Below are 56,323 nucleotides of genomic sequence, written 5' to 3'. Positions count from 1 at the left end.
GGAGACCCCGCTGGTAACACGATGCCAATCACGAGCCCGCGGACCCCGGCTGTGTCAGGCTGTGAGGATGACCGACGATCCCGCCGACGCCCCGCGCCCGCCACATGGCCCGCGCGATCCCGGCGACGCCTGGGTCGTCGCGCCGTCGGGGGAGCGGTACTGGGGGCGCTTCGGTGCCGCGGGTCTGCTGGCCGTCGACCCGGAGCGCGGCGTGCTGCTGCAGCACCGGGTGTCGTGGAGCCACTTCGGCGACACCTGGGGTCTTCCCGGCGGTGCGCGTCACGCGGGGGAGTCCGCGCGCGAGGGAGCGCTGCGCGAGTCGGCCGAAGAGGCCGGCGTTCCCGCGGATGCCGTCGCGCCGCGGTTCCTGTCGGTGCTCGATGTCGGCGTGTGGACCTACGGCACCCTCGTGGCCGACGTCACGACGCCCTTCCACCCGGTCATCAGCGATCCCGAGAGCCGCGAGCTCGCGTGGGTTCCTCTCGACGAGGTCGAGTCGTTCCCGCTGCATCCCGGGTTCGCGGCATCCTGGCCGCGGCTGCGCAGCCTGCTCTCGGTGCGTCCGACCGTCATCGTGGACGTCGCGAACGTGGTCGGTTCGGTCCCCGACGGCTGGTGGCGCGACCGCGCCGGAGCCGCCGATCGGCTGCTCGCCCGGGTGGCCGCGCTGGCCGAGCGGGGGACGGATGCCGTGGGCCTGGAGCTTCCCGAGGACATCTGGTTCCCGCGCGTGGTGGCAGTCGTCGAAGGGCAGGCCCGCGACGTCGCCGCCCCCGCCGGGGTCGAGCTCACTCGCGCCCCGGCCTCCGGCGACGATGCGATCGCCCAGGCGACCACCGCCGCCCTGGCCGCGGGGGAGCGGGTCAGCGTCGTGACGTCGGACCGCGAGCTGCGCGCTCGCGTCGAGGCGGTGGGGGCCCGGGCGGTCTCGACGTCGTGGCTCCGCGACCGCCTGTGACCGGCCCCGCCGCTCGGCGCTGGGGTGCGGCCGCGCTGGCTGTCGCGGTCGTCACGGCGGGACTCGTCGTCCACGGCATCCTGCCCGACACCGCGGCGACCGACATCGCCGGTGACGCGCTGTATGCCGTGTTGATCTACGTCCTCGTCGTCGCTGTCGCACCCCGTGCCGCAACCGTCGTCGTCGCGGCGGTCGCCGGCGTCTGGTGCATCGCGGTCGAGCTGCTGCAGCTGAGCGATCTGCCCGCGCGGGCGGCCGCCGTCTTCCCGCCGGCGGTCCTGGTGCTCGGAACGGTCTTCGATGCGCGCGACCTGCTCGTGTACGTCGTGACCATCGTCATCGCCGGGGTGCTGGATGCTGTGTGGCGCCGCCGGCGAGCACCGTCGTCGCCCCCGCGATGATCAGGTCGAGCGCCGCGGTGAAGCCGTCGTCGTCGCCGTCGTCGCCGTCGGCGATGCGCTCGGGTGAGGCAGCGGCGCCGCCGGAGGCCGCGCCCCACGCGTCGGCGCTGCGGCGCTGCTGCTGGTGGAAGGTGAAGCCGACGACGAAATGCGTGATGGCGTCGCCGATCGTGTCGGCGAGAGCGGCCGGCTCACCGCGCTCGAGCGCGACGGCGCGGAGCCGTGCGCGCGCGGGCGGCTCGACGAGCCCGAGCGCGAGCGAGCTGGAGACGACCTCGGCGCCGTCGCGGTAGGCGAGCAGGCTGTCGTGCAGACGCACGGCGACGTCTCGCGCGGCGACGTCGAGGGTCGCGCCGTCGGCGTGATCTGCGCTCACCGGACCGAGGATGCGTGCGCTCACGGCCGCGAGCAGCTGCTGCTTGTTCTCGACGTGCCAGTACAGCGCGCTCGGCTGCACGCCGAGATGATCGGCGAGACGCCGCATCGACAGGTCGGGCAGCCCGACGCGGTCGAGCAGGTCGAGAGCGGCGTCGACGACGTCGTCCCGCGAGCGTCGCGTCGCTCGGCCCCCTCGGTTTGAGTCGTCGGCGATCATGGGGCTACTCTACCTGAACACCGTTCACGTGAACGGTGTTCAGGAGGAATCATGACCCCGTCGATCCCTGCGTCGCGTGCCGCGCTCGATGCGACCGACCTCGCCCGTGCCGCCGTGTTCGCGGCGCTGATCGCCGTGCTCGGGCTGCCCGGGTCGTTCCCGCTGTTCGGGGGTGTGCCGATCACGGCGCAGACCCTCGGCGTGATGCTCGCGGGTGCCGTGCTCGGGCCTGTCGTCGGGGCGGCCTCGGTCGGCACGTTCCTCGCTCTCGTCGCCGTCGGACTGCCGCTCCTCGCGGGCGGCCGCGGCGGGATCGCGGTCTTCGCCGGTCCGACGGCGGGCTACCTCGTCGGCTGGCTCGTCGGCGCCGTGGTGGTCGGGCTCATCGTCCACGCCGGCGGCCGGCGTCCCGTGTGGTGGCGCACCGCGGCCGGGCTCCTCGTGGGCGGTGTGCTGGTCGTGTACGCGTGCGGCATCCCGGTCCAGAGCCTCGTGCTGCGTCTGCCGGTCGAGCAGGCCGCGCTGGCGAATCTCGCCTTCGTGCCGGGCGACATCGTCAAGGTCGTCGTCGCGACGCTTGTGGTCGGGGCCCTCGTGCGCGGCTACCCCCGCGCCTTCCGGCGCACGTGGGCGCCGCGTGGCAGTGCCCGGGTCGAGACCGATGCGCCGAGCGTGAGCTCCGCCTCGGCATGACGGGTAGCATCCGGCTCGAGGCCGCGTCCGTACGACTCGGCGATGTGCAGGTGCTGGAGCCCCTCACGCTCGACCTCGACGCTCGCACGATCGCGGTGGTCGGCGACAACGGATCGGGCAAGTCGACGTTCGCGCGGCTCATCGGCGGCCTCGTGCGACCGACGTCGGGGGAGGTTCGGGTGCTCGGCTGCGACCCGGTACGGGATGCTGTCGAGCTGCGGCGCCGTGTCGCGATCGTCTTCAGCAACCCGGACGCGCAGATCGTCATGCCCACGGTCGCCGAGGACGTCGCCTTCTCGCTTCGCGGCGATCGCGCCTCCCGCGCCGACCGTGCTGCGCGGGTCGACCGGGCGCTCGCACGGTTCGGCCTCACCGGCCTTCGCGACCACCCCGCGCACGAGCTGTCGGGCGGGCAGAAGCAGCTGCTCGCGCTGTGCGGAGCGTTCGTGCGCGAGCCCGAGCTCGTCGTCGCGGATGAGCCGACCGCGTTCCTCGACGGGCGGAACGCCGCCCTCATCGCGGGGCATCTCTTCGACGACGCCGGCCACCGGCTGCTGCTCGTGACCCACGACCTCGACCTCGCGCGACGGTGCGAGATCGGCGTGCACGTCGCAATGGGACGTGTCGTCGCCGTGGGAGACGCGGCCTCGGTCGTCGACGCGTACGCGAGGACGTGGCGATGACGTCGACCGGCCCGGCCGCGACGCGATGCTGACGCTCTACCGGCCGAGCGCGCGCGGCTGGCACCGGCTCCCGACGGGGCCGAAGACCGTGCTCATCCTCGGCCTGGTGATGACGGTGTCGTTGCTTCCCGCAGCGCCGGCGACCGCGATGGCCGCCGCGGGCCTGTGCCTGGCCTGCTACGCCGTTCCCGGAACAGGCTGGCGCGAGCTGGTCCGACAGATCTGGGCGTTGCGCTGGCTCGCGATCGTCGCGCTCGCCGGTCAGCTCATCTTCCTCGGGATCGAGCCGGCCGTCATCGGGACCGTGCGCATCCTGGCCGCGATCCTGCTCGCCGCGCTGCTGGCGCTGACGACCCCCGTCGTCGCGCTGCTCGACCTCTTCGAGCGTGCCCTCGGTCCTACTCGGGTGATCGGCGCCGACCCCGAGCGCATCTCCCTCCTCCTCGTCGTCGCGCTCGGATCCGTTCCGCACCTCGCCCGGATCGCCCGCGACGTGAGCGAGGCGCACCGTGCCCGGGGCGCGAGAGGCGGCATCCGCTCCTCCGCGCTGGCGTTCATCGTGCTCGCGCTGAAGCACGCCGACGAGCTCGGCGACGCCCTCACCGCGCGGGGTGTGCGCTGAGGCCCGCCGTGATGGCGCCGCCACGCCTCATCTCACCTCGACCCGTTCGAACCTCTCCCGCGGTAGGCGGTCGAGCCGCAGCGGCGGCGATGCCGGTTCGCCGCAGCGACTGCCCGTCGCGCGGAACCGCTGGATCGCCCACCGCCGCACACCGCGGTCGGCCAGCAGCTCGCCGAGATCACCGAGTCGGGTGTCGTCGATGAGGTCGGGGTGCACCGTCGTGCGGACCTCGACGTCGAGCGGATGCCGCGAGGCGGCGCGCTCGCGCTGGGCGGCGAGCACGAGGTCGAGCGAGCGCAGCGCAGCGCGTCCGCTCGGACCCCGGCCCGTCACCCGGGCGTAGTCGTCGGCTCCCGCTTTCACATCGAGGCCGATCCACGACAGCGCCGGCAGCACGGCATCGAGCATGTGCGGGTAGGCGCCGCCCGTGTGCAGCCCGACGTCGAACCCGAGCTCGCGGGTCCGTGCGACCGCGTCGGGGAGGGCCCGTTGCATCGTCGGCTCACCGCCCGAGAAGACCACCCCGTCGAGCAGACCGCGGCGCTCGCCGAGGAAGGCGGCGACCGCCTCCCACGGCATGCTGCCGCGCTCGCGCGGGTCGATCAGATCGGGATTGTGGCAGTAGCGGCAGTCCCACGGGCATCCCTGGAGGAACACGGTCGCCACCAGGCGGCCGGGCCAATCGACCGTCGAGAACCGCGAGAGCCCTGCGATGCGCAGCTCGGCTGCGCTGCGGCCCGCAACGACGGCCACGTCACCCGACCAGCGCGGCGCGGTCGTACGAGAACGAAACCCGCTCGGCCGCCTCGCCGCGCTTGCCGATGTTGAACGACGAGACCGGGCGGAAGTAGCCCATCACCCGCGTCCACACCTCGCATTCGGCGAGGCACTGCGGACATGACGCGTGGTCGCCGGACAGGTACCCGTGCTGCGGGCAGATCGAGAACGTCGGCGTGATCGTGATGTACGGGATGCGGAACCGCTCGAGCGAACGGCGCACGAGAGCCTTGCACGCCTCGGCCGTCGGGGCGGCCTCGCCCATGTACAGGTGCAGCACGGTGCCGCCGGTGTACTTCTGCTGCAGACCCTCCTGCAGCTCCATCGCGAGGAACGGATCGTCGGTGAAGGCCACCGGCAGCTGCGACGAGTTCGTGTAGTACGGGTTGTCCGCCGTGCCGGCGTGACGGATGCCCGCGAAACGCGCGATGTCGGCCCGGGCGAAGCGGTAGGTCGCCGACTCGGCCGGTGTTGCCTCGAGATTGTAGAGGTGCCCCGTCTGCTCCTGGAACTCCACCATGCGCGCGCGCACGTGGTCGAGCAGCTCTGCGGCGAACCGCATCCCCTCCTCGGTGGTGATGTCGTGCCCGTCGTCGGTGAAGTTGCGCACCGCCTCGTTGAGACCGTTGACCCCGATCGTGGAGAAGTGGTTCGCGAGGGTGCCGAGGTACCGCCTGCTGTAGGGGTAGAGGCCGGCGTCGAGGTGGCGCCCGATGACGGCGCGCTTGGCCTCGAGGCTGTCACGGGCGATCTCGAGCAGTCGGTCGAGCTGCGCGTACAGGCCGGCCCGGTCGCCGGCGTGCACGAACCCGAGCCGGGCGCAGTTGACGGTGACGACGCCGATGGAACCGGTCTGCTCGGCCGAGCCGAACAGACCGTTGCCGCGCTTGAGGAGTTCTGTGAGGTCGAGCTGCAGGCGGCAGCACATCGACCGGATCATTCCGGGGTCGAGGTCGGAGTTCACGAAGTTCTGGAAGTAGGGCAGGCCGTACTTCGCCGTCATCCCGAACAGCGCGTCGACCTCCGGCGCATCCCAGTCGAAGTCCTTCGTGATGTTGTACGTCGGGATGGGAAAGGTGAACGCCCGGCCGTCGGCGTCGCCCTCCGTCATGACCGACAGGAAGGCGCGGTTGATCATCGCCATCTCGGGCGCCAGATCGCCGTACGTGAAGTCGGCGAGGCGACCGGCCACGAGCGGGCGCTCGTCGGCGAGGTCGTCGGGGCAGGTCCAGTCGAAGGTGAGGTTGGTGAACGGGGTCTGGGTACCCCACCGTGACGGCACGTTGAGGTTGAACACGAGCTCCTGGATGCCCTGGCGCACCGCTGGTTCGTCGAGCCCGTCGAGCCGCACGAAGGGCGCGAGGTAGGTGTCGAACGAGCTGAACGCCTGGGCACCCGCCCACTCGTTCTGGAGGGTGCCCAGGAAGTTGACGATCTGACCGAGGGCGCTCGAGAAGTGCTTCGGCGGAGCCGACGAGATCGCGCCGGGCACGCCGTTGAACCCCTGCTCGAGGAGCTGTCGCAGCGACCACCCGGCGCAGTAGCCGGCGAAGACATCGAGATCGTGGATGTGGATGTCGCCGTCGCGGTGCGCGGCGCCCGCCTCCGGAGCGTAGACCTCGTCGAGCCAGTAGTTGGCGATGAGCTTGCCGGAGGCGTTGAGGATGAGCCCGCCCAGGCTGTAGCCCTGATTCGCGTTCGCGTTGACGCGCCAGTCGTGCTTCTGCAGATACTCGTCGACGGTCGTCCGGACGACGATGGAGCGCGTGGTCATGTGAGTCCCTTCACGAGATTCCCCAGATATGGGGGTCGGATCTCGATTCAGCCACTACATGATGTGCCGCGGGCGCGTGGCGCGCCGGGACAAATACGCGTCAGGGCCCGCGCGTCAACGGCGGAGGATGTCGCGAACATCGGACTCATCGTGCGCGTCGGTCCGACGTTTGCGACATCCTCCGAAGCTGGCGACTCGCCGCGGGGCGCGCGTCGTCAGCGGGCGAAGCGGAGCGTCACGATCTCGAACGGGCGCAGGGAGAGGGGGACGGCGTCGTCGACGAGGGCGGATGCCGTGGCCTCGCGCTCGAGCAGATCGGTCTGAACCACCGCGAGCGCGGCGAAACCGGGCCGTACGGCCGTGTCGACACGACGGCCGAGTGCCTCGTACAGCCGTACGACCACGTCGCCCGAACCGTCCTCGGCGAGCTTGACCGCCTCGACGACGACCCCCGGATCCGCCACCGTCACGATCGGCTCGATCACAGATGCGGTTCCCGTCACCACCCGCTCGGGCAGATTCAGCCGATAGCCCTCGACGACGGCATCCTCGACGTCCGCACCGACGACCATGCCGACCCGCAGCGTATATCTGCCCTGATCCTGGGTGGGATCGGGGAACAGTGCCGAGCGGATGAGCGACAGGCGGACGATCGAGATCGTGCCGCCGCCGGCCGAGCGCTCGGCCCGTGTGATGTCGTGTCCGTACGTGGAGTCGTTCACCACCGCGACACCGAAGCCGGGCTCACCCACGCGCACCCACCGCTGCGCGACGGTCTCGAAGCGGGCGGCATCCCACGACGTGTTCGTGTGGGTCTTCCGCTCGATGTGACCGAACTGCACCTCCGACGTCGCACTGTCGGTGTGCACGTCGACGGGGAACGCGAGCTTGAGCAGCTTCTGCGACTCGTGCCAGTCGAGCTCGAACCCGAGCGACACGGTCCGTGACCCGGCCTCGAGCCCGATGCGCTCGGCGACCCGCGACGAGCCGAACGACCGGGTGACGACGAGCTCGTCGCCGTCGACCTCGAGAGCGTCGAGGTCGACGAGGTCGGTCACGGTGTTCCGGTAGTGCACGTCGACGTCCCAGGCATCCCACTGGGTCGGGGTGTCTCGGTGCAGCTGCAGCAGGGCGGATGCCGCGCCCGGCGGCACGCTGTCGCGGCCGCTCGCCACATCCACCGCCGAGACGATCAGGCCACGATCGTCGACCACCACGCGCACGATGCCGTTGTCGAGCACCCAGCCCTCGGGCGAGCGCTCGGGGCGCACGCGAGATGCCGGGGCCGCAGGTGCGGCACCCAGGGCCGCGACCGCGCCGCGGGCATGCGGCGCCGCGTTGACCCGGAGCTCGTGCGCGGCCTCTCCCGGCTCGGGCGCGCCCGCCAGAGCCGTCAACGCGTCGCCGATGATCTCCTCGAGCTCGCGAGCGACGGCGGCGTAGTTGCGCTCGGCGTCCTGGTACACCCACGCGATCGACGAGCCCGGCAGGATGTCGTGGAACTGCTGCAGCAGAACCGTCTCCCATACGCGGGCGAGCCTGTCGGCGGGATACGGCGCGCCGGTGCGCACGGTCGCGGTCGTCGCCCACAGCTCGGCCTCGCGCAGCAGATGCTCGCTGCGGCGGTTGCCCTGCTTCGTGGCGAGCTGGCTCGTGTAGGTGCCGCGGTGGAACTCCAGGTACAGCTCGCCCACCCAGACCTCCGGCTCGGGGTACTCGGCCTCGGCGGTCTCGAAGAACCGCCGGGGCGTCGAGTGAACGACGCGGGGTGAGCCCTCGAGCGAGGTGGTGCGGGAGATCGCCGCCGTCATCTCGCGGGTGGGTCCGCCGCCGCCGTCGCCGAAGCCGTACGGGAGCAGCGAGACGGTGCCGCGTCCCTTGTCGGCGTAGTTGCGTTCGGCGTGTGCCAGCTCGGCCGCCGAGACGACCGAGTTGTACGAGTCGACGGGCGGGAAGTGGGTGAACAGCCGCGTGCCGTCGATGCCCTCCCACCGGAACGTGTGGTGCGGCATCCGGTTCGTCTCGTTCCACGAGGTCTTCTGCGTGAGGAACCAGCGCGCGCCCGCCGCTTTCGCGATCTGCGGGAGGGCGCCGCTGTAGCCGAACGAGTCGGGAAGCCACACCTCGGGGGTGTCGATACCGAACTCGCGCTGGAAGAACCCCTTGCCGGCGATGAACTGCCGGGCCAGAGCCTCGGCGCCGGGCAGGTTCGTGTCGGATTCGACCCACATGCTGCCCACCGGCACGAACCGGCCCTCCGCGACGCGCGCGCGGATGCGCTCGAACAGGTCGGGGTAGAACTCCTTCACCCACGCGTACTGCTGCGCCGACGACGCGGCGAAGGCGAAGTCGGGGTCCTCGTCCATGAGCGAGAGGACGTTCGAGAACGTGCGCGCGACCTTTCGCACCGTCTCACGCACCGGCCACAGCCACGCCGAGTCGATGTGGGCGTGCCCCACGGCGTGCAGCGTATGCGCGCTCGCCGAGGCCGGAGCCGCGAGAACGGGAGCGAGCACGGCACGGCCCGCAGCCGCGGTGCTCGCGACGTCGTGCGGATCGACGACGTCGATCATCCGCTCCAAGGCGAGAAGGATGTCGGCACGGCGGGCCGACGCCGGGTCGAGCTGCGCCGCGAGTCCCCGAAGCGCCGAGGTGTCGGCCAGCAGAGCCGTGACCTCGAGGTCGCGCAGTCGCACGTCGACCGTTCGCAGCACGTAGACGGGGTCCTCTCCGGCCGTCGCCCGGTCGCCGACCGGCGTGGGCGCGAAGGTGAAGATGCTCCCGACGTCGGGGTTGGAGGCGCCCTCCACGAAGACGTCGATCGCTCCGCCCGGCGAGACCGCCTCGGCCGCCGCGTTGTTGAACGGGGCGATACCGCGCAGCGGCCGGCCGTCGACCGACCACACCATCGCCTCGCACTGGAAGCCCGCCTGTCCGGTCGTGAAGCCGAGGTCGACGACGAGCTCGGCCCGCGTCCCCGGGATCGGCCGGCCGTCGTCGAACCAGTCGGCCGGCGCGTCGCCCGTGACGCGGAACCAGGTCGTCCCCCACGGGCGTCCCCAAGGCTGGCCGACGTCGATCGGGCGGTACTCGCCCGCGCGTGCCTCCTCGAAGGCCACCGGTTCGCCCGGCGCGTCCCAGGCGGTGACCGAGAGCGGATGCGAGGCGCGGTGGATCGCCGGAGCGAGACGCTCGCGCATGAAGCGGTCGATGCGCAGCAGCGCGAGGGCGGAGCGGTCGTGCATGAGGGGCCTTTCGAGGGAGGAGCGGGTCAGCCCTTGACGGAGCCGGCGAGCGCGAACGCCCCGCCGGAGAAGCGCTGGACGAGGACGTACAGCACCACCATCGGTGCGGCGTAGAGCACCGAGTAGGCGGCGAGCTGGCCGTAGGCGATCGAGCCGTACTGCCCGAAGAAGTTGAAGATCGACACCGCGGCCGGGAACTTCGACGAGGTGAACAGCAGGACGAAGGGGACGAAGAAGTTTCCCCACGCGGTCGTGAAGACGAAGATGAACACGACGCCGATGCCCGAGCGCATGAGCGGGATGACGATGCGAGCGAGGGCCTGCTTCGATCCGGCGCCGTCGACCCAGGCGGCCTCCTCGAGCGAGATCGGCACGGAGTCCATGAAGTTCTTCAGCATCCAGATCGCCATCGGCAGGGATGTCGCGGCCATGAAGACGATGACGCCCCAGACCGAGTCGAGGAGGCCGAACGAGACGAACAGCGCGTAGACGGGCACCATCATGGCGGTGATCGGCAGTCCGGTACCGAAGAGGATCGCGTACATGAAGGTCTTCTGGAACCGCATCGCGTAGCGCGAGAGCGGGTAGGCCGCCAGCACGCCGACGACGACGGTGATGACGGCGGTTCCGAGCGAGACGAGGATGGAGTTCAGCAGGGGCTGGAACGTGAGCTCCCACGTCATCACCTGCGTGTAGTTCTCGAGCGTCCAGGTGTCGGGCACCTTCATCGTGACCTTCGCGTCGCCGTCGAACGAGGCGAACACGATCCACAGCAGCGGAACGAGGAAGAGCACGCCGATCGCGGCGAGGATGACCGACGACAGCACGGTCTGGGCCCGCTTCCGCGGCGCCGAGACGGAGGTGGCGATGGTGGCCATGTCAGTCGACCTCCGGTTTGAGGATGCGAATGTAGACGGCGGAGAAGACCGCGCCGATCAGGAGCGTCACGACCGCGATGGCGGTGCCGTAGCCCACCTGGGCGAACTTGAACGCCTCTTGGAACGCGAGTACCGGCAACGTCGACGACTGCGTTCCCGGGCCGCCCCCGGTCATGACCCAGATGAGCGTGAAGACGCCGAGGGTCTGCAGCGTCGTCAGCAGCAGGTTGGTCGAGATCGAGCGGCGGATGACGGGGAGGGTGACGCGGATGAACCGCTGCCAAGCTCCCGCGCCGTCGATCGTCGCCGCTTCGATCAGCTCCGGCGGCACCTCGGACAGCGCGGCGTTGTAGACCATCATCGAGAAGGCGGTGCCCCGCCAGATGTTCGCGAGGATCACCGCGAGCATCGGGAAGTAGTACAGCCAGCTCGTGCCCTCGAGGCCGAACCAGCCGAGGAACGTGTTGAGCGTGCCGTCGGTCTGGAAGAAGGCGTACAGGGCGAAGGCTGCGACGATCTCGGGCAGCACCCAGGCGAGCACCACGAGACCGCCGACGATCGAGCGCAGGGGCTTCACCGAGCTGCGGATGAGGACGGCGAGCAGCATCCCGAGGACGTTCTGGCCGATCACGGCGGACGCGAGCACGAACACGACCGTGAGCCCGAGAGAGAGCCAGAACTCTCCCGAGGCGAAGAGGGCCGTGTAGTTGTCGAGCCCGATGAACTGCGGGTTCGCGGCGCGCGGGCCGGTCATCGCGCGGTCGGTCAGCGAGCCGTACAGCGCATAGACGATCGGCCCGAGCATGAACGCCAGCAGCAGGAGCACCGCGGGCAGGAGAGGGAGCAGTCGTGCGGCGGCACGGCCGGCCGACCGGCCGGACCGGGAGGTGATGTCCCGGCCCGGACGGTGCCGCCCGCCGGTGGTGACGGTGGCGGTCGCGGTCATCGCTGGATCAGCCCGCCTGCGTGTTCTCCTCGCCGACGATGCCGACGAGAGCGGAGTCGTACGCGGCCTGCGCATCCTGCGGGGTCGCCTGACCGGTGAAGATCGACTCGGTCGCGCGTGGGATGTTCGCCGAGATCTGCGAGTAGTCGGGCGTCGCCGGCCGGAAGTGGGTGTACGGCACCAGCGACGAGAAGAACTCGAACGACGGGTTGTAGTCGAGGTACTCCTGACTGGCGGCGACATCCTTGCGCACCGCGATCTGCCCGGCCTCCTGGTGGTACATCAGCGCGTTCTCGAACGTCAGCGCCTGCGCGATGAAGTCGAACGCGGCCTGCGGGTTCTTCGCGTTGGACCCCATCGCGAGCGTCCAGCCCCCGGACATCGAGGTGAAGCCGTCACCGCCGCCGTCCTGCGTCGGCATCGCGGCGAAGCCCATCGTCTGCTCCCACTCCGGCCAGGCGTTCTCGCCGTCGATCCAGTTGCTCGGCAGCCACGAGCCGTCGAGGGCGATCGCGATGCCGCCCTGGGGGAGGAGCTCGGTGCTGACCTTGGTTCCCCAGCCGGCGTCGAGCGCCTGAGCGGGGTCGGGGCCGAGCTTCTCGTCGGCGACGGTCTGGTAGAACTCGAGTGCGTCGAGGAACCCGGCCGACCCCGTGACCCACTTGTTCGTGTCGGTGTCGAGCAGTTCGTCCTCCGTGCCGTAGAGCAGCATCTCGAAGCCCTGCATCGAGGTGGCCTCGCCCAGCGCCTGCGAGGCGTAGATGTTGAACGGGATGACGTCGGGGTTGCTCTCCTTGATGGTGCGAGCGGCCTCGAGCACGTCGTCCCAGCTCTCCGGCGCCCAGTCCTCGGGCAGGCCCGCAGCGGCGAAGAGCTGCTTGTTGAAGTAGAGCCCGCGGGTGTCGGTGCCGAGTGAGACGCCGTAGGTCTTGCCGTCGTCACCGAGGCCGGCCTGCTTGGCGCCGTCGTCGTACTGCTCCCACTGGTCCCAGTCGGCGAGGTAGTCGTCGATGGGCTGCAAGTACCCGGCGGCGGCATCCGACCGGATCTGGAAGGTGTCCTCGTAGATGACATCGGGGGCGGTCCCCGCCGACCCGTTCATCAGGGCGAGCTTGGTGAAGTACTGGTCCTGCTCGGCCTCGATCGGCACGAGCTCGACGGTCATCCCCTCGTTCGCGGCCTCGTACTCCTCTTTCGCCTTCTTCATCAGCTCGTCCATCGCCGTGAACGAGGTGGTCTTCTGGTAGGCGACCCGGATCGTGTCGGACGACGCCTCGCCGCCCCCGCCACCGCTGCCACAGCCCGTGAGAGCGAGTGAGAACGCGGCGATTCCGACGACTGCCGCGGTCGTGGTGGATCTCTTCATGGTCGAAGCTCCTTTGCTTTGACGAGGGCGCTGGTGCGCGCGCACGTCTTTTCTAAACCAAATGGAATAAAAGGACAAGGCTTCGCCGGACCTTTCTCGCCGAGATCAGTGCGCCGTGCCGGCGATCATGAGGTCGGTCGGGCGCGGCGTCATCGCGGCATCGAGCACCAGGCACGCGGCGCCGACAGCGGCGGCGTCGGTGGCCAGGCCGCTCTCGAGCACCCGGATGCCGCGGACCGTCGCCGTCTCGGTGCTGGAGGCGACCGCCTCGACGAGGGCGGGACCCGCGGTCGCCGAGAGCAGCGTCCACAGCGGGCCGCCGACGACCACGACATCCGCGTCGAGCAGGTTGTTGATCTGCACGACGGCCCGCGCGAGGCTCGCCCCCGCGCGTCGTACAGCGGCCACGGCGCGGTCGTCCCCGCCCTGCGCGCGTGTGGCGAGATCGCGCACGTGCTCACGGAGGGCGGAGGCGGCCACCGGCTCTCCGCCGTCGATGACGCCGGCGTCGAGGAGCAGCCGCTCGGGTGCGATGGCGGCGCCGAGGCACCCGTGCTGACCGCATCCGCACGCCGGGCCGCCGGGTTCGACGACGAGGTGTGCGACGTCGCCGGCGTTGCCCGTGCGGCCCCGGATCGGCGTCCCGTCCACGGCGAGACCCGCCCCGACGCCGGCCCCGTAGTACACGAAGATCGAGTCCTGCAGCTCCTGGGCGGCATCCCGCCAGAGCTCGCCCACCATCGCCGCGACGACATCCTTCTCGACCGTCGTCGGCAGCCCCGTCGCCGCGTGCAGCAGCGACCCCAGGGCGAGGTCGTGCCAGACCGGGGGCAGGAGCGGGGGCTCGAACAGGATGCCCGCCTCCGCGTCGAGCGGGCCGGGCGCTGCGACGCCGATCCCGAGCACGGATGCGCGTGATCTGCCGCCCTCGGCGAGCAGGGACTCCACGGTGTCCACGAGGTCGCCGAGGATCTGCTCTCGTGTCGCATCGGGCCGCGGGGTGCGCTCGGTCTGTGCGACGACCTGGCCCAGCAGGTCGACGACCACGACCGTCTCGACGGCCGGATCGAGATGGATGCCGACGGCGCAACGCGCCGCGGGGTCGAGCTGAAGGGGCGTGCGGGGCTTGCCGGGACCCGAGACGACGGGAGTGCCCTCGCGCACCCACCCTTCCGCGACGAGACGGCGGGCGACGTTGCTGAGCGTCTGCGCGGAGAGTCCGGTGCGGGCGGCCAGCTCGATGCGGCTGATGCCGTCGGGGGAGCGCCGGATCAGGTCGAGCACGAGCGTCTGGTTGTACGTGCCGACGGCCGGCAGGTTCGAGCCGCGTCTCATGGTTCCTCCCGTCGAACCATACTGCGCAGGCGCATGACGAAGGCCCGCCCGGCGAACCGGACGGGCCTTCGAGGATCGCGGGGGAGCGTCAGTTGTTGCCGCGCAGGATCGCGATGATGCGGAGGATCTCGACGTACAGCCAGACGACGGTCACCATGATGCCGAACGCGCCGACCCAGCCGTACTGACGGGGCGCGCCGTTGCGGACGCCCCGCTGGATGTTGTCGAAGTCGAGCACGAGCGAGTACGCGGCCATGATGACCACGAGCACGCCGATGATGAGGCCGAGCGGGATACCGGCGACTGTCTGGCTGTGCAGGCCGAACATCATGCCGCTCGGGAACACGCCGAAGAGCATCAGGCCGACGTTCAGCAGCGAGAAGACGAGGTAGCCGAGCATCGCGATCATGAAGATCTTCGTGGCCTTGGCCGACGCGCGGACCTTGCCGCTGGCGAAGAGGGCGAGGGTCACGCCGACGACGGCGAGCGTCGCGAGGGTCGCCTGCATGACGATGCCCTGCCAGATGAACTCGAAGTAGGCGGAGATCCCCCCGACGAAGAGGCCCTCGAAGGCGGCGTAGCCGAAGATCAGGCCGGGGCGGACCTTCTTGCGCGAGGTGAAGGTGACGACCATCGCGAGGACGAACCCGCCGAGCGCACCGATGATCCAGGGCATCATCGTGGGGGCGGGGTTGTCGCGCGTCACCGGCGAGAGCGTCCAGACCCAGCCGACGACGGCCGCGGCCAGCAGGACGGCGAAGAGCCCGAGCGTCTTCACGACGGTGTCTTCGACCGTCATGCGGGAGGTCTCGCGGGCACCGGCGGCCGGTGCCGCGTACATGCCTTCGAGCTGCGCCTGGGAGGCGACGTCCACACCGGCGTGCTGCGCCGAAGCGGTCTGCATGCCGGGGGCGGCGGGCGGCGTCAGACCCGGCCGCTGCTCCTTGAACGCGGGATTGTCGAATGCGGGGTTATTGAGGGCCACTGCTCTCACACTCCAAGTCGAGGGTCGACACAGCTGGATGCCGTGTTCACCCAGCCTACGGGAACCGGTTCCCGCGGTGTACGTTCCCTGCTGTGAGCAGGCCATGAAGCCGATCGCCCTCAGCGAAACCGGGCGAGCCCGGCCCTAGCCTGGGACCGTGACCCGCCCGCTCGTGATCGGCCACCGAGGTGCGCCCGGGTATCGTCCCGAGCACACGCGCTCGTCCTATCTCCTCGCGCTCGAGAGCGGGGTCGATGCCGTCGAGCCCGATGTCGTCTTCAGTCGGGACGGCGTCGCGATCATCCGCCATGAGAACGAGATCGGCTCGACGACCGACGTCGCCGACCACGCGGAGTTCGCGCCGCGGCGCACGACGAAGACGGTCGACGGTATCGAGGTCACGGGCTGGTTCGCCGAAGACTTCACGTGGGACGAGCTGTCGCGGCTGCGCTGCCGCGAGCGACTCCCGCGGCTTCGGCCCGATAGCGCCCGGAACGACGGGGCGGAGCCGATGATGCGGCTGCGGGATCTGTTCGACCTGGTCGCGAGGTTCGCCGAGGCGTCGGGGCGCAGACCCGGCATCGTCGTGGAGATCAAGCACGCCACGTTCTTCGCGGGCGCGGGCTTCGACGTCGCCGCGCTCATCGGCGCCGAGCTCGCGGCGGCCCGGCTCGACGCGGCCGACCTCCCGCTGTGGATCGAGTCGTTCGAGCTGACCATCCTCGACCGCCTCGCCGACGCCGGGGTGGAGGGCACTCGGATCTTCCTCCTCGAATCCGACGGCGCACCGTACGACCTGGTCGCCACCGAGGGCGGCCGGGCCCGCGGCTACCGCGAGTGGGCCTCGCCGGCGGGACTCGACGCTCTCCGCGGACGCGTCGCCGGTGTGAGCCTCGACAAGCGGATGATCCTCGAACCCCCGCGCGGCGCGGACGGGGATGATCTCGTGAGCGCCGCGCATGAGCGCGAGCTGATCGTGTTCACGTGGACGGCCCGGCCCGAGAACGCGTTCCTCGTCCGCCGCCACCGACGAGCCGGCGGGCGGGCCGCGTGGGGGGACTACCGCGGCGAGTGGGGTGAACTGGCCGCATCCGGTGTCGACGGCGTGTTCGTCGACCACCCTGATCTCGGGGTCGAGGTCTTCGGGTACTGACACGTCGGACTGTCACGGACTTGACAGCGGAGCCGCCTGATCGGGAGGGTGATCGTCGTCGGGCGAGCGGATGCCCGCGGATGAGGCCCGATGCTCAGCAGACCCCGGATCCAGCCGTACGCCCAGTATCTGATGGGGGCGTCGACCGCGATGATCTCCACGACCGTCGCGGTGGTCGACCCCGCGCGCATCACCGGGATGTATGTCGCGGGCGTCGGCGTCATCCTGGCAGCCTGCATCGCCATGGCGCTGGTCTGGCACGACAAGCCGACCCGCGGAACCGTCTGGGTGTGCATCGTGCCGCTCGCGTCGATCCTCGCCTGCGCGCCGCTGCGCAGCAGCGCGATCGATCTGCTGCCGGTGACCGGGATGCTCGTGATCTTCCCCATAGCCTGGCTCGCATTCGCGTTCCCGCCCCTCGTCACGGTGCTCGGAGTGGTCATCGCGGGGCTGCTTCCTCTTGCCGCGTCGCCCGCCGTCCCCTCGGGGCTGGGCGAATGGGTGTCGCTGGTGACGGTGCCGGCGCTGCTCGGCATGTTCGCGATCGGCACCCGCTTCGTCGCGGTCGATCTCGGACGCCAGCGGACGAACGCCAGGCGCGCCAGCCACCGGATGGCCGAGGCGATCGACTCGTCGAGCCGGACCGACGCGGCGCTGCAACAACTGCTCGACACGAGCCCGGACGCGATCGTCGTCTTCGGCGACGATGACGCGGTGCTGCTCGCGAACGCCCCCGCACGCGCGCTTTCACAACGCGCCGGGATCGCGATCTCGCTCGAACAGGACGGACGGACGTTCGTCTACGAGGAAGACCGGATCACCCCGGTCGGGCTCGGCCCCTGGCTCCGCGACGACATCCTCTCGGGTGAACTCGCCGAACCGCGTCGCGTGTGGGTCGGTCAGCCGGGCGATCAGGTGGCACTGCGCTTCGTGGCGCGGCCGATCGCCCTCGGCGGCGAGCCCATCGGAGTGCTCGTCGTGGCTCAGGACGTGACCGAGCTGGTCGAGGCGGTCGACGTGCGGGACCGCTTCCTCGACACGGTCGGTCACGAGCTGCGCACCCCGCTCACGGTGATCCTCGGCAACGCCGAGCTCGCCGTCGCCGGGGCGACGCCCGAGCATCGCGACCGCTGGGAGACCGTCCATCGCGCGGCCGAGCGCCTGGAGCACACGGTCGAACTGATGCTCGCGACCGGTCGCGCGGACGTGGCGCCCCGACCGTCGTCGTGCGACGTCCGTGCCGTCGTCGAGCGTACCGTCGACGATGTGGGCGACGGCGACCCCGGAGCGAGGGTCCTGGTGTCGGGCGCTCCGACCCACGCGAGGATCGGCGCCCGCGATCTGCACTCGATCATCACCGAGCTGCTGCGCAACGCCCGGCAGGCGTCACCTCCCGGCAGCGAGGTGTCGGTGACGATCACGACCGCCCCGGAAGAGGTCGCGATCGCCGTGGCGGATTCGGGCTCGGGCATGAGTCCCGCCGAGCGCCGACAGGCCTTCGAGCGGTTCTATCGCACCGCCCGGTCGCGCCGGAGCGCCGAGCAGGGCCTCGGCCTCGGGCTCTCGCTCGCGAGGGGGCTGGCCCGCGCCCACGGCGGCGACATCCGCCTGCTGCCCGGAGCGGAGCGGGGCACCACCGCGGTCGTCCGGCTCCCGCGGGCTGACGCGCCCCTCTCGGATCCGCCGCTCGATCCCGCCATCGCCGTCCCCTAGGGTGTCGGACATGCTCACCGCCGGGATCAGCGTCCGTGATGTCCGTCGTTCGTTCGGGCGGGTCGAAGCCGTCCGCGGCGTCGACCTGGATGCGCGAGCCGGGGCTGTCACCGGGCTCGTGGGCCCCAACGGCGCCGGCAAGACGACGCTGCTGCTGATGCTCGCGTCGCTGCTGCAGCCCGACGCCGGCAGCATCCGGATCGCCGGCATCGACCCCGTCGCCGACCCCGCGCAGGCCCGCTCGCGGCTCGGATGGATGCCCGATGCCCTCGGGGCCTGGGGGTCGCTCACGGTGCGCGAGACGTTGGAGATGACGGGCCGGCTCTACGATCTCGACACGTCCGCCGCGGCTCGCCGCGCGGGAGAGCTTCTGGATCAGGTCGGACTCGCGGGGCTGGCCGGGTCGCCCGCTCGCGTGCTCTCGCGCGGGCAGAAGCAGCGGCTCGGGCTCGCGCGCGCGCTCGTGCACGACCCGTCCGTCCTCCTCCTCGACGAGCCGGCCTCGGGACTCGACCCCCAGGCGCGGGTCGACCTGCGCGGGCTCCTGCGCGGTTTCGCCGCGGCCGGGAAGACCGTGCTGATCTCCAGCCACATCCTCTCCGAGCTCGAGGAGGTCGTCGACGACGCGGTGTTCCTCCTCGACGGCGCGACCGTCAGCCCCGATCGGGTCGCCGCCGCCGCGCGCCGCACCCGCGCCTGGCGGGTCCGCGTCGCCGACCTCGACGCGCATGCCGCGGTGCTCCCGGTCGCGACGGCCCTCGGGCTCGATGTCGCGCGGGTGCCGATCGATCGTCGCGACGTGCTGATCCCGTTCGCCTCCGAGGGCGAGGCGGCCGCGGGGCTGCGGACGCTGGTGGATGCCGGCGTCGCGGTCGCCGAGTTCTCGGCGGCGACGGGGATGCTCGAGCACACCTTCCTCGATCTCGGCGCCGAGGGGAAGGAGGCGTCATGAGCATCGCCCGGCTGTGGACCGTCGCTCGGCTCGAGCTGCTCCAGCGCGTGCGCACCGTGTCGTGGTACGTGCTGCTCGGAATCTTCGCCGTGCTGCTCATCGGTGTGACGGCGCTCGCATTCCTGGCCTTCGGCGGGATCGTCACCGAAGCGGACCAGCGCGGTGCCGGCATCTACTCCACGATCGTCATCATCACGCTGCCGCTCGTCGTTCTGGTCTCGCCGACACTGAGCGGCAACTCCGTCAACGGCGACCGGGATGCCGCGACCCTGGCTCCGGTCCAGGTGACCCTCGCGCGCACCTCCGAGATCCTGCTCGGGAAAGTCCTCGCCGCCTGGATCACGGGGCTCGCCTTCGCCGCTGTGGCGGCCCCGTTCCTCGTCATCGCGACCCTGGCCGGGGGAGTGGACCCCGTCGTCGTGGTGGTCTCGCTGGCCGTCCTCGTGATCGAGATCGGCATCATCGCCGCGATCGGCGTCGGGTTGAGCGGCCTCATCGCCCGCCCGCTCTTCTCGGTGGCGGCGACGTATCTCGTGGTCTCCGCACTCGTCTTCGGAACGCTCATCGCGTTCGGCCTCGGCGCGACCGCCTTCTCGAGCGAGGCGACGACGACCTATCGCCCCGCGATGTACAACGCCGACGGGTCGCCGCAGTGCGTCGACGGCACGGACGAGTGCTGGAACGATCCGGCCCGCATGGTGTGCGGCGAGCCGCAGGAGTCGACCTACACCGTGCCGCGGTTCGACCGCGTCTGGTGGGTGCTCGCGGCCAATCCCTTCGTCATCCTCGCCGACGCGACTCCCGCCGAATACGACCGGTCCGGCTACCCCGTCGACCTCTTCGGGCAGATCGCATCGGGGGTCCGCCAGGCGCAGATCGCGCCGGATCTCGAGACCGGCTTCGACGAGTGCCGCCCGGCTCTCGACGAGGTCTTCCCGACCCCCGCGGAGATTCGCGATCGGACGGTGCCGAGCTGGTTCGTCGGGCTCGGGGGACAGGTGATCGTCGCCGGTCTGCTGGTGGCGGGGGCATGGTCGCGGACGAGGACGCCGGCGCGGAGCCTGCCGCCCGGAACGCGGATAGCGTAAGAGTGTCATGATCACGCAACTCGACATCACCCGACGTGAGGCGATCGACGCCTACCACGTGATCGGCGAGGCGCCCGCGCCCGACCTGCAGGGAATCGTCCGCCTGGCCGCAACGGTCTGCGGCGTCGACACCGCGGTCATCAACATCATCGATGACCGCTCGCAGCATCAGATCGCCGCGGTCGGCTTCGAACCCGCCGTCTGCTCGCGCGAGGACTCGATGTGCGCCGCGGTCATCGCGCGCCCCGGCCGGGTCGTCGTGCCCGACGCGCGACTCGACGAGCGTTTCGCCGCGAATCCGTTCGTCACCGGCGAGATCGCGCACGTGCGGTTCTATGCTTCGAGCCCGCTCATCACGCCGGCGGGGGTCGCCATCGGCACCCTCTGCGTGTTCAACGACTCGGTCGGCGACCTCGACGAGTCGTCTCGCGAGGCGCTCGACCTCCTCGCGCATCAGGTGGTCGATCTGCTCGAACTGCGCCGCATCAGTCGCGAGCTCAGCGCGTCGAACGATCAGCTCTCGCGGTTCGCGGGGCAGATCAGCCACGACCTCCGCAATCCGCTGACGGCCCTGACCGGCTTCCTCGAGCTCGCGATCGACAGTCCCGACATGGATAACGCCCCCGAGGCGGCCCGGGTGCTCGCTCGCGCCGAGTCGGCGGCCGACCGCATGAACGCCATGATCTCCGACATCCTCTCCTACGCTCGTGTCGGCGGTGCGAGCCCGCAGCGGAAGCGGGTCGACCTGGACGCCGTCATGCACGCCGTCGTCGAGGATCTCGACGCGCAGATCACCGCGTCGGGTGCGGACATTCTCCAGGCCCTCGAGGTCGACCCCGTCGGCGACCCCACCCTTCTGCGCGCGGTCCTGCAGAACGTCGTCGCCAACGCCCTGAAGTTCACGGCCACGGCGGGGCGGGTTCCGCAGGTGCGAGTCGGGGCGCATGCCGTCCACGGCGGGTGGCGGATCACCGTCGACGACAACGGTCCGGGTGTGCCGCCGGCCGACCGCGAACGCGTCTTCGCCCTCATGGAGCGCGGCGACTCCGACGCCGAAGGGCTCGGCATCGGACTGTCGACCTGCCGCCGTGTGATCGAAGCACACGGCGGGCGCATCGGTCTCGACGACTCACCCCTCGGCGGCGCGCGCGTGTGGATCCTGATCCCGGATCCGACGGCCGCCTGACGGAACCGTCCTCAGCGACGGAGCGTATGCGACGGGTGTTCCCCGTACATCGCGGCGTACAGCTGAGCGAAGCGCCCCGTGTGTGCGAAGCCCCAGCGCAGGGCGACATCCCGGACGGTCGTCGATCCGGGAGGCGCCGCGCGCAGTTCGCGATGCGCACCCTCGATCCGCAGGCGGCGCAGGTATGTGCTCGGCGGAATCTCGAACGCCTTGTGGAACGCGCTCTGCAGCGCGCGCACCGACGTGCCGGATGCCACCGCGATATCGCTGATGCTGATGGGGTTGCTGACGTTCTCCTCCATGAACGCCACGGCGCGACGGACGGCTCGCGCCGTGGGGCGGCGCCGTTCCCCGTCGTCAGGGTCGATGAGGGGGAACGCGGTCACGAGGGACGCGACCGCCTGGTGCACCAGCTGAGTGCGCATGAGGGGCGAAGCGGCCACCTTCTCGTCGGCCAGCACGGTTGCCTCGAGGAAGCGCAGGGTCTCGGCGACGAGCCTCGGGTTCTCGGCCCGGCGGTTCAGGCCCGAGAACTGCAGGTGGCGTGGGTCGTCGCCGAGCATCGCCCGGAGCACGTGGTCGAGCGTCTCGGTCGTGATGCTGAAGGTGCGCAGGTGCAGCTGACCGAACTCGGCCGCGAACTCCGTGTCCGAAGGCACGATGAAGGGGGTCCGGCCGTCGCCCGACTCGCTGCCGATCTGCCAGCGGTGGTTCCCGTGCGCCGCGTGCGCCACCACGAGACGCGGAAAAGCCCGTGTGCCCGAGCGCATCGTCCCGGTGAACCGCATGGCGGCTGCGGCGGCGGCCGGATGGTCCAGCGCCGCCATCTCGTACCGGAACGGCGCTGCCCCGTCGACGGCGAGCGACACGGGGGTCTCGAACAGCGAGCTGACCGATTCCTGTGCCCGACCGGGGTCGTCGGTCTGCAACCCCCGCCGATTGGGCTGACTATTCAACACCGAGCTTGTCGGATGCCGACTCCGCCGGCTCGGGGACGATGTAGAGCCCGCTGGGAGAGTTCGCCGTATACATGAGCGCCTCGAGCCAGGCGCGGTTGATCGCCGGGGTGCGGCTGCCGTGGAAGGTGAAGACGAGCGATGCGCCGGCGTGCATCCACACGGTCGTGCGGCCCTTGCCGACGCTGACGTCGTCCTTCCAGGTGAAGAAGAATGCCTCGCCGCGACGGAGCTTCGCCCCGATGGTCATCTGGAGGTGTGCGAGCGTACGGTCCTCGATCTCGGCGCGATTGTTGCCGTCGTAAACAAACCTGCCCAATATTCCTCCTTGCGCGCCCGACGGCGCGATCAACAGCTTCCGCGATCGACTCGGGGGGTCGTGCGGAAGAATCCGTTCCGCGCGCACTCGATCCGCGACGCGCACAGACGTGCTGTGCCACCGCAGATTTCAGGCAGTTGTCAGGAAGTGGGGAGGGGGTTGACTTTTACGGTCGAGTACGTAAAACGCTCACTCGCCAGGGATGTCGGCGAGGGTGACGTCGACGCCGGGGGTGATCAGCAGATCCGTCGTCAGCGCCACGCCCTCGCCGTCGTTGACGGTGAGCCAGCCGTGCCCCAGCGCGAGGGCGGCGGCGATCTCGGCGCGGATGTCATCGATGTTGCGGCCGCCGATGCTGTAGGGGCGACCGCCGTAGAACACGTCGACTCTCTTGGACACGGCATTCCCCCTTCATCGCAGCGGCGTCGAGCACGCCGCGTCAGGCGAGACTACCGATTCGGGCGTCGAGCACAAGGGGATGCCGGCTGTGGGCAGCGGGCACTAGGTTCGGGCCGGACCGGAAGGAGACGCGATGGGCCGTTTCATCTATGAGAACCAGATCCGAGCGGATTTCGAGGATCGGACGCTCGCGCACCTTCAGACCGTCATCACGACGAAGCTGCGGCGCGGCGAGGCGTTCACGCTCACGTGGAAGGACGACATCAGCATCGGTGACGGCCGCACGACGGTATGGCTGCACCCGGGCTGCGGCCTCGTCTTCAAGTACTACGGCAGCCGGACGCCGTCGCTCAATCGCGCGTGGCTCGAGGCACTGACCTACACCGCCAACTCCCCGACGGGGCTCTACGTCGTGCCGGAGCCGCCGGACTCGCCCCGTAACGGCACGTTCCTCGACGGCTCGGAGTGACCGACGGGTCGAACCCGCCTGAGCGACAGCCGTGCGTCACCGGTGAGAGTGGGGCATATACCGCTGCGGCGATCCACCGCTCCGTAGTGTGGGCCGCAGCCGTCGGCATCCGCCTTCCGCTCCCCGACCATCCCGGTCACGAACGAGTCAGCAGGTGCTCCCATCGCTTCATCCGTCGTCGAGTCGCGTCTCGGCCCCGTCCGCACCACCTATGCCGGAACAGCCGATTTCCCTCCGATGGCCCACGCCTTCACCGATGTCTCGCGCGTCGTCCGTGAATCGGGTCTTCTTCGCCGCACGCCGTGGTTCTACGGCCTCGTCGGCCTCGCCCTCGTCCTCGCGATCGGCGGATGCGTCACCGGCTTCGTCCTCCTCGGAGACAGCTGGTTCCAGCTGCTCATCGCCGCAGCGCTCGGCATCGTCTTCACGCAGGTCGCGTTCCTCGCCCACGAAGCCGACCACCGTCAGGTGCTCGCCTCCGGCCCCGCGAACGACCGGCTCGCCCGCTTCCTGGCCGTCGGCGTCGTCGGCATGAGCCTGTCGTGGTGGACGTCGAAGCACGCCCGGCATCACTCCAACCCGAACAAGGTGGGCAAGGACCCCGACATCGAGATCGACACGATCTCGTTCATCGAAGAGGATGCCGCGACCGCTCGCGGCATCCGCCGGTTCATCACGCAGCGCCAGGGCTGGTTCTTCTTCCCGCTGCTGCTGCTCGAAGGCCTCAACCTCCACGCGCTGTCGATGCGCCACCTGGTCAGCCGCGGCCCGGTGAAGAAGCGCGCGCTCGAGATCACCCTGATCCTGGCGCGGTTCGCGCTCTTCGTGGCTCCGGTGTTCATCTTCCTGCCGATCGGCATGGCGTTTGCGTTCTTCGGGGTGCAGGTCGCCGTCTTCGGGCTGTACATGGGCGCCTCGTTCGCGCCGAACCACAAGGGCATGGCGATCATCGCGCCCGACGCGAAGCTCGACTTCTTCAGCAAGCAGGTGCGCACCTCGCGCAACATCGGCGGCGGCTGGTGGGCGACGTGGCTCATGGGCGGTCTCAACTACCAGATCGAGCACCATCTCTTCCCGAACATGCCGCGTCCGGCACTCGCCCGGGCTCGCGAGATCGTCAAGGACCAGTGCGACGCCCTGAACGTGCCGTACACCGAGACCACACTCTGGCGCTCCTACGCCATCGTCATCGACTACCTCAACCGTGTCGGGCTCGCCGCCCGCGACCCGTTCGACTGCCCCATGCGCGCGGAGTTCCGTCGCGCCTGATCCGCAGCATCACGTCGACATCGGCCACGGCTCATACTGAGTCCGTGGCCGATGTCGATTCCGAGCGCTGGCTCGTCGTGGACGGGCGGCGCTGGCGGCGCACCGACCCGTCCCTGCCCGACGATGTCGTCGCCGCGCTGACATCCCATCTCGGACGGGGCCGGTCCGCAGTGGGAGCTGCGAAGCGTCGCGGAGACGACGACGCGGTCGCCGCAGCACGCGAGCGCGTGGACCTCGCCAAGCACGGCCTGGGGGAGCGCGGCCCGTACTGGTGGGACGAGCCCGAGCCCGACCGTCTCGCCCGGGCGCGGGATGCGCTGCGACGGCTTGATGCGCTCGATGGGGATTGAGACCCGAATGGACGCGACGGCGGGAGTCGAACCCGCAACGCGATCGGTTATGAGCCGATGCCCGGGACCACCCGGATCGCCGCGATGCCCTCACGCTACGTGGGCGGCCCGCCGGGTCGCCAGAGGTGTGAAGACCGGAGTCGTCGTGCTACGTCGTGTGACGAGCGGCCGTCCCGGCGACGGGGTCCGCGCCCGGCCCGGTGGCGCGGCGCGCCGCCAGCGAGCGCTGAGCGTGCCGCAGCATGCCGGCGATCCCCGCGATGAGGACCGCGACGCCCGCGCTCAACAGCGCCGTGGCGACGAGCGTCGGAATCGAGATGGCCGTCACCCACTCGATCAGCCCGCCGTAGGCGTCCGATGACCGGGTGAGCACGATGCCCAAGATGGCGAGCGTCGCGAACGCGAGGCCCCACACGATGCCGGCCCACCGCACCCGGGGACGAGCAGGAGGCGAGGGGAACGCTGTGTCTTCGGTCATGACGATGTCGGTCATCGGTCGGTGTCCTTCGGTTCGAGGATGCGGATCTCGATGTAGCCGCTCTCCTGGTCGAGGGCGACCGATTGACGCGTCGTCGTCTCGCCTCGGGAGGGGATCGTCACATCGACCGCGGTCCGGTTCGCGCCGAGGTCTCGCGCGTCGGGTCCGTCGGTGAGCACGGTCCATGCGTCGCCCTCCGAGAGGATCAGCGACGCCTCGTCGCCGACGGATGCGTGCAGCGTCACTTCGACACCGGGGGCGACCGTCACGTAGGTCGAGCCCGCCCCCTTCTCGATGGTCAGAGGCGCCGCATCGGGTGCATCGACCAGCTCGACGCGGAGCTCGCCGAACGTCTGCCGGTAGGTCCCCGCCCCGGCATCGGATGAGACGTTCGAGATCTCGTAGACGCCGATGTGCAGTTCCTCGGCGACGCAGACGGCGAGGGCGAGGCCTCCGCCCATGAGCAGGCACGCGCTCGCGAAGGCGAGGAAGCCGCTCCGCCGGCGGATGGCTCCGGCGACGATCATGGCGAGCGCGGTGACGGCGGCCGCGGCGAAGAGCCCGAGCGCCACCGCCGCCTCGCCCGAAGCAGTGAGCGCAGCGATCGTGCCTGTGACGGCGGCAGCGCCGGCCGTCACCGCGAGGAACGCGATGCTCGTGCGCGGGCGCTCGGCGCGGCGAAGGAGGCGACGCTCCGCCGCCTCGCGCGCGAACACTGCGGCGGCGGCGCGGCGCTCCTCCCGCTCGGCGGTGCGAGCCGCGCGATCGGCGTCGCCCTGCTCGCGACGCCAGGCGCGATCTCGCTCCTTCCAGGCCGCGTGCTGCCTGCGCCAGGCGGCCAGGTCGTCGGGGTGGGCGTCGTCGCTCGGGGGCGCGGGCTCGGTGAGCGCGACCGCGGCCTCCGCCGCGCGGGGGCCGGCACCGGCGGCGGCATCCACGCGGGACCCGCCGGCCGACGCGCCTGGGGCCTCCTCGGTATGCGGGGCCCGGCGGGCTCTGCGCACCAGCAGCGCGATGACGGCGGCCGTCAGCACGGTTCCGCCCGCGAGGACGAGCGCCACGAGGACGGTCCCGACGGCTCCGGCGCTCGTGCCGGTCGCGAGCGCCACGGCGGTGACGAGCAGGCCGAGGACCTGGAGCACGCCGATGATGGCGACGGCGAGGATCGCGCTCTGAGCGTACGAGAACCGGCCGCGCTCGAGGTCGGCGGCGTGGGAACGCCCCGACATATCGGGCAGGATCGCCCAGGCGGTGGCGTAGGCGACGATGGCGGGGAGACCGATGACGGTCGCGACGGCGGCGAGACCGCGCACGATGACGGGGTCGATGCCCCATCGTGCGGCCGTTCCCGCACACACCCCGCCGATCCACCCGTCTCGGCGGGCGACGCCGAGGGCATCGACCCAGCGGAAGAACCCGCCCTCCGTCGATGACGTGGGATCGGGAGCCGGCGGGGCGGCGAGGGGTGGCGCGGAAGTCATGATCCGATCCTGCGGCGAACGGGGTGCCGGACGATATGGGGGATCGCCCTGAGGCATCCCTGATCCTGCTCCGGCGCCGGTGTGCCGCCGCGACCGGAGTGATTGGATGTGGCCATGTCCTCCGCTCTCGCGACTCCCGCCGTGCACCCGGGACCTCCGCCCCCGCGACCGGTCATCGGCCCGGGCGCGCGACCGCCGCTGGAGCGCTCGCGCGACAGCATCGTCTCGGGCGTCAGCGCGGGGCTCGCGAGGCACCTCGGGGTCGGTGCGGGCAGCATCCGTGCGCTGTTCGTCGTCCTGACGCTCGTCGCGGGGGCGGGGCCGCTGCTGTACCTGTGGCTCTGGGTCCTCGTGCCGTGGCAGCCGGGTCCGGCCGCGCCGACACGCCGGTCCCCGATGGCGTGGATCGGTGTGTCGGCGGCGACCGTCGCACTGCCGGTCCTCGTCGCGGTGCTGGCCGTCGAGGCGCGTGACGCCTGGACGTCACGGTCGTTCTCGCCGGCGCTCGTCGCCGTCGTCGCGTTCGTGAGCGTGCTCGCGACGGCCGCCGGATGCTGGGCGGAGCTCGTCGACCGGCGTGACGTCGATCGCGGAGACCGACACACCGTCGCGGTGCGGGCCGCCGCGGCCGGCATCCTGTTCGTCGTGCTCCTCGCGATGCTGCCGCGCGTCGACTCCGACGGGATCGTGGCGCTTCCTGCCCTGGCCGTTCCCGTCGCGGGACTGATCGCGCTCGTCGGGTCCGCCCTCGCGAGCCGGTGGGGTGATCTGTCGGGGGAGCGCGTGCGGCGCATCCGCGAGGAGCAGCGAAGCGCGATGGCGGCGCACCTGCATGATTCGGTGCTGCAGACTCTCGCGCTCATCCAGAACACGGCGGGCGCCTCGAGCGAGGCCGCCCGCATCGCCCGGGCGCAGGAGCGCGAGCTCCGCGCCTGGCTCTTCGACGGCGAGGCGCATCCCGACAGCGATCTCGTCACCGACCTGCGCGACTACGCCGCCGCGCTCGAGCTCGATTACGCGGTGCGGATCGACGTGGTCTCGGCCGGGCTGTCGGCGGAGCAGGCCAGCGGCGAACTGGCGGCGGCGGCGCGCGAGGCGATGCTCAACGCCGCCCGCCACGCAGGCGGCGACGTCTCGGTCTACATCGAGGGCGGATCCCGCGGGGTGGACGTGTACGTCCGGGATCGCGGCCCCGGGTTCGACGTGACCGCGATCCCGGACGATCGGCTGGGCGTCCGTGAGTCGGTCATCGGCCGGATGCGGCGCGCCGGGGGATCGGCAACGGTCCGGACGGCGGCATCGGGCGGCTCCGAGATCCACCTCCACGTCGGCGCTCCCGGAGATGCGCGTGGCTGATCGGCTGCGCGTGGTCATCGTCGACGACCACTCCATCTTCCGGTCGGGGCTCCGCGCGGATCTGTCCGCCGGGATCGCCGTCGTCGGCGAGGCGGCCGACGTGGAGTCCGCCGTCGAGGTCATCGCGCGAACGGAGCCCGACGTCGTGCTGCTCGACGTGCATCTTCCCGGCGGGTCGGGCGAGGACCGTGCCGGGGGCGCCGAGGTGATCGGCCGGACCGCCCCGACACCGGCGCGGTTCCTCGCGCTGAGCGTGTCGGATGCCGCCGACGACGTCGTCCGCGTCATCCGAGCCGGTGCGCGGGGATACATCACCAAGGGGTCGTCGGGTGACGAGGTGAGCCGGGCCGTCGTGGCGGTGGCGGGCGGCGACGCCGTCTTCTCGCCGCGCCTCGCCGGTTTCGTGCTCGACGCGTTCGGCGCGGTGGCGGGCGAGACGGCGACGGCGGTCGACGAGCTCGACCGGCTGTCGTCGCGCGAGCAGGAGGTCATGCGCCTCATCGCGCGCGGCTATGCCTACAAGGAGGTCGCGGCCGACCTGTTCATCTCGGTGAAGACGGTCGAGACGCATGTCTCCGCGGTGCTGCGCAAACTGCAGCTGTCGTCGCGGCACGAGTTGACCGCCTGGGCGACGGCCCGTCGCCTGCTCTGAGCCGCCGGGCGGGTGTCGGCGGCCGAACGTAGAATCGAACAGTCATGCCAGAGCCCATCAAGCCCGTCATCGTCGGGTCCGCCGCATCCGCGCGCCCCGGCGCCTCCTCGGGCGAGCGTCCCGACGCCGACCTCCTCGAGGGTCTCAACCCGCCCCAGCGTGAAGCTGTGACCTATCGCGGCCCGGCCCTGCTGATCGTCGCGGGCGCCGGCTCCGGCAAGACGCGGGTGCTCACTCATCGCATCGCGTCGCTTCTACGCGGCCGAGAGGCGTGGCCGAGCCAGATCCTCGCCATCACCTTCACCAACAAGGCTGCCGGCGAGATGCGCGAGCGCGTGCAGCAGCTGATCGGCGACAGCGCGCAAGGCATGTGGATTTCGACGTTCCACTCGGCCTGCGTGCGGATCCTCCGGCGCGAGGCGCAGCAGTTCGGCTTCACCAAGAACTTCACGATCTACGACTCGGGCGACTCGCGCGCGCTCATCAAGCGTCTCGTGAAAGAGCACGAGGCCGACGCCTTCGGTCTGACCCCCGCTGGTGTCCAGAGCCGCATCTCGAAGCTCAAGAACGAGCTCGCCGACGCCGATTCGTACGCGCGCCAGGCGAACATGTCCGATCCCGCCGAGCGCGTCTTCGTCGAACTCTTCGGCGCGTACCAGTCCGCCCTCCAGCGCGCCAACGCCTTCGACTTCGACGACCTCATCGCCCAGACGGTGTACCTGTTCCGCGCGTTCCCGCACGTCGCCGACGTCTACCGCAAGCGGTTCCGGCACATCCTCGTCGACGAGTATCAGGACACCAACCACGCTCAGTACGCGCTGATCCACGAGCTGACCCGTCCCGTTCAGGGACAGGGCGGCGACGCGTTCTCATCGGGCGGCATGATGATCTTCGAGCCCGAGTCGGCCCCCGAGGTCGAGGCGGCCTCGCTGACCGTCGTCGGCGACTCCGACCAGTCGATCTACGCGTTCCGCGGCGCCGACATCCGCAACATCACCGAGTTCGAGCGCGACTATCCCGGTGCGAAGGTCGTGCTCCTCGAGCAGAACTACCGCTCGACGCAGAACATCCTCTCGGCCGCGAACGCCGTCATCTCGAACAACTTCGACCGCAAAGACAAGAAGCTCTGGACGGATGTCGGCGCCGGCGACGCGATCGTCGGCTTCACCGGCTACTCGCAGCACGACGAGGCCCAGTTCGTCGCCGATGAGATCGAAGCGCTGCACCGCTCGTCGGTGCCGTACTCGCAGATGGCGGTGTTCTACCGCACGAACTCGCAGTCGCGCGCGCTGGAAGAGATCTTCATCCGCGCGGCGATCCCGTACAAGATCATGGGCGGCACGAAGTTCTACGACCGTGCCGAGATCAAGGACGCGCTGGCCTACGTCGTCGCCGTGGCGAACCCCGCCGACGAACTGGCGGTGCGCCGCATCCTGAACCGTCCGCGTCGCGGGATCGGCGACGTGACCGAGACGTCCATCGCCCGGTACGCGGCCGACCACCAGATCACCTTCCGCGATGCACTCGCCAACGCCTCGGCGTTGGGTGTGGGGCCGAAGATCCAGGCCGCGATCGCGCAGCTCGACGCCGTGCTCGCCGAGGCGTCCGAGATCATGCTGCCGAGCTCGGGCGAGATCGCTCCGCCGACAGCCGTGACCGAGGGCTTGACGGTTCTGCTCAACAAGTCGGGCTACATGGATGCGCTGCGCGCGAGCCGCGACCCCCAGGACGAGGCGCGCCTCGAGAACCTCGACGAGCTCATCGCGGTGACGCGCGAGTTCGCCCGCAACAACCCCGAGGGCACCATCCTCGACTTCCTCACCGAGGTCGCGCTCGTCGCCGACGCCGACGATCTCGACGACGCCTCGGGAACCGTGTCGCTCATGACGATGCACACCGCGAAGGGCCTCGAGTACGACGCCGTTTTCGTCACGGGCGTGGAAGAGGACCTCATCCCGCACCGCATCTCAGCGAACGAGCCCGGCGGTCCGCAGGAAGAGCGACGCCTCTTCTACGTCGCGCTCACCCGAGCGCGCAAGCGCCTGCACCTCTCGCTCGCCATGACCCGGGCGCAGTTCGGTGAGGTCTCCGCCGCCATGCCGAGCCGTTTCCTGCAGGAGATCCCGCACGACCTGATCGACTGGCGGCAGTCCCCCGGCGACGTGAACTCGCGCGGCGGCGCGCAGTCGCGCGCGCTCAACGGACGGCGGACGGGTGGCTCCGGCGGCGGATTCGGCGGGTCGGGCAAGCGCTACGGCGACGATCTCGTGCCGCTCCCGCGCCGGGAGAAGAGCGGCGACATCGCCAAGTTCGCCAACCGCATCCCGGCCAAGGTCCGCGACAACGGCGATCTCGAGCTCGGGCCCGGCGATCGCATCAAACACGACGACTTCGGCGAGGGCCGGGTCGACGCGGTCACGGGCGAGGGGGCCAAGCGCGTTGCGCACGTCCGCTTCGATTCGGCCGGCCCGAAGAAGCTGCTCATCAAGATCGCACCGATCGTCAAGCTGTGACGCAACCCCCCGGCGATGCGCCGGGGGTGCGGGTTAGGCTCGAAGGCATGGCGATCTTCAAGCGCTCCGCGCGAGACACCACGAGCCAGACCACGAACGCCGACGAGGTCGACGCCGACATCGACGGCCATGCCGCCGCACCCGCCGCCGAGGAGGCGCCGGTCGAGAGCGTGCCCCACGTGGGCATCTCGATGTCGACGTTCGGCGCGCCCGCTCAGCCCGTCGCTCCGGCCCAGCCCCAGCGAACGGTCACCCGCCCGCCGGCAGAGGCGCCCGCTCGCACCGAGACGGTGACGGGCATGCCCGACAACACGCTGGTGCAGGCGGCGCTGGCCTCGTTGCCCGAGAAGCCCGGCAACGTCGACGTCATGAACGTCATGCGCCAGAGCATGCAGGGCACGATGTACGTCCGCGTGCGCGGCGATGCGCGCGCACTCACGGCCGAGGGCAAGCCGATCACCCTCGCCGTCTCGCAGATCGACGGAGCCCGCTTCCTCCTCGCCTTCACCGGCGGCGCGTCGCTTCGCGCGAGCGTCGAGGCCGACGGCGATCGTGACACGTCGGCGCTCGGGCTTCCGGTCGCGAACGTCTTCCGCAACGCCATCGAGGGGCCGTACGAGGGGCTCATCATCGATCACGCGGTCGCAGGCTCGCGCATCGTGCTTCCCGTGCAGCTCATCACGAAGGCGTTCGAGGAGGGCGATCCCGCCTTCACGATCAAGAACCTGCTCGCCGGACCGCGCAGCGCCGAGACCGCTGCCGCCGTGGGCGAGGCCCTCGCGCAGGCGCCGCTGTGGGTCGCCGCGGGTCCCGCGGGCGACAGCGGTCAGCTCGGCCTCGCCGAGTCGCGCACCGCGTCGGGCGAGCGGCGCCTCGAGGTCTACTCGCACCCGCTCGAGGTGCTCGTGCTTCAGCGCGGCGACCGTCCGGTGCCGGTCACCGCCGCGCAGCTCGGACGGGCTCTGCAGTCGAACCCCGCACTGAGCGGCGTCATCGTCGACCCGGGTGGGCCGTGGATCCACGTCGATCGGGCCGATCTCGGCCCCGTCCTCGCGCGCGCCGACGAGCCCGACCCCGCGCCCGCGCCGGCCGAGCCGGCTCCCGAGCCGGCCTCCGAGCCACCGGCATCCTGACGACGCCGTCGCGCTGATACATCCGTCGGGCCGGCGGGGCTCGTGAGCCCTGGCTCCCGGCTCGAGGCACAACCAGCACCGCCGATCCGACAGGTGTATCGATACGTCGGCTCCGTCGCCGAGCATTCCGCCGAGGGGATTGTCCAGGGGGTACGTCATCCGAGCCCGACGGCCTAGGGTCGGGCCATGGCGAGCGAGCGCATCACCCTGACCGTGCCGGGCCCCGACGGTGATCGAGAGGTCGGCCTGTCGAGCCCCAATCGCGTGCTGTGGCCTGAGCTGGGGATCACCAAGCACGAGTACGCCGAGTATGCGATCGCCGTCTCCGAGCCGTTCCTCCGCGCGAACGGCCATCGCCCCGTCTCGCTCGAGCGCTTCCCCGACACCATCGACGGCGAGCGGTTCTTCTCGAAGAATCCGCCGAAGGGCGCTCCGGGCTACGTCGATCAGGTCGTGTGCACCTACAACAGCGGGCGGCGGCATCCGCAGGTCGTTCTGAGCGAGACCGCCGCCGTCGTCTGGGCGGTGCAGATGAACACCGTCGTCTTCCACCCGTGGGCGTCGCTCGCCGCGAACACCGACAACCCCGTCGAGCTGCGGATCGACCTCGACCCGCAGCCGGGGACCGACTTCGGGGATGCCGCGACCGTCGCACCCGCCCTGCGCGAGGTCCTCGCCGAGGCGGGGCTGACGGCGTTCCTCAAGACCAGCGGCAACCGCGGGCTGCACGTGTTCTGCCCCGTCGAGCCGACGCACGAGTTCCTCGACGTCCGTCACGCGGTCATCGCCGCCGGACGCGAGCTGGAGCGCCGGATGCCCGACCGCGTCACGACGAACTGGTGGAAGGAAGAGCGGGGCGAGCGCATCTTCGTCGACTTCAACCAGGCCAACCGCGACCGCACGATGGCCGGTGCCTACAGTGCGCGGGCGCTGCCGGCGGCGACCGTCGCCACCCCGATCACCTGGGACGAGCTCGAGGCCGGAGTCGACCCGTCATCGTTCACGGTCCGCTCGGTGCCGCAGCGGCTGGCCGAGATCGGCGATCCCTGGGCCGAGCTGCAGGCCGCGCCCGGCCGCATCGACACCCTCCTGGAGTGGTGGCAGCGCGATCTGGATGCCGGACTCGGCGAGCTGCCGTTCCCGCCGGAGTTCCCCAAGATGCCGGGCGAGCCGCCGCGCGTGCAGCCCAGCCGCGCTCGGCAGCCCGAGTAGCCACAGCGGCGCCGGCGCCGGCGCAGCGGCGGCGCGAACCGCTCGCGTCACCGTGCGGAGGGGCGCTGCCATTCGCGCTCGGTGACGACACGGGCGACGGTGAGACCCACCGCCAGAGCGACGACGACGAACACGGCGGTGACCCCGTACTGCACGGCGCTGATCGTGTCGCCCTCGATGGTGCCGACGATCGCGCGGTAGGCCGACGCTCCCGGCACCATGATGAGGACGGCCGGCACGGTCAGCGTGATGCGCGGCGCCCGCACGAAGCGCGAGACGGCGAAGGCCCCGAATCCGACGGCGACGCCGGCGGCCGCTGCCGCGACAGGCTGCATCGCGCCGTGGTCGATCATGAGCAAACGGCCCACGTTGGCGATCGTGCCGATCGCCGCCGCGGCGAGAGCGATGCGCCACGGCGTCGAGAACAGCAGCGCGAAGCCCATGACGCCGACGAACCCCGCGACGAGGCGTCCCAGCGACAGCAGCGGCTCGCCCAGTTCCGGGGCGGCGACGGCGACGGCACTCGTCTGGAAGACGGCGGCCACCGCCCACACCGCGCACCCCGTCGACAGCAGCACCAGGCACGCGTACACGACGCGGTTCACCCCCGCGTTGAGGTCGAGTCGGGCGAGGTCGAGCGCGCCCGTGACGAGGGGGAAGCCGGGGACGAGGTAGAGCACGGCGCTCGTCAGGGCAGCGCCGTACTGCGGCGACGGCGCGCCGAGCAGTTCGATCAGGTGCGAGACGCCGAGGAAGGCCAGGAGCGCGGCCGAGGCCGACAGGAACACGAGGAGGAACTCGTTGACCTGCAGCCGGGCTCCGCGGATGCGCACGTACTGGCCGAGCGCGACGGCCAGCGCGACGCTGAGGCACTCCGCCCAGCCGCCGTTGTTCAGGAACGCGAAGGCCGTGCAGGCCGCGGCCGCGGCGAGCACCCGCACCGCGGCCGGGTAGCGCGGCGGCATCCGTTCGATCCGGTCGAGCTCACGCTGCAGCTCGTCGGCGGTGACACCTCCCGCGACCCGGTGCGAGAGGTGCATGACCTCGGCGATGCGCTCGGAGTTGACGACCGGATGCCGCACCTCGGCCACGCGCGTTCGGAACAGCTGTCCCCGCTGGGCGGTGATGACGATGTCGGTCATCCCGACGCGGGATTCCAGGCGTTCGAGACCGAGCCCGTGGGCGGTGCGGTCCATCGTGTCGCGCACGCGCGCCGACGAGGCTCCGGCGCCGAGCATGAGCGTCCCGAGGCGCAGCACCGCATCCGTCCGTGCGATGAATCGCAGCGGCTCGAGGTGCAGTTCGGCGGTGCCGTCGGGGACGTCGTCGCGCTGGTCATCCCGCATGGTTCGATCCTCCCACCCGCGGCGTGGGCTCGGGTGGGAGGATCAGCCGGACCAATCCGGTCGCGGTCCGGTCAGCGCCGCGCCGGACGTCGGCCGCGCGAGAGCAGCACGGCCCCGCCGCCCGCTGCCAGGAGGACGCCCCCGATCATCAAGCCGATCGGCGCCCCCTCGCCGCCGGTTCGAGCGATGCGGTCGGCGGCGGGCCCTGCTGCGTCGCCGTCGCCGACGGCAGCGGCCGAGCCGCTTCCGGCGGCATCCGGGTCGGCGGGCGCCGGGACGCCCGGGATCTCGCCGGGCGTCTCACCCGGCACCTCGCCGGGGGCCGCGGCCTCGACCAGGTAGACGCCGTCGGCGCGGTATTCCAGCGTGGCGTCGAAGCCCGCCCCGGCGCCGGTGAGCTCGACCGCGTCGAAGCTGGTGTCGGCGGCACGGGAGCCGTAGGAGATCAGCCGCAGGGGCGAGACCGGGGCGGCCCCGGCGAGATCGACGCGGAGGGTCCCCCCGAGCCTGGCCGTACCGGAGATCGCGAGAGCGGGGCCTGCGTCGTCGACCGACAGCTCGAGCGTGGCGGCCTCCGCCTGCGCGAAGTCGCCGCCCACGGTCAGCTCCGACGTCGTCTCCACGAGCGAGCCGCCGGCCACCGTGAGGTCTCCCGCACCGAGCGCGGTGGGCGCCGCGGCCCGGAGGGTTCCGGCGGCGACGACGGTGCCGCCCGCGTAGGAGTTCTCGCCCGACAGGATGAGGGCGCCCGAGCCGTCCTTCGTCAGCGACCCGGCACCGTCGATGTCGTTGCGCCACTCGTCCGCCGCCGCGAAGCCGCCGGCGTCGGCGTCCATCGTCACCGTGACATCGGTGTCGAAGGCACCGTATCCGTTCGACGCCTCGAACAGGTTGAGCCGCCCCCAGCCCTCGGGGTCGTCGAGCACGGCGTGGCCGGAGTCGATGGCCGTGGAGAAGAGCACCCAGCGGCGCTGCTCGGCGTCGAGGTAGGGCAGCCGGTGCTCGAGAAGCACCTCCGCACCGGCCGGCACGCGCGCCGCTCGGCCGGTGTCGCCCGTCGTCGGCAACCCGTACGTCATGCGCTCGCGGTACTCCTGCGCGAGGGCGTCGTACCCGGCGTCGTCGAGCACGGACGGGGATGCCGCGGCGGGGAGCGTCGCCAGCAGCCCCTGCGCCTCGGCCGACGCGGCGGCACGCAGCTCGGCGTTGGCCGGATCGTTGAGGCTGGCGGCGGCGAGGGCGGTCGCCAGCACGCGGCCGCCGATGACATCGAGCGACGAGTGCATCCCCGCCACGATCCGGCTGTCGCCGATCTCGGCGGCGTTCGCGATGAGCTGGTCCTGATATTGCGGCGCCGCGTCGGCGAGGGCGAACGACGCGAGGTACGCGGCGTTGGTGTGACCGCTCGGGAAGCCGCCGTCGCTCGCCGCCTCGCTGTCGGGCTTGCGCACCGGCAGCAGCGCGGGGACGATGATCGAGTCGTCGACCCACCGGAACGGCCGCTTGTAGCCGAAGAAGTTCTTCGAGGGGTTCGACGATGCCGCGGGCCCGCGGACCGTGTCGACGAGGGACACGACCGAACCGAGCTCGGAGTCGGGGTCGGCCCAGCGTCCCGCGGAGTTGCCGCCGTCGTCGTAGCGCACGGTCGTGGCATCGGCGGGAACGGTGCCCGCGATCGTGGTGCCGGCGTTCATCGCCTCGCGGAAGGCGGCCGCGGCGGAACCGAGCCCGTCGACGGCGCTGTAGCTCTGGTGACGGCGGTCGAACACCCAGGCGGCGGACTCCTGCGCTGCCGTGCGCGTGCGCGCCACCTCGACGTTGCGCGCGATGTTGGCGTCGAGCACCGGTGCGCCGGCATCCGTCGCCCGCCCGCTGTCCCATGTGGCGCCCGGCTGCCAGAGGTCGAGCATGCCAGAGAGCACGCCGATCGCGGGGTTCGTCTCGGGGGTCGCGTTGGCGGAGCTGTTCGCCGTGTAGGTGTCGACGAACGTGCCGTAGGGGGCTGCGTGCGGCGCGATCGCACCGTCGTCGAGGAGTTCTCCGTCGGCGGCGCCGGCCGGCGCCGCGGTGCCGAGGGTGAGACACGCGGCGGTGAACGCGGCAACGGCTGCAGCAGGGACGGCGGTGCGACGCGGGCGCGACTGCGGACGGGAGGGAGCGGGAGGCATGCGGCGGTCCTTCGGGTGCGGGGGAGAGCGACTCCCGCACGCTAGGAAGGGGCGCGCAACGACCGGTGGCCGCGGAGTGAACGGGCGGTGTCGGCCGCGCGGTCAGTCCAGGACGTCGGCCAGGTCGTAGGCCGCGACCGTCTCGAGCTGGTCGAACGTGCACGAGCGGGCGTCCCGGTCGTGGCGCCAGCGCTCGAACTGGACCGTGTGCCGGAACCGCCGTCCCTCGAGCTGGTCGTAGCGCACCTCGAGCACGAGCTCGGGACGCAGCCGGACGAACGAGACGTCTTTCGACGACGCGAAGCGCGAGCGGTCGGACTCACCGGTGACCGCTTCCCCGGCGGCATCCCGCTCGACCAGCGGCTCGAGCTCGTCGATCAGCTCGCGGCGCCGTTTGTCGCTCCAGGCCGAAACGCCGCCGACGCCGTGCAGCGCGCCGTCGTCGCCGTAGAGACCGACGAGGAGCGAGCCGACGCCTGTGCCGGACTTGTGGATGCGGTATCCGATCGCGACGACGTCCGCGGTGCGGGCATGCTTGATCTTGAGCATCGTGCGCTTGCCCGGGGCGTACGGCTGATCGTTGGGCTTGGCGACGACGCCGTCGAGCCCCGCGCCCTCGAACTCGGCGAGCCAGCGGCGGGCGGTGTCCACGTCGTCCGTCGCGCGCGTCACGTGGATCGGATCGGGCACGGTGCGAAGCAGATCGACGAGCTCGCTGCGTCGCCGCGAGAAGGGATCGCCCTGGAGATCGTGCTCGCCGCGGGCCAGGAGATCGAACGCGATGAACATCGCCGGGGTCTGCCGGCTGAGCAGAACCACGCGCGAGGCCGCGGGGTGGATCCGCTGCGACAGTGCCTCCCACTGCAGCCGCCGGCCGGCCCCCGTGTCGGTCGCCACGACGATCTCGCCGTCGATGAGGCACGGCTCGGGAAGCAGCCGCGCGAACGCGTCGACGAGCTCGGGGAAGTAGCGGGTGAGAGGCTTCGCCCCTCGGCTGCCGATCTCGACGCTCTCGCCGTCCCACGAGACGATCGCACGGAATCCGTCCCACTTGGGCTCGAACGACAGCCCCGCCTCATAGCGGCCCGGATCCGGGATCGCGGGCACCGCCTTCGCGAGCATCGGGGCGGGGATGTCGTACGTCATCGCGATCCCTCAGGCCTGCAGCTGTTCGCGGGGCTTGGGCCGGGCCCAGCGGGCCGGAAGGTTCGGGCCGTCCCACACCTGCACGATGCCCCACACGACGGCGGTGATCGGGACGGCGAGCAGGGTGCCCAGGATGCCGCCGATCGCGGTGCCGGCGGTCAGAGCGACGAGCACGACGAACGAGTGCAGCTTCATGGTGCGGCCCATGAGGACCGGCTGGAGGAAGTTGCCCTCGAGCTGGTTGACGAGCACGACGGCGCCGACGACGAGGACGGCGTTGAGCGGGCCGTTCGCGACGAGGGCGACGAGTGCGGCCAGGATGCCGGCCAGGGTCGCACCCACGATCGGGATGAAGGCCAGGAGGAAGACGAGCACGGCGAGGGGGATGGCGAGGGGCACCTGGAGCACGAGCAGCGCGATGAAGATGCCGACCGCGTCGACGAAGGCGACAGCCGCGGTGCCGCGGATGTAGGAGCCGAGCACGACCACCGTCTTGTCGCCGATGCGACGGGCGCGCATCTCGTTCGCCCCGCGGAACGGGCGCAGCAGGAACTCCCACATGCGGGGTCCGTCCTTGAGGAAGAAGAACAGGATCACCACCAGCAGCACGGCTCCGGTGATGAAGGTCGCCACGGCGCTGACACCCGCGATGGCGCCCGAACCGAACTGAGCGCTGGTGACGAAATCGCCGAGAGCGCCCAGCCACTCGTCGATCTGCTCCTGATCGATCGAGAAGGGAAGCGTCTGCGCCCACGCGACGAGCTGCTGGAAGCCCTCTTCCGCCTGCGAGTACAGGTCGTCCCACTGGTCGCGGACGGCCCAGACGATGAGCCACGACAGGCCGCTCAGCAGCACCACGATCGTGAGGAGGGTGATGATCGTCGCGAGCAGCGACGGTACGCCGTGGCGGCGCATCCAGCCCATGGCGGGGGCGAACGCGCACGCGAAGATGAGCGCGAGGATGAGCGGGATGGCCACGACGGACACCTGCCGCAGCACGTAGACGACGCCGATCGCGATGATCACGAGGACGATGATCTGCACGCCGCGGATCGCGAGCCGGCCGAAGCCGTCGGCCCACAGGCCCGCGGGGGGTCGTTCGGCGTCGCGGTCGATGGCATCCGCCAGCACGATCTCGGGCCGCGGTCTGCGTCGGAACAGGCTCATGACGACGACGCTAGCGGACCGCGCCGCCCCGGACGCGGGGTTGCGCTCGAGCCGCGCGCGGGGCAGGGCGCGATTCATCGTGGTCACCTCCGCGGTTGCTCCCGTTCACCCTCGCGTCGCCTCGAGGTCGCCGCGCGGCCACCCCCGCCGAGGACGGTGGAGGTGCCGCCCGCACGCGGCGGCTTTCGCACCTCCCCCCAGATACGAAAGAGGATCTCCATGCACCGGAGAGCGCATACGCGCGCCTGCACCCTGACCGCGACGAGCGTCGCCGCCGGTCTCGTCCTCGCGTCGGTCCCGGCCGTCGCCGCGAGCGCGGCCGATGCCGACGCGGCATCCGTTCCGAAGAACGTCATCCTGATGATCTCGGACGGCGCAGGCTACAACCAGTTCGACGCCGCGAGCCTCTACGAGTACGGGACGAGCGCGCACCAGGTCGCCGTCGATCCCGCGACCGGCGCGATCGCGCATGAGGCGGCCACGCCCGGTCAGGTCTACGAGACCTGGCCCGTCCAGGTGGCCCAGTCTCACTACTCGGCGTCGGGCCGGGCGGAGTACGTCACCGAGAAGGCGTGGGGAGACTTCGGCTGGGTCGCCTCGGGCGCCACCGACTCCGCTGCGGCGGGCACGGCACTCGGAACCGGCGTGAAGACGAACAACGGGACGCTCGGCTTCGCGCCGGGCGGTGATCGCCTGCTCACCGTGGGCGAGCAGGCACAGGAGGTCGGGAAGAAGGTCGGGCTCGTCACCTCCGTACCGTTCAACCACGCCACCCCCGCGGGCTTCATCGCCCACAACGCCGACCGAAACGACTACCAGGGCCTGGCTGCCGAGATGATCGACAGCGGCGTGGACGTCCTGATGGGCGGCGGGCACCCGATGTACACCGACGCACACGAGCCCCGCCCCGCCGACTGGACGTGGATCGCGCAGCGCGACTACGAGCGCGTCTCGACCGGAGCGACGCCGTTCACCTTCATCGAGGACAAAGCCGACTTCGACGCTCTCGCCGCCGGCACCGCCGTCCCCGACAAGGTGTTCGGTCTCGCGCAGGTCGCCGAGACCCTGCAGTACAACCGCCCCGGGCTGGCGAACGACACCGCGCTGCCGTACACCGATCCGGCGAATGACGTCGCCGACCTCGACACTCTCGCCCGGGGAGCGCTGAACGTGCTCGACACGGGCGACGAGGGCTTCTTCCTCATGGTCGAGGGCGGCGCGGTCGACTGGGCCGGCCACGCGAATCAGACCACGCGCCTCGTCGAGGAGCAGATCGCCTTCAACGACGCCGTCGAGGCCGTCGAGTCGTGGGTCGAGGAGAACAGCAGCTGGGACGAAACGCTCGTCATCGTCACCGCCGACCACGAGACCGGCTACCTCGCCGGCGCGGGTGCCGGTGCCGAGACCGGATGGACGCCGATGACGGGGGCAGCGGGGCAGCTCCCCGACCTGACGTGGCACTCGGGCGGCCACACGAACGCGCTCGTCCCGCTCTTCGCCAAGGGTGCCGGGGCCGACGTGCTCGAAGCCCGGGCCGACCAGTGGGATCTCGTCCGCGGCGCCTACCTCGACAACACCGCGATCGGCGAGACGATCTTCGACGTCCTCGGCCACGGCGAACGCAGCTCGGCGGACGCGGTGGCGCTCGAGGCCACGATCGCCGGCCAGCCGGCGGACGGCGCGCTCAGCCTGAGCGTGGCCGGACACGGGGAGCGCGTCTCGTTCGGCGGTTCCGGGGCGGATCTGGATGCCACGCTGCCGCTCGTGACCGTCGCCGACACGCGCAACGAGATCCGCGCCCAGGGGCGTGGCTGGACGCTCGCGGGAACGGCGACGGACTTCGTGGCCGGCAACCGCACGCTGTCGGCTGAGAACCTCGCGTGGGCGCCGCGCATCGTCCGATCCGAGGCGGGTGCCGCCGCGGGCGGCCGGGCGACGCTCGCCGCGCCCGCGACGCTCGCCACCGCCGACCGGACGTCGCGCCTGGGCTCGACGGTGGTCGGGGCCGATCTGGATCTGACGGTCCCGGCCGACGCCGCGGGCGGCCGGTACGGCAGCGAGATCACGCTCACCCTGTTCGCCCAGGACTGACCGGTCCGCGCGACAGCGATGCATCGGCGGGGGCGGGCTCCGGCCCGTCCCCGCCCCCAGCTCACCGGAGACCTCATGCCCCGCATCCTTCCCGTCTGTGCCGTGCTGCTGGCGGTCGGCGTGCTCGCCGCGCTCACGGCATCCGCGTCGCTCGCCGTCGTCCCGGCATCGGCCGCGGCGCCGGAGCCGCCCGCGATCGAGTGGGGCGTCGTCCCCGCCGACGCCGCCGGCCCCGACGGCCGCGTGTCGCTGCGCCACACGATCGACCCGGGCGCCGCGATCACCGATGCCATCGCGGTCACCAACCATTCCGTCGAGCCCGCGGTGTTCACCGTCGCCGCCGGTGACGGCGTGGTGGGCGCGGACGGCGCGTACGACGTCCGTGCCGACGATCCGGAAGCGGGCGGAGCGTGGATCGACGTCGGCGGGCTCGACGGCGACGGCCTCGCGCTCGCTGCGGGCGAGACCCGTGTGCTCCCGGTCACGATCACGGTGCCGGCGGATGCGACGCCGGGAGATCACCCCGCGGGGATCGTCGTGGGGCTCAGCGCCGAGGGATCGGAGGTGACGGTGACGCACCGCGTCGGGGTGCGCGTGCACCTGCAGGTCGCCGGTGACATCGCTCCGGCGCTCCGCATCGACGCGGCCACCGCGAGCTTCACGCCCTCGTGGATCCCCTTCGTTCCCGGCACCCTGACGGTGGAGTACCAGGTGACCAACACCGGCAACGTCCGCTTCGGGGCCAGCGGTGCCGCCGAGGCTGCGGGCCCGCTGGGGCTTCTTCCCGGCGGAGGCGTCGCCGAGGCGTTCGAGGTGCTGCCCGGCGGCTCGGCGACGCAGCGCATCGAGCTGCCGCTCGCGCCGCTGTTCCTCGCCGCCGGCGAGGTCACCGTGACCCCGATCTCGCTCGGCGACGATCGCGTGCCGCTCCCCGAAGCGGCATCCTCGGGGTTCTCATCACCGGCCGTGCCGTGGTCGTCGATCGCCGTCCTCGCGGCGGGTGCGGGGATCATCGCGCTCGCGGCGGTCATCGTGGTGCGCCGGCGCGCGCGCTGAATCGCAGTTCGCCGGCCGGCGGCTCAGGCGAACGCGCCGACGCCCGTGATGTCGCGGCCGAGCAGGAGGGCTTGGACGCTCTCCGTGCCCTCGTAGGTGTGGATGGCCTCGATGTCGGTCATGTGCTGCATGACGCCGTTCTCGAGCAGGATGCCGTTGCCCCCGAGCAGATCGCGCGCGATCTGCGCGATCCGTCGCGCGGCCCGGGTGTTGTGGTACTTCGCCAGCGAGGCCTGGGTGGGACGCAGGCCGCCCGAGGTCTCGAGGTCGGCGAGGCGGCGGCAGTAGAGCTGCATCGCGGTGAGCTCGTCGAGCATCTGAGCCAGCCGCTCCTGCACCATCTGCGAGCGGGCCAGCGGACGCCCGAACTGGATGCGCTCGCCGGCGTAGGTGACGGCAGCCTCGTAGCACGCGGTCGCGTGACCCAGCGCCGACCACGCGACCCCGGAACGCGTGGCGTAGAGCACGGTCGAGGCATCCCGGAACGAACGAGTCCCCTCGAGGACGGCATCGGCCGGCAGCCTCACATCGCGCAGCGCCACGTGAGCCTGATGAATGCCGCGCAGCGACGCCTTGCCCGCGATGACGGTGCCGGTGTAGCCCGGGCGGTCCTGCTCGACGAGGAAGCAGCGCACCGCACCGTGCAGCTCGTCGCCCTCATCGTCGACCCGAGCCCACACGAACGTGATGCCGCCCGACGCCCCGTTCCCGATCCACTTCTTGGCCCCGCGCAGCACCCACTCGTCGCCCTCGCGACGGGCGACCGTCTCGAGCGAGACCGAATCGGAGCCGTGGTCGGGCTCGGTGAGCGCGAAGGCGCCCAGCACTTCGCCCGCGGCGAGCGGTCGCAGCCAGCGCTCCTGCTGAGCGGGGGAGCCGAAGAGGGCGAGGGTGCGCAACGCGAGCCCGCCCTGCACCGCGTGCGCCGTGCCGAGCGAACCGTCGCCGCGGGAGATCTCCATCGTCACCAGGCCCGCGCCGAGTGGCGTGATGCGCGTGAGCTCGGGGTGGTCGATGCCGTCGACGAAGAGATCGAGCTCGCCCATCCGGCGGACGAGGTCGAGGGGGTAGGTCGCGGTGTCCCAGGCGTGCTGCATCCGCTCGCCCACCTCATCGACGAAGGCCCGGGCGCGATCCCAGGCGGCGCGGTCTTCGTCGTCGACGTCGGCGAAGACGCCGTAGTAATCGGTGTCGCGGCGGCCCGTGAGGGCGTAGGACGCGACGCGCTCGCCGGGGAGCGCGTCGAGGTGACGGTCGGCTTCATCGCTCATGGCATCCAGTATCACCCCGAATGACACTGGGTGTCACCGCGTCTGTTCAGGAGAGGTCGGCGCGGAGGCGGCGGGTCACCTCGGCGAGCGGCATCCGGCGCGGGAAGACGGCCACCACGACGTCGTCGTCGGCGGGTGCCCCGCCGTCGGGATGCACGCCGAACCGACGCAGCAGATCGTCGAGCGCCGCTTCCACCGTGGCCCGCGTGACGGCGTCCTCGCCGCGGAGGAGCCGGCGCAGGACATGGTTGTGCACGGCGGTCACCGCGGCGCTGAAGGCGACGGCCTCGGCGGGATCGAGGTCGGGCAGACGCCCGCGCAGATGATTGCCGAAGAGCCGCTCGTACCGGAAGACCATCACGATCTCGCGCTCGCGCAACGCCGGGACTCCGCGGACCACGCGATAGCGGCGCCGCGCCAGCTCGACGTCGGCGGCGAAGTGGTCGAAGGCCGCGAGGGCGGCGTCGCATACGGCCCGCCACGGGCTCTCGTTCGGCCTCTCGAGCAGCTCGCGCAGAGCCGCGATCGCGACGTCGTGGTCGGCGAAGACCACATCGTCCTTGCCGCCGTACTGCCGGAAGAACGTCGAGCGCGACAGGCCGCCGGCCCGCGCGATGTCGTCGACCGAGGTGCGCTCGTACCCCTGCTCGTCGAACAGCGCGACCGCCGCGGCCACGAGAGGGTCGCCGGGGGTGCGGGAGGCCTCGGTCATGGGCACCGAGCCTAGTGTCAAGTCGCTTGCCGCCGTCCGGCGCGCGGCGTTGACTGCGGGAATGACCGCGCTGTGGAAGTCCGACGTCGCCGTGCCCGCCGGGGCGCCGTTCGAGCCGGGACGGCGCCACGACGTGGTCATCGTGGGGGCAGGGCTGACCGGCCTCGCGACGGCGCTCGAGCTCGTCCGCAGCGGGATGGACGTCGCGATCGTCGAGCGCGGCGGGATCGGCGAGCTCGCCTCGGGCTCGAACACCGGCAAGATCTCGCTTCTGCAGGGCACGACGCTGTCGTCGCTGCGCCGGCACCACCCGGCATCCCTCGTCCGTGCCTACGTCGACGCGAACCGCGACGGCTTCGAGTGGATCACCCGGGCCGCCGACGAGCTCGGGGTCTCGACCACCACCCGTACCGCGTACACGCACGCCCAGGGCGCCGAGGGTGTCGCGGCCGTGACCGACGAGTACCGGGCGGCTCGAGAGGCGGGCCTCGACGTGCGACTCGCGGGTGCCGACGAGCTCGCCGCCGGCCCCGTCCGCATGACCAGCGCCGTCGCTCTGGACGAGCAGCGCGCGATCGACCCGATGAGCCTGTTGACGGCACTGGCGACCGCTTTCGTCGCGGCCGGAGGCCGGCTCCACCTGGGCACGGCCGTGCGACGGGTGCGGGTCGTGCCGCGGCCGCGGATCGACACCGCGGCGGGGCCGCTGTTCGCCGAGAAGATTGTGCTCGCCACGGGCGCGCCCATCACCGACCGCGGGCTGTACTTCGCCAAGGTGAGCGGCATGCGGTCGGCGTGCGTCTCGTTCGACCTCGAGGGCGAAGTGCCCGATGGCATGTACCTGTCGGCCGACAGCCCCACCCGGTCAGTGCGCACCGTGACGGCGGCAAACGGTGCGGGCGGCCCCGAGCGGTCGCCGCAGCTCGTCGTCGGCGGCGCCGGACACCCCGTCGGCCGGACCGACAGCGAGCTCGCGAAGCTCGAGGAGCTCGTCGCGTGGGCTCGGGACACGTTCCCCGTGGGCGCGGAGACCCACCGCTGGTCGGCGCAGGACTACACCTCGCACAACCTCGTGCCGTTCATCGGCGCGATGCCCCGCTCGCTCGGTCGCGTTCGGTTCGCGACCGGATACGCCAAATGGGGGCTCACGAACGCGCCCGCGGCGGCGCTGCGGATCGCCAGCGAACTCCGCGGGGAGAGGATGCGCGAGCGCCCGACGTGGATGACGGTGATCGGCACTCGGCTGACGGTGCCCGCGGATCTCGCCCGCGGCGCGGCCGAGAACGCCAAGATCGGCGCCGTCGCGGCGCGCGGCTGGGCCTCGGCCGCGAGGCGGTCCACCCCGGTGGCGCAGCCCGCGGAGGGCGAAGGAACCGTCGCGCAGCACCATGCCCGGCCGGTGGGCGTCTCGACGATCGACGGTCAGACGCGGGCGGTCAGCGCGATCTGCCCCCACCTGGGCGGCGTGCTGGAGTGGAACGACCTCGAGTGCACGTGGGACTGTCCCCTGCACGCGTCGCGGTTCACCCCGGACGGCGAGCGCATCGAGGGTCCCGCCTCGACGGGCCTGCGGCGTCTGCGCTGACCCGAGCGGTCAGTCCCGCGCGAGCAGCTGTTCGTGCACCTGACGTCGCAGCACCTTGCCGATGAGCGACCGGGGAAGGTCGTCGACCGCGACGATCCGGCGCGGGACCTTGTACGCGGCCAGGCGCGTCCGGCAGAAGTCGCGCAGACCCTCGACGTCGAGCTCGGCCCCATCGCGCAGCACGACCGCGGCGACGACTTCCTCTCCGCCCGAGGAACGGGGAGCGGCGACGACGGCCGCGGCCTCGACGTCGGGGTGCGCGTGCAGGGTGTCCTCGACCTCGCTGGGTGAGACGTTGAACCCGCCCGTGATGATCAGCTCCTTGAGCCGGTCGACGATCGTGACGAAGCCGTCGGGCGAGACGACGGCGATGTCTCCCGTGCGCAGCCAGCCGCCGGGAAGCAGTGCGTCCGCGGTCTCGGCGGGGCGGCGCCAGTAGCCCGAGAAGACCTGGGGGCCGCGCAGCAGCAGCTCGCCCTCCTCGCCCGGTTCGCGGTCGACCGAGGGGTCGTCGGGGTCGACGATGCGGATGTCGGTGCTCGGGAACGGCACTCCCACCGTGCCGGGACGGCGGGAGGGGCCCATGGGATTGCCGAGCGCGACGGGGGAGGACTCCGTCATGCCGTAACCCTCGACGAGGAGCCCGCCCGTGGTGTCCTCCCACCGGCGGACGGTGGCGACCGGCAGGCTCATCGCTCCCGAGATCGCGAACCGCACGCGTGACAGGTCGATCGCGCCACGCGATGCCGCCCGCGCGAGCTGGTCGTAGATCGGCGGCACCGCGGGGAGGAACGTCGGCGGGCTCTTCTTGGCGGCGTCCGCCATGAGGCCGACGTCGAACTTCGGAAACAGCACGAGCTTCGCCCCGATGCTCATCGCGAAGGTCAGGCAGAGCGTCATGCCGTAGGCGTGGAAGAGCGGCAGGACGCCGTAGAACGTCTCCTCGCCCTCGACGAGACCGGGAACCCATGCGCGACCCTGCATGGCGTTCGCCCGCAGGTTGCGGTGGTTCAGGACGGCGCCCTTGGGGATGCCGGTCGTACCGCTGGTGTACTGCAGCAGTGCCGTGTCGTCGAGCGTCGGTCCCGCCGCACGACGCGACAGGGGGCGGTGTCGGACGAGCTTCGACCACGGCAGCGCATCCTTCGCTCGCGGCTTCGCCGTCAGCTGGGCGCGCGACTCCCGCGCTTTCGCGAGCGGCAGGCGGAGCAGCATCCGCTTGCCGCGCGGCAGCGCCTCGGTGACGTCGACGCTGATGATGCGCTCGACCCGCAGGTCGGTCGGGAAGTCGGCGATGGTGTCGACGGTCTTGTCCCACACGATCGCGAACCGTGCGCCGTGGTCCTCGAACTGGTGGCGCAGTTCACGCGCGGTGTAGAGGGGGTTGTGCTCGACGACGATCGCGCCGAGGCGCAGTGCCGCGTAGAACGCGATGACGTGCTGCGGGCAGTTCGGGAGCACGATCGCCACCCGGTCGCCCGCGGTCACCCCCAGCCTGCGCAGGCCTTCCGCGGCGCGGTCGACGCTCTCGCCGAGCTCGCGATACGTCGTGGTGGCGCCGAAGAACTCCAGGGCGGTCCGGTTGCCGTGTCGGGCGACGGTCGCGGCGAGCATCTCCGGCAGGGTCTGCGTCACCTCGTCGATCTCGGCGGGGACGCCGTCGGCGTAGGCCGACAGCCACGGGCGGGACTCGAGGGCGGTCATGTCCCCATCCTGCATTCCGCGACATGCCCGCCGCTGAATACGGCGCCGGTTTCGCGCCGATCGGCCGGTCCGTGAGAGGGGCGGTCCCGTGGCGCCGCGTCCGCGCGGGTCAGACCGCGACGGCGACGCCGTAGCGCTCGCCCACCCGCACGAACCCGGCGAGGAGGCGGGGCCAGCGCTCCTCGTGCCCGAAACCCGCGTGCGCCTGCGCCAGCTGGGCCCTGCGTGCCGCGTCGTCGCCGGCGGCGCACCACCAAGCGAACAGATCGAGGTCGAGGCCCGCGCCCGACTCCTGCTTCGCCAGGGCGAGTCCCTCGGCGGAGTCGATGCGCTCGAGGTGGTCAGCAAGCGTGCCGATCGCCTCGTGCAGACGCGGCACGAGCTCGTCGTCGGACCACGTCTCGAGGTCGATCCATTGCGCCGGCCATCCGACGATGTCCTCGAATCGACGGCGGTACTGCGGCGTGGCGCGCGAGAGGGGTGAGGGCGCTGTCCTGCCGATCGCCTCGTCGAAGCCCGCGACGTACACGGCGCCCTCGACGTACACGCGGAGGTGGCCAGCGGCGTTCCCCTGGCTGCGCTGCAACGTCACCTCGTGGAGCACCCCCGGCGTCTCCCGAGTCCAGACCAGACGCTTCTTGCGGTACCCGCGAGGCTTGAGCACCGGGACGACAGCATTGGCCACGAGGGCGTCGAGGCGTTCTTCGAGCGCGGTCATCGTCGTCTCCTCGGTGTCGGTGTCGGTGTCGGTGTCGGTGTCGCCGAGCGGAGCCTATCGGGCGTGCTCCGCCGCGTCAGGTCGCGACGTAGAGCACACCGGTGATGAACAGCGTGATGATCGTCGTCCACATGACGATCGCCGCTCCCTGCCACAGCAGGACGGTGCGAGGGGGCACTCCGGTGGCGGTCAGGGCGGCCGCGGTGAACTGCGTGGGCAGCAGAAGCGGACCGAGCAGGCTCACGCCCGGGGTGCCGTAGCGGTGGTACGCCTTCTGGAACTTCTCGCTGCGGGCCGACTTCGGCTTCTCGGGGGCCCCGCCGCGCGTGGTGACGGCGGTGCGCACGCGGGCGGCCACGAGCACGACGACGGCGACGCAGACGAAGTTGCCGATGGCGCCGGCCAGGGCGGCGACGACGGGGTGGATGCCGCCGATGATGCCGATGCCGGCCGCGCCTTCGCCCTCGATGAACGGCACCGCGCCGGCGAGGGCGACGATGACGGGCTGAAGGACGTCGGGCATCCGGGCCACGAGGTCCTGGAAGCCGAGGATGAGGTCTGCGAGGGGGTTGGTCATGGATCCATCCCAGCGGCGCCCGGAAGTCCGCGGCAGTGTCGGGGCGTCACCGGTGCCCGGGAGGTTCCGCGACCCGGACCGTGACAAACGTCATGGCCGTACTGTGGGCCTCGTGAACGACCGCGACCCCCGCACGGCATCCGCGCCGCGCCGCACGGCACTGGCCCGTGAGGTCGCGGCCACCTCGTGGTACATCGCCGTATCCATCGTCTTCTTCATGATCTCGGCGCTCGGCATCTGGAGCCTGTGGGCGCTGCAGGTCCGCACCCGCCTGGAGGACCCGGCGGTGATCGTCGGGTACGCGGCCGGCTCGGTCGCCGTCCTGGTCTCGACGGTCGTGCTGCTCGTTCGATACCGCACCGACGGCGACGTGGGGGAGGCCGATCGTCCGCCGCGCCTGCGCCGCTTCCTGTCGTGGCCGGTTCTTCTGGGCGTGGCGGGGTCGCTGCTCCTCGGCGCGACGACGATGACGGTGCTGTTCGGGGCCTCGGTCCTCGCGACGATCCTGTGCCTGGTGCGCTGGGGGCCCGGCATCCGCTGGCGGGGCGTGATCCTCGTCGAGGCAGCGCTCGTCGCGCTGTGGTTCGCGGAGCGGGCACGCATCGAGGGCGCCCTCGCGGGCGTGGGATCGCTGACGTTCGCGCTGCTCGTCTTCGCGGTCGCGCTGCCGGCGTCCATCGCCCTGTCGCTGTGGTCGTGGGATGTCGTGCTCGAGCTCGACCGTGCGCGCGCGACCGAGTCGCGCCTCGCCGCGACGCAGGAGCGGCTGCGCCTGGCGGGCGAGCTGCACGACCTGCAGGGGCACCATCTGCAGGTGATCGCGCTGCAGCTGGAGCTCGCGGAGCGGATGCTGGGGCGCGACCCGGATGCCGCGGGCGAGCAGATCCGCCTGGCCCGCGCCTCCGTCGACGCAGCCCGCACGGGCACGCGCGAGCTCGCCGGGCGCTTCCGCGGCGTACCGCTGCCCGACGAACTGGCCAACGCCGCCGACCTGCTGCGCGCGGCCGGACTCGCGGTGCGGCTCGACGTCGCGGCCGACGCGGTGCTCGCGCCCGCCGACATCCTCGGCCCCGTGATCCGGGAGTGCACGACCAACGTGCTCAAGCACGGCGGTGGTCGATGGGCGGAGCTGAGGCTCGATCGCGAGGGCGGGTACTGGCGCGTCGCCTTCGCCAACGACCCGGGGCCGGATTCCGCGCTGGGGGCGGGCTCGGGCCTCGCCGGCATCGCGCACCGGGTCGGGGTGGCCGGCGGCGACCTGCGATCCCGCCGTGGAGACGGGCGGTTCGAGGTCGTCGTCTCGGTCCCCGCGGGAGCGCCCGGCACTGCCGCTGGCGCGACCCGGGAGCCGGCGGGCGAGGGGATGCCCGGATGATCCGCGTGCTCATCGCCGATGACGAGGACATGATCCGTTCCGCGCTCGCCGCGCTGCTGCGTCTCGAGGACGACCTCGAGGTGATCGCCGAGTGCCGCGACGGCGAGAGCGCGGTGGAGCGAGCGCTCGAGCTGCGTCCCGACGTCTGCCTGCTCGACCTCGAGATGCCGGGCATCGACGGGGTCGAGGCGGCCGCCCGCATCCGGCAGCGGGTGCCGGCGCGCTGCGTCGTCGTCACCCGGCACGCGCGGCCCGGCGTTCTCCGCCGCGCGCTGAGCGCCGGCGTCGACGGCTTCGTGCCGAAGTCGCGCCGCGCCGACGACGTCGCCGCCGTCATCCGCGAGGTTGCCGCCGGGCGGCGCTACGTCGACCCCGAGATCGCCGCTGATGCGCTGAGCGACGAGCGCAGCCCCCTCACCGACCGGGAACTGGACGTGCTGCGGGCGGGTGCCCGAGGCGAGACGATCGCCGAGATCGCGGCGACGCTGCATCTGTCGGCGGGCACGGTCCGCAACCACGTCTCGTCGGTGCTGGGCAAGCTCCATCTCGCCACCCGGCAGCAGGCGGCGATCATGGCGCGCGAGCGCGGCTGGATCTGACGCCGTCCCCTCCGTTCGGCGGGGATCGGGCACGGGGCCGTCAGACACGGGTAGTAGGCTTTCCGATCGGGCGATATCTCGACATCGAGATTTCTCACGCCCCATCACCCACCGTCGCCCAGCGAAGGATTGCAGTGGACCTTTACGAGTACCAGGCCCGAGACCTGTTCGAGAAGTACGAGGTGCCGGTGCTCGCCGGCATCATCGCCGACACCCCTGAGGAGGCGAAGGCGGCGGCCGAGAAGATCGGCGGCGTCGTGGTCGTCAAGGCTCAGGTCAAGACCGGAGGTCGCGGCAAGGCCGGCGGCGTCAAGGTCGCCAAGACCCCCGACGAGGCGTTCGCCGCGGCCGAGGCCATCCTCGGCCTCGACATCAAGGGCCACGTGGTCCAGCGCGTCATGGTCGCGCAGGGCGCCGACATCGCCGAGGAGTTCTACTTCTCGGTGCTGCTCGACCGCGCCAACCGCTCGTACCTGAGCCTGTGCTCGGTCGAGGGCGGCATGGAGATCGAGGAGCTCGCCGTCGAGCGTCCCGAGGCGCTCGCGCGCATCGAGGTCGACCCTCTGCAGGGCATCGACAAGGCCAAGGCCGTCGAGATCGCCCGTGCCGCGAACTTCCCCGAGGACCTCGTCGAGAAGGTCTCGGACGTGTTCGTCAAGCTCTATGCCGTCTACACGGGCGAGGGCGCGACCCTCGTCGAGGTGAACCCGCTCGTCCGCACGGGCGCCGGTGACATCGTCGCTCTCGACGGCAAGGTCTCGCTCGACGAGAACGCCAGCGAGGTCCGCCACCCCGAGCACGAGGAGCTCGAGGACAAGGGCGCCGCCGACCCGCTCGAGGCCAAGGCCAAGGAGTCGGGCCTGAACTACGTCAAGCTCGACGGTCAGGTCGGCGTCATCGGCAACGGCGCGGGCCTGGTCATGTCCACCCTCGACGTCGTCGCCTACGCCGGCGAGAAGCACGGCGGCGTCAAGCCCGCCAACTTCCTCGACATCGGTGGTGGCGCCAACGCCCAGGTCATGGCCTCGGGTCTGGACGTCATCCTCGGCGACGAGCAGGTCAAGAGCGTCTTCGTCAACGTCTTCGGCGGCATCACCTCGTGCGTCGCCGTGGCGGAGGGCATCGTCAAGGCGCTCGAGATCCTCGGCGATTCGGCGACCAAGCCGCTCGTGGTGCGTCTCGACGGCAACCAGGTCGACGAGGGCCGCGCGATCCTCGCCGACGCGAACCACCCGCTCGTGACCCTCGCCGCCGGTATGGACGAGGGCGCCGACAAGGCCGCCGAGCTGGCCAACGCCTGAGCTCCGGACGCGAAAAGGACCAACGACATGTCTATCTACCTCAACAAGGACTCCAAGGTCATCGTCCAGGGCATCACGGGCGGTGAGGGCACCAAGCACACCGCGCTGATGCTCAAGGCGGGCACCAACATCGTCGGCGGCGTCAACGCCCGCAAGGCCGGCACCACGGTCTCGCACACCGACGCCGACGGCAACGCCGTCGAGCTGCCCGTGTTCGGCTCGGTCGCCGAGGCGATCGAGAAGACCGGGGCCGACGTCTCGGTCGCGTTCGTGCCGCCCGCGTTCACCAAGGACGCCATGGTCGAGGCCATCGACGCCGAGATCCCGCTGCTGGTCGTCATCACCGAGGGCGTTCCCGTCGGCGAGTCGGCCGAGGCCTGGGCGTACGCGAAGTCGAAGGGCAACAAGACCCGCATCATCGGGCCGAACTGCCCCGGCATCATCACGCCCGGCGAGGCTCTCGCGGGCATCACGCCGGCGAACATCACGGGCAAGGGCCCGATCGGCCTCGTGTCGAAGTCGGGCACCCTGACCTACCAGATGATGTTCGAGCTGCGCGACCTCGGGTTCTCGACCGCCATCGGCATCGGCGGCGACCCGATCATCGGCACGACGCACATCGACGCTCTCGCGGCGTTCGAGGCCGACCCCGAGACGAAGGCCATCGTCATGATCGGCGAGATCGGCGGCGACGCCGAAGAGCGCGCGGCCGAGTACATCAAGGCGCACGTCACCAAGCCGGTCGTCGGCTACGTCGCGGGCTTCACCGCCCCCGAGGGCAAGACGATGGGCCACGCCGGCGCCATCGTCTCCGGCTCGGCGGGAACCGCGCAGGCGAAGAAGGAGGCCCTCGAGGCCGCCGGTGTCAAGGTCGGCAAGACGCCGTCCGAGACCGCCGCGCTCATGCGGGAGATCATCGAGAAGCTCTGACGCTTCCCGGACACGACGAAGGGGCGGATGCTGCGGCATCCGCCCCTTCGCTGTTCTCCGAAGCGGCCTTCGGCGGCTATCAGACCCCGAGCAGCGCCTCGAGGGGGCCGCGGGCGAAGAAGATCACGAAGCCGCCGGCGACGACCCACAGCAGCGGGCTGATCTGCTTGACGCGTCCCGACAGCGCGTTGACGAGCACCCACGAGATGAACCCCGCGCCGATGCCGTTGGCGATCGAGTAGGTCAGCGGCATGACGGTCGCCGTGAGGAACACCGGCAGCAGGACGCGGAAGTCGGTCAGGTCGATGTGCGCGATCTGCGACAGCATCATCGCTCCGACGATGACGAGCGCTGCGGCGGCGACCTCGGTCGGGACGATCGAGGTCAGCGGGGTGAAGAACATCGCGAGCAGGAAGACGAGGCCCGTCACGACGTTCGCGAGTCCCGTGCGCGCCCCCTCGCCGATGCCCGAGCCGGACTCGACGAAGACCGTGGCCGACGACGAGCTCGTCGCGCCACCCGCGATCGCCCCGACACCCTCGACGATCAGCGCCGACTTGATGCGCGGGAAGTCCCCCTTCGCGTCGGCGAGGTTCGCCTCCTTCGCGAGTCCCGTCATGGTGCCCATCGCGTCGAAGAAGTTCGAGAAGACGAGCGTGAAGACGAGCATCACGAGGGTCACGATGCTGACCTTGCCGAGGTCGAAGCCGAAGTCGACGGCGCCGATGAGGCTCAGATCGGGGACGCTGACGGGAGAGCCGGAGAGCGCCGGGACGGTCAGTCCCCACCCGCCGGGGTTCTCGGTCGCCGCGCCGAGGTGCCAGATCGCCTCGACGACGATCGACAGGACCGTGCCCGTGACGATGCCGATGAGCATGCCGCCCTTGACCTTGCGAGCGACGAGGACGCCGGTCAGCAGGAGGGTGATGACGAACATCAGGGTCGGCACCGATGCGACAGAGCCGCCGACACCGAGACCGACCGGGGGAGAGGCCTGTCCGGTCGAGGTCACGAAACCGGAGTTGACGAAGCCGATGAACGCGATGAACAGGCCGATGGCCACCGTGATCGCGAGCTTGAGCTGCACGGGGACGGCATCGAAGATGAGCTTGCGCAGGCCGGTGGCAGCCAGCAGCACGATGATGACGCCGTTGATCATGACGAGCGCCATCGCCTCGGCCCACGTGACCTCGCCGACGACGCCGAACGCGACGAAGGCGTTGATCCCGAGCCCGGCCGCGAATGCGAACGGAAGGCGGGTGATGAGACCGAACAGGATCGTCATGACGCCCGCGGTCAGCGCGGTCGCGGCGCTGACCGCCGCGAAGTCGAGGCTCGTCCCCGCCACATCCGGCTTGCCCGACAGGATGATCGGGTTCAGGATGACGATGTAGGCCATCGTGACGAAGGTCACGAGGCCGCCGCGGACCTCCGTGCCGATCGTCGAGCCGCGTCGGCTGATGTCGAAGAAGCGGTCGATGGCACCCTGGGGCGCGCGCGATTGCGTAGTGTTCACAAAATCCTCCGAGAAGACGGTAGCGCCCCCGCGCGCGTCAGCCCGACACGCACAGACTCGCTGGGTAGGGTCGATCAGGCATGAATCGCCTGCTCGTCGCCCTCCTCTCCGCCTTCGACGCCCTCGTCGCGGTGGCCGTCGGCGTTGCCGCGGCCCTGGCGCCGCTGACCGTCCTGTGGGCGGTCGCCTTCGGCGGGGGAGCCGACTGGTCGTCGCTCTGGCCCGCGTCGGTGCGTCTGTGGCAGTTCGGCAATCTCGTGCCGCTGCAGGTGACCCTCCCGCAGGAGTACACGGTCGGAACCGGGATCGGCACGGACGCCGTCTCGTTCTCGCTCTCGCTGCCGCCGCTCGCGGTCGCGCTGCTCATCGCCCTGTTCGCCGCACGCTCGGGCGCGCGCGCCGCCGGAGCCGGCGCCGGATTCACCGGGGTGCTCGCCGGAACGCTGACGGTCGCTGTCGCCTCGGCCGTCGTGGCCGCCACCGCCGCAACCCCGTACGCCGTCGTCGAGACCTGGCAGGCCGTTCTGCTGCCCACGCTCGTCTTCGCCGTTCCCGCCCTGCTCGGCGCCGTGACCCGCGCGTGGCGCGACGGTGACGACGGGCCCGTCGACTCGCTGTTCGTCCGGCTCGACCGCACCGGCTATGCGGCAGCGGTGTCGGCCGGCGCCCGCGGGCTGGCGATCGCCGTCACCGGCTTCGTCGGCGTCGGAGCATTCCTCGTCGGGGTCGCTGTGCTCGTGCGCGGCGGAGAGATCGTCTCGCTGTTCCAGGCGGCCAACGTCGATGCCATCGGTGCGACGGTCGTCACCCTCGGCCAGGCGGCGTATCTGCCGACCTTCTTCGTGTGGGGCGGCGCGTTCGCCGCAGGCCCCGGGTTCTCGCTCGGCGCCGGCTCGACGGTGGCGGCTTCCGGCACCCAGCTGGGCGTCGTGCCGGGGATTCCGGTGCTCGGAGCGATACCGCCGACGACGCCGCCCGTGCTCCTGCTCGTCGCCTTGCTCTTCGTCGCGGTCGGATTCGTCGCCGGTGCTGCGGCGCGCCGCCGTCTGCCCGCGCCGGCATCCGCTCTTGCCGCCGACCCCGTCCTGCCCCGCCTGGCCGCCGCGGCGATCGTGGCAGTCGGG

At 71.3% G+C, this 56,323-nt stretch carries 50 protein-coding genes and 1 tRNA gene (1 of these 51 cut by a window edge); 26 read left to right on the top strand and 25 right to left on the bottom strand.

All coding sequences use genetic code 11. The features are described from left to right. The first annotated feature begins 67 nt into the window (after nucleotides 1–67). Together MTS1_RS15810 and MTS1_RS15805 are read left to right on the top strand one after the other, a co-directional pair. Nucleotides 68–958, top strand: a complete 891-nt coding sequence (locus MTS1_RS15810) for an NUDIX domain-containing protein (protein WP_023955766.1) — start codon at nucleotides 68–70, stop codon at nucleotides 956–958. Next, on the top strand, nucleotides 955–1,359 hold the full coding sequence (locus MTS1_RS15805) for a DUF2809 domain-containing protein (protein WP_023955764.1): 405 nt from the start codon (nucleotides 955–957) through the stop codon (nucleotides 1,357–1,359). The genes MTS1_RS15810 and MTS1_RS15805 overlap by 4 nt, the downstream gene beginning before the upstream one ends. On the opposite strand, the gene MTS1_RS15800 is transcribed toward MTS1_RS15805, so the two are convergent. Beyond that, the gene (locus MTS1_RS15800; RefSeq protein ID WP_023955762.1) at nucleotides 1,295–1,954 is read right to left on the bottom strand and encodes a TetR family transcriptional regulator; all 660 of its coding nucleotides are present in this window, start codon (nucleotides 1,952–1,954) and stop codon (nucleotides 1,295–1,297) included. The two genes, MTS1_RS15805 and MTS1_RS15800, sit on opposite strands and share 65 nt — an antisense overlap. 51 nt (nucleotides 1,955–2,005) lie before the next feature. Between MTS1_RS15800 and MTS1_RS15795 the strand changes: the two genes are divergently transcribed. Genes MTS1_RS15795 through MTS1_RS15785 form a run of 3 tightly spaced genes read left to right on the top strand, consistent with a single transcriptional unit; the run spans nucleotide 2,006 to nucleotide 3,952 of the window. Then, entirely contained in the window at nucleotides 2,006–2,647 is a 642-nt protein-coding gene (locus tag MTS1_RS15795; RefSeq protein WP_023955760.1) for a biotin transporter BioY, read from the top strand. Further along, the gene (locus MTS1_RS15790) at nucleotides 2,644–3,330 is read left to right on the top strand and encodes an energy-coupling factor ABC transporter ATP-binding protein (protein ID WP_023955758.1); all 687 of its coding nucleotides are present in this window, start codon (nucleotides 2,644–2,646) and stop codon (nucleotides 3,328–3,330) included. The genes MTS1_RS15795 and MTS1_RS15790 overlap by 4 nt, the downstream gene beginning before the upstream one ends. A gap of 25 nt (nucleotides 3,331–3,355) precedes the next feature. Next, on the top strand, nucleotides 3,356–3,952 hold the full coding sequence (locus MTS1_RS15785) for a CbiQ family ECF transporter T component (RefSeq protein ID WP_023955756.1): 597 nt from the start codon (nucleotides 3,356–3,358) through the stop codon (nucleotides 3,950–3,952). A gap of 27 nt (nucleotides 3,953–3,979) precedes the next feature. Here MTS1_RS15785 and MTS1_RS15780 read toward each other — a convergent pair whose 3' ends face one another. The 8 genes from MTS1_RS15780 to MTS1_RS15745 all read right to left on the bottom strand — a co-directional run bounded on the left by MTS1_RS15780 (nucleotide 3,980) and on the right by MTS1_RS15745 (nucleotide 15,258). Further along, on the bottom strand, nucleotides 3,980–4,705 hold the full coding sequence (locus MTS1_RS15780) for an anaerobic ribonucleoside-triphosphate reductase activating protein (RefSeq protein WP_023955754.1): 726 nt from the start codon (nucleotides 4,703–4,705) through the stop codon (nucleotides 3,980–3,982). 1 nt (nucleotide 4,706) lies between these two features. Further along, nucleotides 4,707–6,503, bottom strand: a complete 1,797-nt coding sequence (locus MTS1_RS15775; RefSeq protein WP_023955752.1) for a ribonucleoside triphosphate reductase — start codon at nucleotides 6,501–6,503, stop codon at nucleotides 4,707–4,709. A gap of 215 nt (nucleotides 6,504–6,718) precedes the next feature. Further along, nucleotides 6,719–9,748, bottom strand: coding sequence for a glycoside hydrolase family 38 C-terminal domain-containing protein (locus MTS1_RS15770; protein ID WP_023955750.1), 3,030 nt, complete (start codon nucleotides 9,746–9,748; stop codon nucleotides 6,719–6,721). Nucleotides 9,749–9,774: 26 nt separating this feature from the next. Further along, the gene (locus MTS1_RS15765) at nucleotides 9,775–10,626 is read right to left on the bottom strand and encodes a carbohydrate ABC transporter permease (protein WP_023955748.1); all 852 of its coding nucleotides are present in this window, start codon (nucleotides 10,624–10,626) and stop codon (nucleotides 9,775–9,777) included. 1 nt (nucleotide 10,627) lies between these two features. Then, on the bottom strand, nucleotides 10,628–11,572 hold the full coding sequence (locus MTS1_RS15760; protein ID WP_023955747.1) for a carbohydrate ABC transporter permease: 945 nt from the start codon (nucleotides 11,570–11,572) through the stop codon (nucleotides 10,628–10,630). Nucleotides 11,573–11,579: 7 nt separating this feature from the next. Further along, a complete protein-coding gene (locus MTS1_RS15755; RefSeq protein WP_023955746.1) occupies nucleotides 11,580–12,938 on the bottom strand; it encodes an extracellular solute-binding protein in 1,359 nt (452 codons plus the stop codon). A gap of 105 nt (nucleotides 12,939–13,043) precedes the next feature. Next, complete coding sequence (locus MTS1_RS15750; protein WP_023955745.1) at nucleotides 13,044–14,273, bottom strand: ROK family transcriptional regulator; 1,230 nt, start codon at nucleotides 14,271–14,273, stop codon at nucleotides 13,044–13,046. Nucleotides 14,274–14,361: 88 nt separating this feature from the next. Next, a complete protein-coding gene (locus MTS1_RS15745) occupies nucleotides 14,362–15,258 on the bottom strand; it encodes a Bax inhibitor-1/YccA family protein (protein ID WP_023955744.1) in 897 nt (298 codons plus the stop codon). Nucleotides 15,259–15,415: 157 nt separating this feature from the next. Between MTS1_RS15745 and MTS1_RS15740 the strand changes: the two genes are divergently transcribed. The 5 genes from MTS1_RS15740 to MTS1_RS15720 all read left to right on the top strand — a co-directional run bounded on the left by MTS1_RS15740 (nucleotide 15,416) and on the right by MTS1_RS15720 (nucleotide 21,350). Then, nucleotides 15,416–16,411: a glycerophosphodiester phosphodiesterase family protein gene (locus MTS1_RS15740; protein WP_023955743.1), complete on the top strand. Its 996-nt coding sequence runs from the start codon at nucleotides 15,416–15,418 to the stop codon at nucleotides 16,409–16,411. A 90-nt stretch (nucleotides 16,412–16,501) separates the two neighbouring features. Continuing rightward, nucleotides 16,502–18,124 carry a HAMP domain-containing sensor histidine kinase gene (locus tag MTS1_RS15735; protein ID WP_023955742.1) on the top strand — a complete coding sequence of 541 codons (1,623 nt, stop codon included), beginning with the start codon at nucleotides 16,502–16,504 and terminating at the stop codon, nucleotides 18,122–18,124. A gap of 10 nt (nucleotides 18,125–18,134) precedes the next feature. Beyond that, complete coding sequence (locus tag MTS1_RS15730; RefSeq protein ID WP_023955741.1) at nucleotides 18,135–19,076, top strand: ABC transporter ATP-binding protein; 942 nt, start codon at nucleotides 18,135–18,137, stop codon at nucleotides 19,074–19,076. Further along, a complete protein-coding gene (locus tag MTS1_RS15725) occupies nucleotides 19,073–20,164 on the top strand; it encodes an ABC transporter permease (RefSeq protein ID WP_023955740.1) in 1,092 nt (363 codons plus the stop codon). Before MTS1_RS15730 ends, MTS1_RS15725 begins: the two co-directional genes overlap by 4 nt. Nucleotides 20,165–20,171: 7 nt before the next feature. Continuing rightward, nucleotides 20,172–21,350, top strand: a complete 1,179-nt coding sequence (locus MTS1_RS15720; RefSeq protein WP_023955739.1) for an ATP-binding protein — start codon at nucleotides 20,172–20,174, stop codon at nucleotides 21,348–21,350. Between the two features lie 11 nt (nucleotides 21,351–21,361). Here MTS1_RS15720 and MTS1_RS16205 read toward each other — a convergent pair whose 3' ends face one another. From MTS1_RS16205 to MTS1_RS15705, 3 genes are all read right to left on the bottom strand, one after another. After that, a complete protein-coding gene (locus tag MTS1_RS16205; RefSeq protein WP_052007927.1) occupies nucleotides 21,362–22,279 on the bottom strand; it encodes a helix-turn-helix transcriptional regulator in 918 nt (305 codons plus the stop codon). Nucleotides 22,280–22,298: 19 nt separating this feature from the next. Further along, nucleotides 22,299–22,625 carry a hypothetical protein gene (locus tag MTS1_RS15710; RefSeq protein ID WP_023955737.1) on the bottom strand — a complete coding sequence of 109 codons (327 nt, stop codon included), beginning with the start codon at nucleotides 22,623–22,625 and terminating at the stop codon, nucleotides 22,299–22,301. A 189-nt stretch (nucleotides 22,626–22,814) separates the two neighbouring features. Beyond that, nucleotides 22,815–23,024, bottom strand: a complete 210-nt coding sequence (locus MTS1_RS15705) for a hypothetical protein (RefSeq protein ID WP_023955735.1) — start codon at nucleotides 23,022–23,024, stop codon at nucleotides 22,815–22,817. Nucleotides 23,025–23,157: 133 nt separating this feature from the next. Here MTS1_RS15705 and MTS1_RS15700 point away from each other — a divergent pair, with 133 nt between their 5' ends. The 3 genes from MTS1_RS15700 (at nucleotide 23,158) to MTS1_RS15690 (ending at nucleotide 25,112) form a co-directional block, all read left to right on the top strand. After that, nucleotides 23,158–23,493 (top strand): ATP-dependent DNA ligase, encoded by a 336-nt coding sequence (locus MTS1_RS15700; RefSeq protein WP_023955733.1) that lies wholly within the window; start codon nucleotides 23,158–23,160, stop codon nucleotides 23,491–23,493. Between the two features lie 162 nt (nucleotides 23,494–23,655). Then, entirely contained in the window at nucleotides 23,656–24,762 is a 1,107-nt protein-coding gene (locus MTS1_RS15695; protein WP_036305975.1) for an acyl-CoA desaturase, read from the top strand. A gap of 44 nt (nucleotides 24,763–24,806) precedes the next feature. Then, nucleotides 24,807–25,112 carry a hypothetical protein gene (locus tag MTS1_RS15690; RefSeq protein WP_023955727.1) on the top strand — a complete coding sequence of 102 codons (306 nt, stop codon included), beginning with the start codon at nucleotides 24,807–24,809 and terminating at the stop codon, nucleotides 25,110–25,112. A gap of 8 nt (nucleotides 25,113–25,120) precedes the next feature. On the opposite strand, the gene MTS1_RS16665 is transcribed toward MTS1_RS15690, so the two are convergent. The 3 genes from MTS1_RS16665 to MTS1_RS15680 form a co-directional block, all read right to left on the bottom strand. Further along, nucleotides 25,121–25,196: transfer RNA gene (locus MTS1_RS16665), tRNA-Met, on the bottom strand. A 64-nt stretch (nucleotides 25,197–25,260) separates the two neighbouring features. Beyond that, complete coding sequence (locus tag MTS1_RS15685; RefSeq protein ID WP_023955725.1) at nucleotides 25,261–25,605, bottom strand: hypothetical protein; 345 nt, start codon at nucleotides 25,603–25,605, stop codon at nucleotides 25,261–25,263. Next, on the bottom strand, nucleotides 25,602–27,071 hold the full coding sequence (locus MTS1_RS15680) for a PspC domain-containing protein (RefSeq protein WP_023955723.1): 1,470 nt from the start codon (nucleotides 27,069–27,071) through the stop codon (nucleotides 25,602–25,604). Before MTS1_RS15680 ends, MTS1_RS15685 begins: the two co-directional genes overlap by 4 nt. A 114-nt stretch (nucleotides 27,072–27,185) precedes the next feature. On the opposite strand from MTS1_RS15680, the gene MTS1_RS15675 reads away from it, so the two are divergent. The 5 genes from MTS1_RS15675 to ligD all read left to right on the top strand — a co-directional run bounded on the left by MTS1_RS15675 (nucleotide 27,186) and on the right by ligD (nucleotide 33,937). Then, the gene (locus tag MTS1_RS15675; protein WP_023955721.1) at nucleotides 27,186–28,427 is read left to right on the top strand and encodes an ATP-binding protein; all 1,242 of its coding nucleotides are present in this window, start codon (nucleotides 27,186–27,188) and stop codon (nucleotides 28,425–28,427) included. Then, entirely contained in the window at nucleotides 28,414–29,079 is a 666-nt protein-coding gene (locus MTS1_RS15670; protein WP_167366996.1) for a response regulator transcription factor, read from the top strand. The genes MTS1_RS15675 and MTS1_RS15670 overlap by 14 nt, the downstream gene beginning before the upstream one ends. A 44-nt stretch (nucleotides 29,080–29,123) precedes the next feature. Beyond that, nucleotides 29,124–31,592 (top strand): ATP-dependent helicase, encoded by a 2,469-nt coding sequence (locus tag MTS1_RS15665; RefSeq protein ID WP_023955717.1) that lies wholly within the window; start codon nucleotides 29,124–29,126, stop codon nucleotides 31,590–31,592. A 47-nt stretch (nucleotides 31,593–31,639) separates the two neighbouring features. Further along, complete coding sequence (locus tag MTS1_RS15660) at nucleotides 31,640–32,725, top strand: SseB family protein (protein ID WP_023955715.1); 1,086 nt, start codon at nucleotides 31,640–31,642, stop codon at nucleotides 32,723–32,725. Between the two features lie 186 nt (nucleotides 32,726–32,911). Further along, nucleotides 32,912–33,937, top strand: coding sequence for a non-homologous end-joining DNA ligase (gene ligD, locus MTS1_RS15655; protein WP_023955713.1), 1,026 nt, complete (start codon nucleotides 32,912–32,914; stop codon nucleotides 33,935–33,937). Nucleotides 33,938–33,984: 47 nt separating this feature from the next. Here the strand turns inward: ligD and MTS1_RS15650 are convergent, their stop codons facing one another. From MTS1_RS15650 to MTS1_RS15635, 4 genes are all read right to left on the bottom strand, one after another. Next, entirely contained in the window at nucleotides 33,985–35,283 is a 1,299-nt protein-coding gene (locus MTS1_RS15650; protein WP_023955711.1) for a threonine/serine exporter ThrE family protein, read from the bottom strand. Between the two features lie 71 nt (nucleotides 35,284–35,354). Further along, nucleotides 35,355–37,451: a phosphatase PAP2 family protein gene (locus MTS1_RS15645; RefSeq protein WP_023955709.1), complete on the bottom strand. Its 2,097-nt coding sequence runs from the start codon at nucleotides 37,449–37,451 to the stop codon at nucleotides 35,355–35,357. 102 nt (nucleotides 37,452–37,553) lie between these two features. Then, nucleotides 37,554–38,597: an ATP-dependent DNA ligase gene (locus tag MTS1_RS15640; protein ID WP_023955707.1), complete on the bottom strand. Its 1,044-nt coding sequence runs from the start codon at nucleotides 38,595–38,597 to the stop codon at nucleotides 37,554–37,556. A 9-nt stretch (nucleotides 38,598–38,606) separates the two neighbouring features. Beyond that, nucleotides 38,607–39,764: an AI-2E family transporter gene (locus tag MTS1_RS15635; protein WP_036306219.1), complete on the bottom strand. Its 1,158-nt coding sequence runs from the start codon at nucleotides 39,762–39,764 to the stop codon at nucleotides 38,607–38,609. 219 nt (nucleotides 39,765–39,983) lie between these two features. Here MTS1_RS15635 and MTS1_RS15630 point away from each other — a divergent pair, with 219 nt between their 5' ends. Further along, nucleotides 39,984–41,855 (top strand): alkaline phosphatase, encoded by a 1,872-nt coding sequence (locus MTS1_RS15630; protein WP_023955703.1) that lies wholly within the window; start codon nucleotides 39,984–39,986, stop codon nucleotides 41,853–41,855. Nucleotides 41,856–41,930: 75 nt separating this feature from the next. Beyond that, a complete protein-coding gene (locus MTS1_RS15625; protein WP_023955701.1) occupies nucleotides 41,931–42,911 on the top strand; it encodes a hypothetical protein in 981 nt (326 codons plus the stop codon). A gap of 23 nt (nucleotides 42,912–42,934) precedes the next feature. On the opposite strand, the gene MTS1_RS15620 is transcribed toward MTS1_RS15625, so the two are convergent. Beyond that, entirely contained in the window at nucleotides 42,935–44,182 is a 1,248-nt protein-coding gene (locus MTS1_RS15620) for an acyl-CoA dehydrogenase family protein (RefSeq protein WP_023955699.1), read from the bottom strand. Nucleotides 44,183–44,228: 46 nt separating this feature from the next. Beyond that, the gene (locus tag MTS1_RS15615) at nucleotides 44,229–44,894 is read right to left on the bottom strand and encodes a TetR/AcrR family transcriptional regulator (protein WP_023955697.1); all 666 of its coding nucleotides are present in this window, start codon (nucleotides 44,892–44,894) and stop codon (nucleotides 44,229–44,231) included. A 61-nt stretch (nucleotides 44,895–44,955) separates the two neighbouring features. Between MTS1_RS15615 and MTS1_RS15610 the strand changes: the two genes are divergently transcribed. Beyond that, nucleotides 44,956–46,479 (top strand): FAD-dependent oxidoreductase, encoded by a 1,524-nt coding sequence (locus MTS1_RS15610; RefSeq protein WP_036305971.1) that lies wholly within the window; start codon nucleotides 44,956–44,958, stop codon nucleotides 46,477–46,479. Nucleotides 46,480–46,488: 9 nt separating this feature from the next. Here MTS1_RS15610 and MTS1_RS15605 read toward each other — a convergent pair whose 3' ends face one another. The 3 genes from MTS1_RS15605 to MTS1_RS15595 all read right to left on the bottom strand — a co-directional run bounded on the left by MTS1_RS15605 (nucleotide 46,489) and on the right by MTS1_RS15595 (nucleotide 49,478). Beyond that, nucleotides 46,489–48,183, bottom strand: a complete 1,695-nt coding sequence (locus MTS1_RS15605) for a long-chain-fatty-acid--CoA ligase (protein ID WP_036305969.1) — start codon at nucleotides 48,181–48,183, stop codon at nucleotides 46,489–46,491. 109 nt (nucleotides 48,184–48,292) lie between these two features. Next, nucleotides 48,293–48,901, bottom strand: coding sequence for a DUF4304 domain-containing protein (locus MTS1_RS15600; RefSeq protein WP_023955693.1), 609 nt, complete (start codon nucleotides 48,899–48,901; stop codon nucleotides 48,293–48,295). 76 nt (nucleotides 48,902–48,977) lie between these two features. Next, nucleotides 48,978–49,478: a hypothetical protein gene (locus MTS1_RS15595; RefSeq protein ID WP_023955692.1), complete on the bottom strand. Its 501-nt coding sequence runs from the start codon at nucleotides 49,476–49,478 to the stop codon at nucleotides 48,978–48,980. Between the two features lie 112 nt (nucleotides 49,479–49,590). On the opposite strand from MTS1_RS15595, the gene MTS1_RS15590 reads away from it, so the two are divergent. The 4 genes from MTS1_RS15590 (at nucleotide 49,591) to sucD (ending at nucleotide 53,683) form a co-directional block, all read left to right on the top strand. Beyond that, complete coding sequence (locus MTS1_RS15590) at nucleotides 49,591–50,853, top strand: sensor histidine kinase (RefSeq protein ID WP_036306215.1); 1,263 nt, start codon at nucleotides 49,591–49,593, stop codon at nucleotides 50,851–50,853. Beyond that, complete coding sequence (locus MTS1_RS15585) at nucleotides 50,850–51,452, top strand: DNA-binding response regulator (protein ID WP_023955690.1); 603 nt, start codon at nucleotides 50,850–50,852, stop codon at nucleotides 51,450–51,452. Before MTS1_RS15590 ends, MTS1_RS15585 begins: the two co-directional genes overlap by 4 nt. A 134-nt stretch (nucleotides 51,453–51,586) precedes the next feature. Then, nucleotides 51,587–52,753 (top strand): ADP-forming succinate--CoA ligase subunit beta, encoded by a 1,167-nt coding sequence (gene sucC, locus MTS1_RS15580; RefSeq protein WP_023955689.1) that lies wholly within the window; start codon nucleotides 51,587–51,589, stop codon nucleotides 52,751–52,753. Between the two features lie 27 nt (nucleotides 52,754–52,780). Next, nucleotides 52,781–53,683: a succinate--CoA ligase subunit alpha gene (sucD, locus tag MTS1_RS15575; RefSeq protein WP_023955687.1), complete on the top strand. Its 903-nt coding sequence runs from the start codon at nucleotides 52,781–52,783 to the stop codon at nucleotides 53,681–53,683. A gap of 79 nt (nucleotides 53,684–53,762) precedes the next feature. On the opposite strand, the gene MTS1_RS15570 is transcribed toward sucD, so the two are convergent. Further along, on the bottom strand, nucleotides 53,763–55,199 hold the full coding sequence (locus MTS1_RS15570; RefSeq protein WP_023955684.1) for an NCS2 family permease: 1,437 nt from the start codon (nucleotides 55,197–55,199) through the stop codon (nucleotides 53,763–53,765). Between the two features lie 80 nt (nucleotides 55,200–55,279). On the opposite strand from MTS1_RS15570, the gene MTS1_RS15565 reads away from it, so the two are divergent. Continuing rightward, nucleotides 55,280–56,323: the 5' portion of a DUF6350 family protein gene (locus MTS1_RS15565; RefSeq protein WP_023955682.1), read on the top strand. It continues 243 nt past the right edge of the window; 1,044 of the gene's 1,287 nt are visible here — the first part of the coding sequence; the start codon lies at nucleotides 55,280–55,282; its stop codon lies beyond the right edge, outside the window.

It is taken from the genome of Microbacterium sp. TS-1, from assembly GCF_000509385.1.
GTDB classification, from domain to species: domain Bacteria; phylum Actinomycetota; class Actinomycetes; order Actinomycetales; family Microbacteriaceae; genus Microbacterium; species Microbacterium arborescens.
The sequence above is the reverse complement of the archived record's forward strand: the minus strand, read 5'-3'. Positions and strand labels throughout refer to the sequence as shown.

Bases quoted from the DNA above. Each gene is read 5' to 3' on its own strand.
- MTS1_RS15810 (WP_023955766.1), top strand. From the start codon at position 68: ATGACCGACGATCCCGCCGACGCCCCGCGCCCGCCACATGGCCCGCGC.
- MTS1_RS15800 (WP_023955762.1), bottom strand. From the start codon at position 1,954: ATGATCGCCGACGACTCAAACCGAGGGGGCCGAGCGACGCGACGCTCG.
- MTS1_RS15795 (WP_023955760.1), top strand. From the start codon at position 2,006: ATGACCCCGTCGATCCCTGCGTCGCGTGCCGCGCTCGATGCGACCGAC.
- MTS1_RS15790 (WP_023955758.1), top strand. From the start codon at position 2,644: ATGACGGGTAGCATCCGGCTCGAGGCCGCGTCCGTACGACTCGGCGAT.
- MTS1_RS15785 (WP_023955756.1), top strand. From the start codon at position 3,356: ATGCTGACGCTCTACCGGCCGAGCGCGCGCGGCTGGCACCGGCTCCCG.
- MTS1_RS15775 (WP_023955752.1), bottom strand. From the start codon at position 6,503: ATGACCACGCGCTCCATCGTCGTCCGGACGACCGTCGACGAGTATCTG.
- MTS1_RS15770 (WP_023955750.1), bottom strand. From the start codon at position 9,748: ATGCACGACCGCTCCGCCCTCGCGCTGCTGCGCATCGACCGCTTCATG.
- MTS1_RS15765 (WP_023955748.1), bottom strand. From the start codon at position 10,626: ATGGCCACCATCGCCACCTCCGTCTCGGCGCCGCGGAAGCGGGCCCAG.
- MTS1_RS15760 (WP_023955747.1), bottom strand. From the start codon at position 11,572: ATGACCGCGACCGCCACCGTCACCACCGGCGGGCGGCACCGTCCGGGC.
- MTS1_RS15755 (WP_023955746.1), bottom strand. From the start codon at position 12,938: ATGAAGAGATCCACCACGACCGCGGCAGTCGTCGGAATCGCCGCGTTC.
- MTS1_RS15750 (WP_023955745.1), bottom strand. From the start codon at position 14,273: ATGAGACGCGGCTCGAACCTGCCGGCCGTCGGCACGTACAACCAGACG.
- MTS1_RS15735 (WP_023955742.1), top strand. From the start codon at position 16,502: ATGCTCAGCAGACCCCGGATCCAGCCGTACGCCCAGTATCTGATGGGG.
- MTS1_RS15730 (WP_023955741.1), top strand. From the start codon at position 18,135: ATGCTCACCGCCGGGATCAGCGTCCGTGATGTCCGTCGTTCGTTCGGG.
- MTS1_RS15725 (WP_023955740.1), top strand. From the start codon at position 19,073: ATGAGCATCGCCCGGCTGTGGACCGTCGCTCGGCTCGAGCTGCTCCAG.
- MTS1_RS15720 (WP_023955739.1), top strand. From the start codon at position 20,172: ATGATCACGCAACTCGACATCACCCGACGTGAGGCGATCGACGCCTAC.
- MTS1_RS15700 (WP_023955733.1), top strand. From the start codon at position 23,158: ATGGGCCGTTTCATCTATGAGAACCAGATCCGAGCGGATTTCGAGGAT.
- MTS1_RS15685 (WP_023955725.1), bottom strand. From the start codon at position 25,605: ATGACCGACATCGTCATGACCGAAGACACAGCGTTCCCCTCGCCTCCT.
- MTS1_RS15680 (WP_023955723.1), bottom strand. From the start codon at position 27,071: ATGACTTCCGCGCCACCCCTCGCCGCCCCGCCGGCTCCCGATCCCACG.
- MTS1_RS15675 (WP_023955721.1), top strand. From the start codon at position 27,186: ATGTCCTCCGCTCTCGCGACTCCCGCCGTGCACCCGGGACCTCCGCCC.
- MTS1_RS15670 (WP_167366996.1), top strand. From the start codon at position 28,414: ATGCGCGTGGCTGATCGGCTGCGCGTGGTCATCGTCGACGACCACTCC.
- MTS1_RS15665 (WP_023955717.1), top strand. From the start codon at position 29,124: ATGCCAGAGCCCATCAAGCCCGTCATCGTCGGGTCCGCCGCATCCGCG.
- MTS1_RS15660 (WP_023955715.1), top strand. From the start codon at position 31,640: ATGGCGATCTTCAAGCGCTCCGCGCGAGACACCACGAGCCAGACCACG.
- ligD (WP_023955713.1), top strand. From the start codon at position 32,912: ATGGCGAGCGAGCGCATCACCCTGACCGTGCCGGGCCCCGACGGTGAT.
- MTS1_RS15650 (WP_023955711.1), bottom strand. From the start codon at position 35,283: ATGCGGGATGACCAGCGCGACGACGTCCCCGACGGCACCGCCGAACTG.
- MTS1_RS15645 (WP_023955709.1), bottom strand. From the start codon at position 37,451: ATGCCTCCCGCTCCCTCCCGTCCGCAGTCGCGCCCGCGTCGCACCGCC.
- MTS1_RS15640 (WP_023955707.1), bottom strand. From the start codon at position 38,597: ATGACGTACGACATCCCCGCCCCGATGCTCGCGAAGGCGGTGCCCGCG.
- MTS1_RS15635 (WP_036306219.1), bottom strand. From the start codon at position 39,764: ATGAGCCTGTTCCGACGCAGACCGCGGCCCGAGATCGTGCTGGCGGAT.
- MTS1_RS15630 (WP_023955703.1), top strand. From the start codon at position 39,984: ATGCACCGGAGAGCGCATACGCGCGCCTGCACCCTGACCGCGACGAGC.
- MTS1_RS15625 (WP_023955701.1), top strand. From the start codon at position 41,931: ATGCCCCGCATCCTTCCCGTCTGTGCCGTGCTGCTGGCGGTCGGCGTG.
- MTS1_RS15620 (WP_023955699.1), bottom strand. From the start codon at position 44,182: ATGAGCGATGAAGCCGACCGTCACCTCGACGCGCTCCCCGGCGAGCGC.
- MTS1_RS15615 (WP_023955697.1), bottom strand. From the start codon at position 44,894: ATGACCGAGGCCTCCCGCACCCCCGGCGACCCTCTCGTGGCCGCGGCG.
- MTS1_RS15610 (WP_036305971.1), top strand. From the start codon at position 44,956: ATGACCGCGCTGTGGAAGTCCGACGTCGCCGTGCCCGCCGGGGCGCCG.
- MTS1_RS15605 (WP_036305969.1), bottom strand. From the start codon at position 48,183: ATGACCGCCCTCGAGTCCCGCCCGTGGCTGTCGGCCTACGCCGACGGC.
- MTS1_RS15600 (WP_023955693.1), bottom strand. From the start codon at position 48,901: ATGACCGCGCTCGAAGAACGCCTCGACGCCCTCGTGGCCAATGCTGTC.
- MTS1_RS15595 (WP_023955692.1), bottom strand. From the start codon at position 49,478: ATGACCAACCCCCTCGCAGACCTCATCCTCGGCTTCCAGGACCTCGTG.
- MTS1_RS15585 (WP_023955690.1), top strand. From the start codon at position 50,850: ATGATCCGCGTGCTCATCGCCGATGACGAGGACATGATCCGTTCCGCG.
- sucD (WP_023955687.1), top strand. From the start codon at position 52,781: ATGTCTATCTACCTCAACAAGGACTCCAAGGTCATCGTCCAGGGCATC.